Raw genomic sequence first — 57,671 nt, forward strand, 5'->3', positions numbered from 1 at the left:
TTGATAGGTTACAGGTGTAAAGGTGGTAACATCATAGCCGAGTAATACTAATCACCCGTAGACTTTTCGCGCGTAGAGATTCTTTTAAAGAGCGTTAGTCACAACAATTGTTAATTATTAATTGTCAATTGTCAATTGAAAAAATATGTTTTTTATCCCTATATGTTAAAAATATAAGGTTACAGGTATTAGGTTATAGGCATCAGGGATTACCCTGAAACCTATCCTCTAACCCCTAACCCCTAAAAAGATTTAAGGTGGTTATAGTCAAAGGTCTCACCTCTTACCATTCCGAACAGAGCAGTTAAACCTTTTAGCGCAGATGGTACTACACTTGTTGTGGGAGAGTATGTCGCCGCCTTCTTATAAAGAGCAATTCTGATATAGAGTTGCTCTTTTTTTATTTCATACCTACCTATCCCTCCCTCGCCCCCCTCCGATTCCCCCCGAGATGCTCTGAGATTCTCCCATCATTCCCACCAATCGCCCGTGAAAATCATAAAAAAATTTTACGCTTATATTTGTGTAGTATTTTTCTTTTTTGTACTTTTGCGCGGTGTATAGTGCTTTGTAAGCACATTTCTTATAGCAATGTTTTTTTAATTTTTAAATGAAATGAAAGTAAAAAGTTTTTTTAAATACCTTGTGTTGTTTTTCTTTCTCTTCTCTGGAGCACAGGAGGTATATGCTCAAATACAGGGTAAGTTTAAATATGCAAGAAGGCAATTTGGGAATGCTTGCATTGCCCCTGATTATAATAATTGGAGTGTGAATTTTTATTGGGATCCTCCCTTACCTAATGCCAATAATGTGTTTTATATAGAGTTGTCAGATGCTAATGGAAGTTTTGATAACCCTATTATTCTGAAAACAATAACAGGTCAAAATTCTAAACGTGATTTTAAAGCTCCAGAAACTAGTTTTTCTTTTCCCGCTAATATTTCTGGTTCAAATTTTAAGATAAGAGTAAGAAGTACCAGCCCTGCTGCAGAAATAATTACACTCAACAAAGATGCTACCGTTGGGACAGAAAGTTTTAAAGCCATTTGGTTGGGAGTTAATCGTGTAACTGTTGCTCCTCAAAATGTAACACTTTGCCCTGGTCATACTCAAGAATTAAAAGTGATAGCTCTTAATGATGGGCTACCAGTGTCCAATTATCGTTATGTATGGGGTAAAAGGGTAGGTTCCCAACGTATTCCTATCCAAAGAGATGCAGGCCCTACCTTTACAGTCTCTGAACCAGGTGAGTACTATGCAGCTATAGATTATAAAACAGATTGTCCTCATAGTGCTTACTCTCCTTCTATTGAAGTAAGAATGTCTGGAAGCCAATCCGTTACACTCACTTCCTCAGCTTCCGAAATATGCGAAAGCGAATCCTTTACCCTTACAGCTACTCCCGCCAATCCTTCCGCTAAGTTTATTTGGTATCGTGATAATACCAAACTAACTGAAACCCAAGGAGTGAATACCTATACTGTTCCCGTTGGGCAAAACCTCGCTGGTAACTACTACGTACAAGTAGGAAGTGGCGGTAGTTGTGATGTACAATCTAACCGAGTAACGATCAAGCGAAAAGATAATATCACTGCATCTATCAGTACCACGGGAGGCACTGTGCTAATGCCAGGTAAAAACCGTGTTTTTACTGTGAGTACCACCGCCCAAAGTCCTCAGTACAAATGGTTCAAAGATGGTGCAGAAATTACAGGTGAAACAGCAGCTACCTATACTGCTAATACTGCGGGCACCTATAAAGCCCAAGTAGTGCAAACCGCTGGCTGTGCCGCTACTGTTACTACTAACGAGATTACTCTTAAAGCCCCCGATAGCTTTAAAGTGGCAATCAAAACCAAAAACGCTTTTCAACCTTGTACTACCAACGCCGTTACTTTGGCAATCGATAAAATTACTGCCGTTGCTGGGGGTACCGAACTCACTGTCGACCCTTCCGATTATACCACTTTCTCCTTCCAGTGGCAAGCCAATCTCTCAGGTACTTATCAAGATTTAGCAGGAAAAACCCAAAGCGAACTGCCTTTGAATAGCGCCTTAGAAAACGGTAAATACAAACTGAAAGTTACTGCTACAGGCTTCTCTATCCCCGATTCTAACGAATTAGACATCCGGCTACAAGATGCCAATGCCCTAAAAATTAACGGTGGCAACAATTCATTGGAATTCTGCGATGGCGTCGCAACCCTCACCATTACTACGGGTGCTTCTGCTTCAGCTACCTACACTTGGTTTAAGGACAACGTGAAGGTCGCCGAAGGGGTAGGCAAAACCGAATATGCTGCCGAGGGCTCTGGCGTATACTATGCTACTGTAGGCGCAAGCTCTGGCGGATGCCCAGCTACCTCTAACTCCGTAGTGGTAAAGAAAACTACTATCACAGCCCGTTGGGCAGATGATATCAACACCCGTGAAATTTACTATCACGGCAAAACAAATGTCTTGCAAGTCTCTCATAATATGACTTCTCCTACTATCGAATGGAGCAAAAATGGTACAGTACTTCCTGGCGAAACAGGTACCCAACTCACCATCTCATCGGCTCCTACTTCAGTAGATATCTATACCGTAAAACTCACCGATAACGGCAATTGCGGCACTGTAAAAACCCTCGATCCTATCTATTTCGAAACCATTGCCGATATCACCGAAGTGAAAGTAGGTACACTCGCTATCTCGTCTACCGATTGCGAAACCCGCTCTCAAACTACCCTCGAAGTACAAAAAATAAAAGTAAAACTGAGTAGTAGCGGACAAGAAGTGGAAGTGAAACGCGCCGACTATCGTTATTTCAATTTCCAATGGTCGAAAGATGGTAACGATATCTTAGGCGAAACACGTCACCAATTGATAGTATTGCGCGCTGGTAATTCCGAATCAGCCAAATATGCTGTAAAGGTTACTTACAACACCAGCATCATCAAAACCTCTGCTGAGCGCGCTATCGCCTTTACACCCATCCCCGATTTCGAGATTTCATCAGCCGATGGCGCTAAAGGAACTGTTTATCTTTGTCAAGGTGGTTCGGTTACCCTAACCGTCGCCGCCGATAGTTTCGACCCCAATGCTACCCTCGCCGATAGCTTTTCTTACAAATGGTACAAAGTAACCAGTGCTAACTATACGAACGACACACCGCTGGGCAGTGAAGCCCCTACCGCAAGCGTAGATGCCATAGGAGAGTACTATTTAGAAATCAACAATGGCGGTTGCCCTAAACGCGCTCATATAAAAGTAGAAAACTACCGCTTAGGCCTCTTTGAACTCGGCTTTAAAGGAAGCGATAACAACAGTACAATTTCTAAAATAGGACAAAACAATTCCCCTAAAATAAAAATAAGTGCTCAAGTAGGCGAACATATTGTAGTACTTAAAAAAACAAATACTAACAACGAAATAGAAATCGCTGGAGGTAACTTCGTATGGGTGAAAGATGATGGTACCGAAAAATATGGTACATCACTTGATATCACTTCCGAAGATATGGCAGGTAACTACACTCTAAAAGAAATATCTTGCCCCGCTATAGGCGAAAATGCTATAAGTTTCCAATTGGATATTTATAAAGTAGATAAAGTACCGAACATTGTAACCCCTAATGGCGACCATTTCAACGATACTTGGGAAATCCCAGCTAAATATACTAGCCCCAATGTGAAAGTAACCATCTATACAGTCGAAGGTAAAGAAGAATATTCCGGCACTAATTACAAAAATCAGTGGCCTTCAGCTAATTCTAATGCTTTTAAAGACCTTGGCAAACGTGCTCTTATCTATATCTACACTATAAAAGGTGAATATACCGAAAATGGTCAAACAAAAAGCGTAGATTTAAAAGGTACAATTACCATACTAAAATAAAAACGAACAATGAAAAGTAGATTACATATACTCATTATAGCGTTTGTGCTTGGTGCCTACTACAGTTGGGCTCAAGGCGATGGTAATTATTTGCCCTATGAAATGCCTGGACATACAGCCGTAAAGTACAACACTTATCTAATGAACCCCGCATTTCCTATCTTTAGCAAAAACGAATCCCAAATCACCTTCTTCCATCGCAACCAATGGATGGGCTTTAAGGACGATAAATTCAATACCTTTGGTCTTTCTTATGGCAAAAAATGGGGCGGTGATGCAGGTCGAAAAAAAGATTATTACGACGGAAATAATATGGCTCACGGAATGGTCTTCCAGCGCAATGTGAGTTTCTTCTCCAATGTAGGTATCTTAGGAAACTACGTACACCAAGTTGAAATCTCAAGAGATAACTATTTGCGCTTGGGCTTGAATGTGGCCTTCGCTCGCAGCAGTATCGATAAAAGCAAAGTGCGTTCAAACGTACAAGACCCCTTAGTTGAAAATGCCAAACCTACTAGTATCATCAACCTCCAACCTGGGGTAGATGTAAACTTTGGCTATTGGCACGTCGGGCTTACCGCCGAAAACCTCTTAGACTATTCTTTCTCAGCAGGTGAAATGGCTGTGCCTTTCAACGAAAAATCCCTCACCGCTCACGTGATGTACCGCAAAGAGCTACAAAGCAGAAGCGACTTTTTAGAAGATGGATTTTTCAGCGTAATGGCTAAAGGCAAAAAAACAAAAGATAACTTCCAATTTGGCGGCCATCTAATGCTTGATGTAAATATGGGCTGGGCGTATGCTGGTTATGACCAAAAATACGGTGTTTTTGGAGGCATAGGCTTCAATGTAAGCAACCATTTTAGCATTGGCTTTGGCTATGAACAGAGTATAGCCAACTATGTAGCCGAACAAGGTGGTAGTTACGATGTGTTACTCTCTTATCAATTCGGTGGTAAACATCATATCAAAAAACCAAAACAACCACCAGTTGTAAAAACTCCACCAGTAGTAAAACCACCTGAACCTAAGGTGGTAACACCTACCGTTACAGTTACCCAAACACCTACTACGCCACCTCCTCCTAAGCCTAAAACTCTTATGGAGAAATTAGATGAACGTATTAAAGTAGTGGAAGATGATATCCCTATTCCACCAGGATACTATGTAATCCTTGGCGTGTACAATAGCCCAGGGGGTGCTTACAGAATGACTAATGAAATCAGACAAAAGTTAGAAGTAGAGGTAGCTACCTTTATGCACCCTAATAACAATTTAACCTACATCTATGCCGATAAACCTTACGAAACACGAGGTGAAGCAGGCGAACGCCTTATCAACATACTCCGCCGCCCAGAGTTTAAAAACTCCAAAGCGTGGATACTAAAAGTAGGTAACCAATAAAGTATTTTTATAAAGACTGTTCAAAATAGTAACTACAAAATAACTCTTTTTTGAACAGTCTTTTATTTTTTAAAAAGAAAACAAGATGAAAAAATTAATTCTTTGCTTGATAGCACTTTTAGCTTTACAGTCCTGTGCTACTATCGATCACCAACGCACAACACGTTCACACGCAAAAAAAACTACCCCTAAAGCAACAACCAATATAAAAACAGGCGTTTATAAAACCGACGTCACTGCAACCTATTACCACGACAAATTCAACGGCAAAAAAACAGCCAGCGGTGCCGTATTTAGTAATAGTAAGCTCACTACAGCACACCCCTCTTTGCCTTTTGGCACCCAACTAAAGGTTACCAATCGCGCAAATGGCAAATCTGTAGTCGTGACCGTTACCGATAGAGGCCCCTTTACCAAAGGTCGCGAACTCGACCTCACCAAACGCGCCTTTATGGAAATCACCGATAACAAAAACAAAGGATTGATTCAAGTAGATATAGAAATCCTAAAATAAAAACAATAAGCCAATTTGCTAATTCTCTAATTTGCTAATTTGCTAATTTGCTAATTATATACTACCTTTGCCCCCATTATGAAAATACTTTATTTACACGGGCTTGATAGCTTTTTACAAGATGATAGGCGTGCTGTGCTTTCCCCTTATGGTGAAATCTTCGCCCCTACCATCAACTATCGCAACACCCCTAACCTCTTTGATGAACTGCAAACCCAATACTCCTCTGCCGATGTACTCATCGGGTCAAGTTTGGGCGGACTCGTAGTTTATTACCTCGCTCAAAAATTAGGCAAACCTTGCTTGTTGTTCAACCCTGCGCTTACTCACCGTCACGAATTACCTTTCAACACCCAGCCTAACTCTAATTATACCGCTTATATGCAGGTAGTTATAGGCTTGCAGGACACCGTGATTGCCCCTTGGGAATCGCTTGCCGTACTCCGTGACGATATGCGTAGCCTGCTAAATGTTACCATCCATCTGCTCAACACTATGGAACACTCTTACCCCATAGAAATTTTCGAGAATGAAGTAAAACACTTTTTTGTTAATTGTAAATTGTTAATTGTAAATTGTTAATTGATTAAATATGTTCCCACTCAGAAGAAACCGCCGTTTGCGCGTAAGCGATACAATACGTAGTTTAGTAAAAGAAACTATCGTTACCCCCGATGATTTTCTCGTACCCCTCTTTGTAGTCGAAGGTACAGGTGTAAAAGAAGAAATTGCCTCTATGCCAGGTTATTATCGCTATAGTCTCGACCTCTTGGCAAAAGAAGTAAAAGAACTTTGGAGCTTAGGTCTCAAATCAGTTTTACTATTTGTAAAAGTCCCCGATAACCTCAAAGACAACAAAGGCACTGAAGCTGCCAACCCTAACGGTTTGATGCAACGCGCTATCAAAACCGTGAAAGAAGCAACTCCTAATATGCTTGTAATGACCGATGTAGCCCTTGACCCTTATTCTATCTATGGGCACGATGGCATTGTAGAAAATGGCAAGATTGTAAACGATGCTACGGTTGATACCCTTTGTCGTATGGCTCTCTCACACGCCGAGGCTGGTGCCGATTTCATAGCCCCCAGCGATATGATGGACGGCCGCATTGTCGCATTGCGCGAAACCCTTGAGGATAATAGTTTTGAACACGTAGGCATAATGTCATACAGCGCCAAATACGCCTCAGCTTTTTACGGCCCTTTCCGCGATGCCCTCGACAGTGCTCCTGTAGATCAGCAGGATATCCCTAAAGATAAGAAAACTTATCAAATGGACTATCACAACCGCCTCGAAGCCTTACGCGAAACCCGTATGGATATAGAGGAAGGTGCTGATATTGTAATGGTAAAACCAGGACTTTGCTATTTAGATATCGTGCGCGAGGTGAAGAATATGAGCGAAGTACCCGTAGCTGTATACCAAGTATCAGGTGAATACGCAATGCTCAAAGCCGCTGCTGCCAAGGGTTGGCTCGACCACGATGCCGTGATGATGGAACAAATCGTGAGTATCAAACGTGCTGGTGCCGACCTTATCGCGAGCTATTTCGCCAAAGAAGTCGTAAAACTCTTATAAAAATAAAATTGTCTTCGTGTCACTACACTTTGTCAAAGTCCTTGGACTTTGACAAAGTCTATTATATTGCAAACGCCCAAACAAAAGATTTTCTATGAAAAAACACTTTTTAATATTCACAACTTTAACACTCCTAACCGCTTGTGGTGGCGGCACTAACAACAATAATAATAGCAACGATACCACTACCCCCGAAACTACTGCGCCTCAGGCAACCACTACAGCCACTCCTGAACCCGATTTCCCCGATTGGCAAAACCCAAAAGGGGTAAAACCCATCACCCTCAACCCTCCTTTAGCCGATACCCCCGATGCGGCAATGGCTGCCAAAGGTGAAGAAACTTTTAACAATCTTTGTGTTGCCTGCCACCGCCCTAAAAAACGCTTAATAGGCCCCGCAATGATTGGCGTAATGGAACGCCGTACCCCTGAGTGGCTGATGAATATGATTCTCTATCCCGATGCAATGGAAAAACAAGACCCTATCGCTAAAAAATTAGTAGAAGAGTACCAAAGCCTAATGCTCAACCAAAATCTCACCCAGCAACAAGCCCGAGAAGTGCTTGAGTATTTGAGAACAATAAAGTAAATCCCAAATTTGCAGATTCGCTAATTAATCCGTACCTTTGTAGCTTGAAAATATTATTTATATATACAATATATGAAAACCATAGACAATTTTAACTTTGCAGGCAAGAAAGCCTTGATTCGTGTGGACTTCAATGTACCATTAGACGAAAATTTTAAAGTAACCGATAACACTCGTATTGAGGCAGCTAAACCTACTATCGAGAAAATCCTTAAGGACGGTGGTACCGCTGTTTTGATGAGTCACTTAGGTCGCCCAAAAGGTGAACGCAACGATAAGTATTCTCTCCGCCATATCGTTAGTGAAGTAGAAAAAGTATTAGGCAAAAAAGTAATCTTTGTAAACGATTGCGTAGGCGAAGTAGCCGAAAAAGCTGTAGCTGCAGCTCCTGCGGGTAGTGTAGTGCTCCTTGAAAACTTGCGATTCCACAACGAAGAAGAAAAAGGCGACGAAAACTTCTCTAAACAATTGGCTAAACTCGGCGATATCTACGTGAACGACGCTTTTGGTACCGCTCACCGCGCCCACGCTTCTACTACTATTGTAGCTAAATTCTTCCCTAGCAACAAATGCTTTGGTTACCTCCTCGCTAAAGAAATTGAAAGTATCGACAAAGTGATGAGATCAGGTGAAAAACCTGTAACAGCTATACTCGGCGGTTCTAAAGTTTCCTCTAAAATCACTATCATCGAAAATATTTTAGGAAAAGTAAACCACCTTATCATCGGTGGAGGTATGGCATATACTTTTATCAAAGCACAAGGCGGTAAAGTAGGAAACTCTATCTGTGAAGACGATAAACTCGACCTCGCTCTTGATATCCTTGCTAAAGCTAAAGCTAAAGGCGTAGAAGTTCACTTGCCTATCGATGTGGTAGCTGCCGACGCTTTCGACAACAACGCTAAAACCCAAATAGTATCCGTAAATGCTGTTCCCGATGGTTGGGAAGGTCTCGATGCAGGCCCTAAAACACTCGAAAATATCAAATCGGTATTGCTCGCTTCTAAAACTATCTTGTGGAATGGCCCTATAGGGGTGTTTGAAATGCCTAACTTCGCCAAAGGTACTATCGCTGTAGGTGATTATGTTGCCGAAGCTACTAAAAAAGGTGCTTTCTCACTCGTAGGAGGTGGCGACTCGGTAGCTGCTGTTAAACAATTTGGCTTTGAAAACAAAGTGAGCTATGTTTCTACCGGTGGTGGCGCTATGCTCGAAAGCCTCGAAGGATTGGTACTCCCTGGTATCGCTGCTATCAATGAATAGACGATAAACAATTAGGTGAAAAATGACCTTATTTGTTGAACATATCAATTTGCAACAATTCTCCACACCCACAAGTGTGGAGAATTATTGTATATTTATGTTTGAAGGTACAGGTTCTTTTACAGTAGATGCTACTCCGTATACTTATAAGGGTTACACCTTGCTTTTTCTCTCTCCTTTTCAGCACTTTCAGTGGCAAGAAGCAAGCATTACAACCGCCGAACTCTTGCAATTTCACGGCGATTTCTATTGTATAGAATACCACAAAAAAGAAGTCGCTTGCAATGGTTTCCTCTTTAATGCATTGTTTTTACAACCTCACATTGCTGTGGGAGAAGCTACTTTCGTAGAAGTAAAAAATCTATTTAGAAATATAACTGCTGAACTTACCGAAAATAATCCTTTTTCAGAAGCGGTATTGCGCTCTTATCTTCAGCTTATTTTAGCGCTTTCCAGCAAGGAAAAGAGCCTATTACTCACTGATACTCCTCCACAAACCGACCATACTTTAGCAACCGACTTCCAAGAACTTTTAGAAAAACACTTCCTTAGTGAGCGCAATCTCTCTTTCTATGCCGAGGCGCTTTCTCTCACCCCCGATGCTTTTAGCAAAAAACTCAAAAAACTCATCGGGAAAACACCTTCTAAACTCCTCCAAGACCGATTGGTATTAGAAGCTAAAAAACAACTGCACCTCACGCATAAGTCTATCAAAGAAATAGCCTTTGATTTGAATTTTGAAGACGAATTTTACTTCAGTAGATTCTTCAAAAAAAACGTGGGACTTTCGCCTAAACACTTCCGCGAAAGCGTAGGTATTTCAATAGTTGCCAACGAAACACACTAAAATGTCTATGCAATCACCTTTTTTATCCATTTGTATTTGCTAAAAAAGACGTAATTTTGCACCCTGAAATTTAATACAAATTACTATGCAAAAGTTATTATCATTTTTAGCAGGAAGCGAACGTTGTTTCGTGAATTTTATCAGGGTTGCTATCTTCATCGTAATGGCGTGGATAGGAGGCTTGAAAGTATGTCAGTATGAAGCCGATGGCATTGTACCTTTCGTGACTAACAGTCCGTTTATGAGTTTTTTCTATGCTAATTCAGGTAAAACCGCAATCGATGAGAACGGTGTTACAGGTGAGGCTAACAAAGGCAAAGAAGTAGCACAATACAAATTGCACAAAAACCCCGAAGGTAAGATGGTGAAAGCCAATATCGAATGGCATAAAGAGAACAATACTTATACTTTCTCTTATGGTTTAGGGGCTTTCATTTGCTTGATAGGCTTACTTACCCTTTTAGGTATTTGGTCACCTAAAATAGGGGTGATAGGAGGTTTACTCACTTTTGGTATGAGCATTGTTACACTTTCTTTCCTCATCACTACCCCCGAGGTGTATGTACCTAATTTAGGTGGTGATATGCCTACTCCAGCTTATGGTTTCCCTTACTTATCGGGAGCTGGACGCTTGGTGTTGAAAGATATTATAATGTCGGCAGGCGGTTTGATCGCCGCTTCCGAAGCTGCAAGACGAATTTTAGCAGCTAAGAAATAAGAAATAAAAAGTAAGAAAAAGAGGCAACTGTAAATCTTCTCAGTTGCCTCTTTTTTTTGGTATTGCTACACTTTGTTAAAACTTATACGACATTATTCTGTATATTTTTTGATAAGACGAATCATCAGGTTGCTGAGTTTTTCGACTTGGTATTCGCCTACGCTGGGCTCTAAATGGCTATTACCGATACCGCTATCGTCGGTGATAAATACATAGGTGCCATTGGTATACATTGCCATAAAGCGCATTAAGAACTCGGTGGGTTTATCGATACCGCTAGCCACGATGGGGATGAGCTTGATACCTTTCTCGGCAGCGGTTTTTACAGAAGCTTGTACGCTTTTGATTACTTTATCTTCGTGATGAGGAGGGGCATCGAGTACTAAAAAAGCGATGCGGGTGCGTGCTGAGGCATTCCATTGTAGTTTGTTGAGCTCATTGAGGGCGGTATGCACGGCTTCAGGGAAGTCGCCGCCACCATCAGCTTTTTGTCCGTTGATAAATTGAATGGTTTTATTGATATCCTTAGTAAAATCGGAGTGTTTAACTACATAGTCGTCACCTTCGTCGCGGTAAAATACGGTGCCAGTACTGATTTTTAGGTTTTTATTACCTTCTTCAACCTTACTAATTACGTTCTTCAAGTCCATTTTTAGGAACTCTAACTCATCACTCATTGAGCCCGTAGCATCTACCATAAAGGCAATTTGTACTTCGTTTGAAGTTTTTTCTGTGTTGTTTTTAAGGGCAATACGATTGAGGGTCGTTTCGCTAATTGGATTTTCAGTGCTTATCCATTCGTTATTGACTTTTAGGCGCAAATGCTCGGTGTTAAGATTTTTTTCTTTTTGGAAAGCGCTCGCCCATAGTTCAGCCTTTCCAGTGTTATCGGTTTTGGCTGTCCATAGCAGGGTATTGTTGCGATAGAGGGCAACGCTCGCGTTTACAACAGGTTTGCCATTAGCGGTTAGAAGCACAGCAATGCGGTGATTGGTGTACATTTGCCAGTATTCGGGGAAGCTATTGAAGTCTTTTTTATCGAGTGTTTTTTGGTAGAAATCCCAGCTGTTGAGATCGTTCCACTCGCCGGCGGTTACCAAACCAGACTGAGGTTGGGGGTCGCTTTCGGGGTGACGTTTAGGGTGCTTAGGTTCAGTGCGTTTTGCTGGTTTGCTGGTTGCTACATCTTTTGCTACCGACATTTTAGCTGACATCATACTTTCGTCACTTCTGCTAACATCACCTGTTGTTTTAGAGGCTTTTCTCTTAGCGCTCTTTTCGCCGTAGCCAACTACAGCAATCTCGGCTAATTCACCACTACTTTCTTCTCGGTAATCGCCGGTAGAGTTTTCATCTCGGTATTCGGTGATACCTCCATAATCGCCAGTGCTACTTCCGCGATCAGCGGATTTGTAAGCTTTTCGGTCGCCACAAGCGCATACGAGTAGGACAAGGCACAATAACAAAAAATAAGATAGGTTTTTCATTTTGGAATATAGTTTTTGTGTTTCTAAAAGAAAACATACGAAAATAATGCCAAATGTTTAATAATTAAGAAAGTGTCCGAAAAGTTTTGTTTTTTTATTCTTTTTTGATTACACACTTCGAACTAAATACAAAAGAATTTTACCATTTATCTTCTTAAAAATATACTTAATAGTATACCCTCCTATAACATCACTTTCTAAAAAACTAATATCTATTTGGAAAGAATTTTCTGATAAAAAGGAAAAATCAATATTTGTAGTTTTTTCCTTATTCCACCAACTAAAAATCCTATTTTCAATAATATTCTTTGTATCCAACTTTTGGAAAAGCAAAATATACTTCTTAGCGAATAATTTATCAAATATTTTTATAAAATCTTCTTTTCCAATAGGTTTGTCTTTTGTCGTAAAACCTTCTTCATAAACTTTATCGCCATATATCATCTCATAAAGAGGACCTTCATCTTCAAGGGGATAATTTATCATATTGTTGGCGATTTCATCTATTTGTTTCTCAAGTAGCGCTTTTTTCAAATTATCCAAAAAAAGAAGTAACTCTTCGTTTTCTATCTTCTGTTCATTATTTTCATTGGTTATTGTTTGATGGTTATTTTCTAATGTTATTGTTTTTAGATTACTTGTATGGTTGCTATTTGTATTACAACTGAGTGTTATAATACAAATAAGTAGAAAAAATATCTTATACATTTTAGTAAGCTGTAGCCCTCTCATTTTTCTTCTTTTTTATTAATAGTATCTATAACAGCTGTTTATTCTTTGCTGAGCCTATTTTATGATATTACTTATAAACGCATAAAAAACTATATTCATAAGCCAAACCTTTTCACTACTTTTTCTATTTTACTATTACGAATGATTTGTTCTTCTTTTACCCATTGCAGATTGTAAACTGTGGGTTCACCTTCAGCTCCTGCTTCTAGTAATGCTTATTTCTTAGTCTTTGTTCGTCTTTTTATTTCTTGTGGAGAAAGAGCAACGCTATCATTCTCATATAGCATATAATTATTAGTATAGATTTCCTTATACCCTCCTTTGCTATCATATATTTTATGGAGAATATAATCATCACCTCTCTTAGCATTATGGAAATAGAGTTCTTTTACAAGTCTATTATCTTTGTAAAAATACCAAGTGCCAACAGACATTCCCATATTTATATCTTCATTTTCAGCAGTTCCTTGGCAAACTTTTTCTACTACATTTCCTTTTTTATCATACAGAATATGTAATTCACTACACCCAACAGTATCTTTATCATAAATAATACTATCTTTTTTAGAAAAATAATAAATATATTCTGAAATTCTCCCTTTTTCATCGTAGTGAAATTCAGTAAGGGGACTAAGATATTTAGAATTTTCTATATATCCATAAAATACTTTATTTTTCAGTTTTCCTTTTGAAGAATATTTTAAGTGCATTTCTTTGCTATGAATTGTATCCTTTCCTCTATAAAAAACAGAATCTTTATAAAAAATATGTTCCTCACCATATATAGGTTGAAAATTGATAGAGTCCAATTTATCTATATAACGAATAATACTATCAGGTTTTGCTATTTTTGTGTTGTAGGAATATTCTTTTTGTATATTTCGGTTTACACAGCAAATAGTAAGACAAAAACATAGTATGTAACTAATCCATCGTATCATTGGAATAAGAATTTTCAATATTATAATATGATATAGCACATTCAACTAAAAATCCTTGCGATAATAAGTTTTTTTAAACGATTTTATATAAAATCTTGAAATATTCCATTTAGTTGCTTTTTCAACTCTATCAATATGTAAAACCGAACGCCTATTTCTCTTTATTTTTCCTGTCTTCCCACTAACCCAATAAGTGTCATAGGTTAAATAATACCTTCTTATTTTTGCATTATAACGTATCCTATTAGGAGAAACTACATATTTATTTCCAAATATAAGATTAATATTTGCAGTTACTTCCTGTTCTGAGGGATAATCTTTGAAATAGCTTTCTGCAAACAAATAAGCTGCTTGCTCTGTACTTATCGTCAATTCTTTTTCTTTTGTTGCATAAGTAGGCTCATCATAAAAATAAAAAGAATTGTAAGAAGCATTACAAGAAGTTAAAAATATAAATAGAAATAAAAGTACTATTCTTTTCATCTGTGCTGTTTATTTATTTTGTAATATATGAGTTTATAATATAAAATAGCCAAGCATAAAAAGAAACTGCGGCAATCCATACAACAAGTGTGTAAATAGTGAGTTTAAAATGTTCTTTATACTTAAATACTTATTAGATTTTTTCATTCTTTATTTATTCGGGTGAGAAAATCAAACTATCTTTTTGTTTATCATATAGATATAAAAATTTATGATATGCAACTGTACTACTTCTGCTATCTATTTGCTTGGTAAATGCTACATAAAAAACTATTCTTTTTAGATTTTCATTCTTGTTTAGAATACTATCTTTTATATATAGACTTTCTTGTTTGAAATCGCTAAGATATCTTTCTTTTTCATTTTCAAAGTCCATTTCAATGTTGTAGGAGAAAGGATGTTTTAAAAAATCTGTTTTTATAAAAGTATCTTCTTCTTTTGCTGTGATATTATAGTAAGATCTATTGATTTCTGTACAATGATATTTCTTTTTTAGCTTTTCCAAAAAGAGTTTTTCAGTGATAGAATACTTAGGTTGTTCGGGAAATTTAGGCATTCTATAAGCAAAAGGAAAAAATATGATAAATGCTATCAGTAGTATTATTGCCGCAAAAACTATCCCAATAAGTATTTTGAATATTTTATTCATCATTTTACAGAGTTAAGTTTAATAATAGACTATTGGGACTTATAAGTCAGTAAGCATTTTATCAGTAAGTGTATCTAATAAAAAACTTTTATGGGTAACGGCTTCAACTTTTTGTATATCATAAGCGTGTGCCCTCTGTTTTCTTAGCGGAAACTTGGTTCTACCTTATAAGTATAGGTTGAGATGGTTGTTCCTTGGGGGTGACAAATACGTTTTTTTAAAGGTAGTTGAACTGTTAATAGAACAGTATCTTTCTCAATCTCATAAATCTTGAACCGCACAAGCAAAAGACTTTGCCAAAGGAGCGAGCCGCACGGGCGATTGAGGACTTTGGCAAAGTGTACTGATTTTCTTCTTACCTCTTATCTCTTACCTCTTGTTGAAGATTAATAAGGTTTATTTTCTTCTTTTTGTTTTGTTGTTTTTGGTATTCGTCGAACTGCATTAATAGGTTGTTGTTAGCCCTGATAAGCGCATTGGTTTCGAGCAAAATACTGAAGTACAATTTGGTGGTTTTATGACTGGTTTCGGTGGTACGAATACGGTCGATTTGCTTTTGTACCATTTTAGATACTTCGTTTTTCAACACCTTGCAATCTTCAAAGATGATGTGTAACTTGTTATAGTCTGAACCTTTAAATATTTCGGCTTCTGCTCTAAACACTTCTTCCATCTTGTCGGAAATGTATTTTAAATCTCTCAGCTGGTTGAACTTGAGGTTCTTGTGGTTGTTATTCACGTGCTCATAGCTGTTGAGGGTAATAGCGGTGAGACACTGTGCCATATCCTGCAAGTAATCCAAAATGAGAATGTAGAACTTGCTGGAGGCTACTGAGCTCTCATTCAGTGATTTGATAAAGTAATATACATTGCCTTTTAGTTCGTCGAGTTCTTTTTCGAGTTTTTTAGCGTTCTTCTTGTTTTTGGTGAGTTTGCTCAAATCTTGTGTACCGAGGTTTTTCACCACCTTGCTATAGAGCTCATCAATGCGATAAATTGTTTCGGATACATAGTTAGAGCTTTCTTTTATCACCCCACCGATAGTCGCCAAATCGGCGCGTTCAAAGCGTTTGCCTTGGGCTTTAGCTTTCTGCTTGTTGCGGTAGATCACGGCATTGCGGATGAGCACGAAGCCTACCACCATAATCATCACGATAAGACCAATTACACTGCCATAATACAGCACGCCAGCCACAATAAAAGCACCGATAAAAGCCACAATAGCAGTTAAGAACCAACCTCCAATTACGTTTAGCACCCCAGCCACACGATATACAGCACTGTCGCGCCCCCAAGCCCTATCGGCGAGAGAGGAACCCATTGCCACCATAAAGGTTACATAAGTGGTAGAGAGCGGTAATTTGAACGACGTACCAAAGGCAATCAAACTACTCGATACCACAAGGTTGATTGCAGCACGCACAAGGTCGAAAGCGGGAAGGTCTTCTTCTTTTACATTAGGGTCGAGTTCAGGTTTTTCAAAACGGTGATCTATTTTACTGCTGAGCGATTTAGGCATTACAAACTCCACTGCATTAGCGCAAATCACGGTAATACGCACCAAAAAACGCGACAAGAAGTTAGACGAGAATTTTTCTTCACCTCCTTCACTTTGGCGAGAGAGGTTCACCCCTGTATCAATCACGTGGCGTGCTTTTTTGGAGAACCAAAGGGTGAGAATCATCACAAAGCCTGTGAACAATAGCAAGAAAGTGGGGGTAGTGATTTGCCCATCGGCTAAAGCTCCCATTAGCAAACTATTGTGTGCTACTCCCGAGTTATGCCATATATCATACGACTGATAAGCGGCTACCGGCACCCCGATAAAGTTCACCAAGTCGTTACCCGCAAAAGCCATTGCCAAAGCAAAAGTACCACTGAGGATAATCACGCTAAAGATATTGATTTTCATACGGATAAGCATCTGTGAAAGCACCGAAAAGAAAATAAAACAGCCAATGAGCAGAAGAATGATATTAGCATCTATCCACGCAATGGCTTCTTTAGGGATGAAAGCAACGTCTTTGAGTCCTTTAAAAATGATAAAGTAGGAAAGACCTGTAAGCGACAAGCCGCCAAATACCCCTCCTACGTATTTTACATTGTTTTGATATTTAAAACTGAACACCAATCGGGCTAAGTATTGCACAATGGTACCCACCGTAAAGGCGATAGCTACCGAGGTAAAGATACCCATAATAATCTTGCGTGCCTCGGATGTATTGATGTAGTCGAAAGCTGTGAGTAGAGGTTGTCCACTTACAAAAGTTTTGATGGTAGCCACACACATTGCAGCTCCCAAAAGTTCGAAAACTATAGATACAGTAGTAGAAGTAGGCAACCCAATAGAGTTGAAGAGGTCGAAGAGGAGAATATCAGCAAGAATAACCGACATAAAGATAATCATTACCTCATCGAAATAGAAGAGTTGGGGGTTGAAGATGCCTTTTCGAGCGATTTCCATCATTCCGCTGGAAAAGACAGCGCCGATAGCTACCCCCACGCTGGCGACTATCATAATAGTGCGGATAGTAGCCACTTTAGAGCCAACAGCTGAGTTGAGAAAGTTGGCTGCATCGTTGCTTACGCCCACTACTAAATCGATAATAGCGAGCACTAAAAACACGAACAGCATAAAAATGTAAACCTGTTCCATAACACTTATACTGGTTTGAGAGGGCAAAGGTAGTGTATAATTAGCAAATTAACAAATTAGTAAATTAGAAAATTGGGAAACACTTTCTGTTATATTTTAGTAGAACCGAAAAATATTACTACCTTTGTATTTTCAAATAACTAAAAACTCGTAAAAACATTTTGTAATTATGGATTATCTTATTGCTAAATGCATCCATATCATCTTTGTAGTGAGCTACTTCGCTGGACTTTTCTATATGGTGCGCCTTTTTATCTACCACACCGAAGCCTTGGAAAAAGAAGAGCCTGAGCGTTCTATTCTTCACAAACAATTTAGCTTTATGGAAGAGCGCTTGTGGAACATCATCACTGTTCCCGCCCTTATACTAATGACCATTACTGGGCTTTATATGCTTTACGATGGTGGAGAATGGACATTTATGGGACAAGGCTGGATGCACGTCAAACTGCTGTTTATTGTCTTTTTATTTATCTATCATTATTATTCTTGGCGCATAATGAAACGTTTGCAAGCAGGGCAGGCAACCCTCACTTCTGTGCAATTGCGAATGCTCAATGAGGTGGCGACTATTATTCTATTTGTTGTGGTTTTTGCTGTTGTCCTCAAAGGTGTTTTTGTTGCCTATTGGTATGCCTCTTTGTTAGCTTTCGTTGCGATGGGTGTACTGATTATGTTGGTAGTAAAATTAGTGAATAAAGGGAAAAATTAGCAAATGAGATGACTATACAACAGCTTAGAAATACTCCTATAGCAGCACTTCCTGCACTGGCACAACAAATCCGTGAGCGCATTATAGAGGTTATCGCTACACGGGGCGGACACTTAGGTGCGAGTCTTGGAGTGGTGGAACTCACTATCGCACTGCACTATGTGTTCAACACCCCCGATGATGTATTAGTATGGGATGTGGGACACCAATGTTACGCCCATAAAATCCTCACGGGTAGAGACGAAGCTTTTGCACACATACGTGAACGGGGCGGCATCAGTGGGTTTCCTAAACGCTCAGAAAGTGAATACGATGCTTTCGGCACGGGACACTCGTCTACCTCGCTTTCGGCGGTTTTGGGTATGGCAATGGCATCGGCTTTGGAGGGGAATACCCAGCGCCAGCACATAGCTGTGATAGGCGATGCTTCAATTGTGAGCGGTATGGCTTTTGAGGCGCTGAACTACGCCGGCACTACCGATGCTAATATGCTTATTATCCTCAACGACAACGCTATGGCTATCGACCCTACCGTGGGGGCTCTCAAAAATTATTTCGAGCAGTTACGCCAAAGAAAAGGTGTCGATGAAACTTTCTTCAACGATTTAAACATCACTTACAAAGGTACGGTAGATGGGCATAACCTCCCTGAATTGCTCAGATCTCTTGAAGCTGAAAAAAATGAGAGAGGCGTGCGACTCTTGCACGTGCTTACCACCAAAGGCAAGGGATTTGCTAAAGCTGAAGCTCAACAAGTGAGTTACCATTCGCCCGCCCTATTTGATAAAATTACGGGAGAACCGCTGCCCGAAAACCCATCTCTACCTGCTAAGTACCAAGAGGTGGTAGGGCAGACCCTCACCCAGCTTGCCGCACTCAACCCTAAAATTATAGCCATTACCCCTGCAATGAGCAGCGGTAGCGGACTTACAGCTATGCACCAATCTTTCCCCCATAGAGTGTTTGATGTAGGTATTGCCGAACAACACGCTGTAACCTTTGCAGCAGGTTGGGCTGCGCGTGGTTTTATCCCTTATTGTGTGATTTATTCCACTTTCTTGCAACGCGCCTACGACCAACTCATTCACGATGTAGCTCTACAAAATCTCCCCGTGGTATTCTGTATCGACCGCGCGGGACTTGTAGGCGAAGATGGTACTACCCATCACGGGGTGTTTGATATGGCATTTTTGCGTCCCATTCCTAACCTCATTATCGCCTCACCGCGCAACGCTACCGAGTTGCGCCATTTGCTTTATACCGCCCAGCAACCATTAGAACATCCTATTGCCATTCGCTATCCGCGCGGTAGATGTAATGAAAAACATTGGCAACAACCTTTTCAGGCATTGCCTATTGGCAAGGGCGAGCAGCTAAAAGAAGGTAGCGAAATAGCGGTACTTACCATTGGTGCTATCGCCGAAGAGGTTGCCGAGCAAATCCAAAAGAGTACTACAGCTGAAAAATACGCTCATTACGATATGCGTTTTCTCAAACCTTTAGATGAGGAAATGCTGCATCACATCTTCCAAAAATACAAGAAAATTATCACCGTAGAAGAAGGAGTTACAGGTGGTCTTGGCAGTGCTATAGCCGAATTTGCTACGCAACACAATTATACTATCCCTTTGAAAATCATCACACTTCCTAATGAGTTTATGGGGGTAATGAGCCGATTTACCGATTTGTCAATTGGCTAATTGCCAAATAATCCCTACCTTTGCACCCCGAATCATTTAGCATCACTTTTAGTATGAAAAAACTTATTATCGCACTCCTTCTTTGCAGTGTTACAACGTGGGGACAAGTGCGCAAGGCTAAGGCTTTTCAAGCCGATGTAAAAAGCGATACCATCAGGGTAATTGAAGACCCCGAAGCTCTTAAATTTACCTTCAACCGATACCAACAAGCACAACAAAAATGGTTTAAATTCAACCAAGTAGGGTTGAATATGAGCGAGGTAGCTTTCTCCAATTGGAATGCAGGGGGGGAATCCTCAATTTCGGGTATTATGAATGCCAAATTCCGCCGCCGTTATACAGAACGCACTTTCTTTTGGGATAATGAACTCGAAATCAACTATGGTATCAATGCCCAAAAAGGACGCGAAGTGCGCAAAACAGATGATAAGTTGTCGCTCATTTCTTCATTTGGCTATCGCGGCGACTCTCAGTCGTTTTGGTATTACACCGCACGTTATCAGTTTTTATCGCAAATCAGCAATGGGTATAACTATCCCGATTTAGAAAAACCTATCTCTAAATTCTTAGCGCCAGCGTACATTACCTTCGGTTTGGGAGCTGAATACGCACCTGCTAAAATCAATTTCAACCTCTTTCTTTCACCTATTACGCTCAAAACCACTGCTGTATTCAATCAGCGTTTAGCCGATGACGGTGCTTTTGGGGTAGAAAAAGCCCAACGTGCCCCCGATGGTACTATCCTCAAGAAAGGAAAACGCACGCATAATGAGCTCGGTTTTTCAGTATCAGGGCGTTGGGATAAAAAGATAATGGAAAATATGATGCTCAACACCACCTTCAACTTCTATGGCGACTATCTCAGAAACTTTGGAAATATAGATGTGGATTGGGAAACCAACCTCAACCTAAAGGTGAATAGCTATGTACAAGCGCGTATAGGGGTGCATATCAAATACGACGACGATGTGAAATTCTATTCGTACACTGCTCCTAATGGAGAAAAACACAACTATGGAGCACGCACTCAGCTCAAACAAATTTTGGGAGTAGGGGTATTATATACTTTTTAAGCGATGTTTTTAGAAAATACAGTAAACAACAACGAAAAAGCGGGTTGGATAGAAGTGATTTGTGGGTCGATGTTCTCGGGTAAAACCGAAGAACTGATTCGCCGATTGCGCCGTGCTCAATTTGCTAAACAGAAGGTAGAAATCTTCAAACCTGCCTTCGATACTCGCTATGACGATAACAATATCGTGTCACACAACGCCAATGAAATCCCCTCAACTCCTGTGGAAGCCGCTTCTAGTATTATGCTCTTAGCCGATGGTTGTGATGTGGTGGGCATAGACGAAGCACAATTCTTTGACGATGAAATCGTGAATGTGTGCAACGAACTCGCCAATCGCGGTATGCGTGTGATTGTAGCGGGACTCGATATGGACTACAAGGGCAGACCTTTTGGCCCTATGCCTTTTTTGATGGCAACTGCCGAATATGTTACCAAGGTGCACGCCGTTTGTACCCGCACAGGCAACCTCGCCAACTACAGTTTTCGCAAAGTCGCTAACGACCAACAGAGAATGCTGGGTGAAGCCGATAGTTATGAACCTTTGAGTCGCGCAGCTTTCTATAAAGCGATGAAGTCAGGGGGGAGTAAAAAATAGAGTTTAGATGATTTGTTGGAATAAAAAATTGTATCTTTGTAAAAAAAATAATAGAATTATGAGTATTGCAGTATTAACACAGAATCCAAACATTCAGTTTATAACCGATAGTAATGGAAGAACAGTATCAGCCATAGTTCCTATAAATGAATATAATACTATGTTGAAAATCATAAAACAATATGATTCCGATGATGAGTTTACAGAAGAAGAACTAAAAAGAATAGCTTTATCACATCAGCAAGCTAAAGAAGGAAAAATGGTAAAGAGTGAAGAAGTTTTTAAAATGCTAAGGGCTGAGTATGGAAATTAATTGGACTAATGAGGCTATTGAAAGCTTTAGAGATACACTTCGCTATTGGAGTAAACGAAATTGTAATAACGATTATTCCAATAAAATTATTGATGAGGTAGAAAAAACAGAAGTTTTTCTAAAAGAAAATCCTATGTTACTTTCAAAATTTGTAGAAGAAGTTAAATTATATAAAATACTAATTATGAAAGGGAAGTTTGCTTTGTATTATGATTTTATAGAAGAAGAAAATCTAATTGTAATAATTTTTTTTAGAAGCACCAAGCAAAAACCTTTAGAGTAGTTTTTTTAGTTGCAAAATGAAAATGATTACGGCAGAATTTAGCTAATCACTACAATGTAAGTGCCCATTCGTTAACTCACAGCATTAACACTCCTGATATAAAGAAGTTCTTTTAAAAATAGTAGATTAACAAAATAATTTTATGACCGAATCCTTATTTTTTACTTGTGAAGAAATAGACCTCAACCCTCGTGCATCTTGGGCAGAGCTTTTGCAAATAACTTTTGTAAATAAGGAGCAATATTTTTCTATAAGTAGATTAGCTTATGAAGAAGAACTCTATTTTGAATACAATGAGCAAACTCACTACATTTATGCCTTGTGCCAAGATGTAGAGTTTAATTTGAAAGCCAATGTCTTGCATATTCATATCACAAAACCCCTAAAAAGTAATTGCCCTTTCAGTATTACAATACAATTACCTTCTTTTTCTGTTGATTTAGAAGAAGTGTTACAAGAATTAAAAAAGAAAGTCCGATAAAAGAATTATCGGACTTCTTCATTAACCAACCAAAACTTTAAATTATGAAAACTATTATTTGAAGTTTACAATGAGCTACCACCCTCATTGCGATGCAAAGGTACGAATAAAACAGTACTTGTCAAGTGTATTTTTAAGTTTAACAAAAGTTTAATATAAAAGGGGCTCTATAAGCCCCTTTTAGCGTAATTTTAATACTTAAAACACTTATTTTTTTAAGATTTTGTTTACCATTTTTATTTGGCATTACGTGCTTCAATCCACTTGCGGGCATTGATAAATGCCTCTAACCAAGGGCTAACCGCTGTTTTTTCACTTGGATAGTATGCCCATTGCCAAGGAAAAACTGAACGCTCTATATGGGGCATCGTAACCAAATGTCGTCCTGTTTTGTCGCATAACATAGCCGTGTTGTAATCAGAGCCGTTAGGGTTTGCAGGGTACTCCTGATAAGCGTATTTACCTACGATATTGTACTGATTTTCTGCCAATGGCAAGTGGAATTTTCCTTCGCCGTGCGATATCCATACCCCTAAGGTACTGCCTGCAAGGGTGGAGAGCATCACCGAGTTGTTCTCTGGAATGGTTACTGATACAAAACCACTTTCGTGCTTGCCACTATCATTATGCCACATCTTGCCGTGCTCAGTGTGCTCAGGATTGATGACTTCTAATTCCATAAACAACTGACAGCCATTGCAGATACCTACTGAAAGGGTGTTGGGACGGGCAAAGAAGCTGTCTAATGCTTTTTTAGCTTGCTCGTTGTAAAGCAAAGCTCCTGCCCAACCTTTGGCACTGCCTAAGACATCGGAGTTAGAGAAACCACCTACAGCCCCTATAAATTGTACATCTTCTAAAGTCTCACGTCCGCTGATGAGGTCGGTGGTATGCACGTCTTTCACATCAAAGCCTGCTAAGTAAAGGGCATTTGCCATTTCGCGCTCGGAGTTGCTACCCTTTTCGCGTATCACTGCTGCTATAGGGCGTTTGCCTGCGGGGCGTGCGGGTTTTTCACCCGTGAAATGCGCTGGGAAAGTGTATTGTAAAGGCTGTTCGGAGTAGTTTTGATAACGCTCGGTTGCCTTGTCGTTTTTCGTTTGTTGTTTGTCCAACAGGTAAGAAGTGAGATACCACACATCGCGCAATTCAGGAATGTTAAAGTGGTGTTCTTTGCCTGAATGATGAATGACAAGTTCTTCAGAAGTAGTTACTTCGCCTATATTTGCCCACTCTAAAGAGTATTCAGTGAATATTGTTGCTTCAACACTGCTATCGGCTTGTATTACTACCCCTGCGTTTTCGGCAAAGAGGGTTTTGATAAGGTCTTCACCGAAAAAGAGCTCGCTGAGATCAATATTTGCTCCTAAGCCGTTTTCGGTAAAACACATTTCTAAGAGCGTTGTGATAAGTCCGCCACTACCAATGTCGTGTCCTGCTTGTATTTTACCTTCTTTTATCAGTTCTTGGAGTGCATTAAAGGCGTCTTTAAAGTAGGTAGCATCTTTGATGGTAGGGGCTTCCTCGCCTATACGGTTGAGGATTTGGGCAAAAGCTGAACCTCCTAATTTAAAACTATCGTCTGAAAAGTTGATATAGTAAATATTACCTCCGTTCTTTTTGAACACAGGCTCTACTACTTTTTGCACGTCAGTACAATGGGCAGCAGCCGAAATAATCACCGTACCTGGGGCAATCACATCACCACCGTCGGGGTATTTTTGTTTCATTGATAGGGAATCTTTACCAGTAGGGATATTGATACCCAATTCAATCGCAAAATTAGAAGCTGCTTCTACGGCTTCGTACAAACGCGCATCTTCTCCTTTATTGCGGCACGCCCACATCCAGTTGGCGGATAGCGATACACTTTGCAAGCCGTCTTTTAGTGGCGCCCAAACAATGTTAGTCAGTGCTTCGGCAATGGCATTGCGACTGCCTGCAGTAGGGCTGATAAGTGCCGTAAGAGGCGAATGACCAATACTGGTAGCGATTCCTTCTTTGCCATTATAGTCCAAAGCCATCACCCCAACGTTGTTCAAAGGGAGTTGTAGTGCGCCTGCACATTGTTGTTTGGCGACTTTGCCCCCTACACAACGGTCTACCTTATTGGTAAGCCAGTCTTTACAAGCCACACTTTCTAATTGCAGTACCTGTACCAAATAGTTCTGTAACTGACTTGTATAGTAGTGTAACTCTTCGTAGTTAGTAACTACTGTTTCATCGGTCATTACTGTTTTTGGCGAACTGCCAAAGAGCGCGCTGAGGTCTAAATCCATTGGGCGGGTACCTTTCTTTGCAGAGGCAATGCTGAAATGCTTGTCGCTGGTAACCACACCTACCTCGTACATAGGCGCACGCTCGCGGTCGGCAATGGTTTTTAGTTTGGCAATAGCCGAATTGGGCAATACCAATCCCATACGCTCTTGAGATTCATTACCTATAATTTCCTTATCCGATAGAGTAGGGTCGCCTACGGGCAGTTTGTCTAAGTCGATTTTACCACCGGTTTCTTCTATGAGTTCCGATAAGCAGTTGAGGTGTCCGCCAGCCCCGTGGTCGTGTATAGAAACGATAGGGTTCTCGTCCGATTCTACCATTGCGCGAATCGCATTGGCAGCGCGTTTTTGCATTTCGGGGTTAGAACGCTGTACCGCATTGAGCTCGATACCTGTGCCAAAAGCCCCTGTATTGGCAGATGATACAGCAGCACCTCCCATACCAATGCGGTAGTTTTCACCGCCTAAGATAACGATTTTGTCGCCTTCCTTGGGAGTGTGTTTTATGGCTTGTGAGGCTTTGGCATAACCCACACCTCCTGCTTGCATAATCACTTTGTCAAAGCCTAATTTGCGTCCGCCTTCTTCGTGTTCAAAGGTGAAGAGAGAGCCCGTAATGAGTGGTTGCCCAAATTTATTACCAAAATCGCTTGCCCCGTTAGAGGCTTTGATGAGGATATCCATTGGCGTTTGGTACAACCATTGGCGCTGAGCCATTCCTTTTTCCCAAGGGCGGTCTTCTTCCAATCGGGGGTAAGCCGTCATATACACAGCTGTCCCTGCCAAAGGCAAAGAACCTTGTCCGCCCGCGAGACGGTCGCGTATTTCACCTCCCGAACCTGTAGCCGCCCCGTTGAAAGGCTCTACCGTAGTGGGGAAGTTGTGGGTTTCGGCTTTGAGTGAGAGCACTGCCTCAAAAGGTTTCACCTCGTAGAAATCGGGTTTATCGGCACTTTTGGGTGCAAACTGGTCGACAGTAGCTCCTTGGATGAAAGCCACATTGTCCTTATAAGCCGAAACAATGCTATTAGGGTGTTCTTGTGATGTCTTTTTAATGAGTTTGAAAAGGGTAGAAGGCTTTTCCTCACCGTCGATAACAAAAGTACCGTTGAAGATTTTATGGCGACAGTGTTCAGAGTTAATTTGTGAGAAGCCAAACACTTCCGAGTCGGTGAGTTTGCGCCCCAATTGTTGAGAGAGATTTTGCAGATAGGCAACTTCTTCGGCGCTTAGCGCAAGTCCCTCTTGTTGGTTATACGCCTCGATATCATCAATTTCGAGTGTTGTTTGCGGTTGAATGTCGATAGTAAAACTCTCTTGAGTAAGACCGTTGTATCGCTCGAAGAGCATAGGGTCGAAAGGGGTATTGGGGTCGGTTACCTCGTGGAACTCCTCGATACGGGTAATCCCGTGGATGTCCATATTTTGGGTAATTTCCACCGCATTGGTACTCCAAGGGGTAATCATCGCCGCGCGGGGTCCGATGAAAGTACCGCTAAGGGTAGAGAAGGGGAGTTGCTGGGCATTGCCAAACAGCCATTTCAGTTTGTTGAGGTCGGTCTCAGTAAGGGCAACTTCGGTAGCTACCACATAAATAGTGTTTTTGGGGTTTTTAAAGAAAAGAAGCATCTTTTTCAATTAACAATTGACAATTAATAATTAACAATTAGGGGTAGTATTTAGTATATAGTTTCTTTAATCAACTATGCCAAAAGTTGTAGCACGACGAGCCATTAAAAACTTTGGCAAAGTGTAGTGATACACCAATATTGGCACAAAGGTATAAACTTTTTTTCAATTGGCAAACAAACCACTATTTTATTTGTCGGTTGCTAAAATATTCATACATTTGCAATTGTAATTTAATTGTTTTTACAAATGAAAAGAATAAAAATCTTGTTTTTAGTAGCCATACTTTCAGTAATGAATGTTTGTGCTCAAAGTTTCAAAGTGAAAAAAGGAGAACTCCAAATAGATGGAACTCCTGTTGCTAAGTTTGAGAAAAAAGATGGCAAATTCGTATTTAGCGATCTTTCTAACAATTTGCTGTTCAGAGCTTTCCTTACTGAAGAAACCGCTCAAGGAAACACAGCTCCACACCGCTGGATAGAGTTCTCTAATGCCAATGGAGTGATTAGAGAGGTGGAAATTCCTGATAAAGTGAAGTTTACTTTCTCTGGAGAGAAATACGTTATCGATTGTGTTTACAAATCGGGGACAAACTTACTTACCGAAAAAGGTATCGACCCTGCGGTAGTAACAGCTTTCTTCCAAACTTCAGATCGTCCTTTCTCTGAAAAATGGGATAATATTTTCCAACAAGAGAAAAACACCAATCAAACTGAAGATAATTTGGCAACTGCCGATAATCTTTCGGTAGAAGGTGAGGTAATCGTTAAAAATGGCAAGAAGATAGGCTTCATCAAAAGAAAAGAAGAATCTGGCGATGGAGGTATTGTTATCAACAACTTTACAGTAACCGATAGCAAAGGCAATGTGGTGGCAACTGCTAAACACCATAATTTCAACCAAAAGGACAAAGAATTTTTCATCATCAAAACCTATGACGAAAAAGAAATCCCTGTATTTAGTCAGCTAACAAAAATGAATGATGCTAATAAACGCATTGTTAAGAGATTGTATGCTAATGGATATCCTTTTGGCGATATGTCAGAACGTTTCAACCAATTCATAGAAGATAAGAAGAATACTATCAATGAGCAGAACAATGCAATGGTAGAAGAAGCTAAAAAACAAACAGTAAATATCTATGATGCTGCGGGTTACGTGATAGATGCTAAGGGTGATAAAAAAGAAGGTCTCATCACTATTGAATTCCAATCGGTAGATGCAATTATTGGTAAGGATAAAAATATGTCTGATCTTACCTCTTATGGAACTACAGTAAAACTCAAAAGAGAAGGAGAAAAAGATTTGTACTTTAAAGCTAAAGACGGCAATAAATTCTGTATAGGCGAACGTTGTTTCTTAGGAGCAAAAGGTAGTGAAGATGGTTTTTTTGGTCACGGAGGTTCAGATCTAAATGTGCTTTCAGGAGCTGCTCAGTTCTTCGAAATCCTCTATGAAAAGGACGGAAACTACGTATTGGCTCACAGCAAATATCCTGAAGATTACTACTTGAAGATTAAAAAAGCTGATAAAGCAGTTTATTTAGGAACTAAAACTACTTTCGGTTCCAAAAGTACTGAAAAAATACAAAAAATACTAAGCAAATACGTTAATTGTTCTTCATTAGATGTAACCAAATACAATACTCTAACTAAAGAAGGTATGATACAATTAGTAGATGATTATACTTCATCTTGCAAATAGTATGAGATTATAAAATAACCTAAAGAAAAAAGTTGTCCTCTTTTGAAGAAGGCAACTTTTTTATGTTTTATTCCTAATCTTTAATACCCATAGCGGTCGCCCCATAGTTTTTTAAGGTAGTCGCGTAAGGCATTCTCACGGGGGTTATCAGAGGGTTCATAGAAGGTTTCACCTTGTAATTCATCAGGGAGGTAATCCTGAAAGGCAAAATTGCTCTCATAATCGTGAGCGTATTGATAGTCTTTGCCATAGCCCAGTTCTTTCATCAGTTTGGTAGGGGCATTGCGCAGGTGGATAGGCACACTGAGGTCGCCCGTTTGCTTTACCACTTGTTGGGCTTTGTTGATTGCCTTATAAGAAGCATTGCTCTTAGGTGAAGAAGCGAGATATATAGCACACTGACTGAGAATAATACGCGCCTCAGGATAACCAATAGTGGTTACTGCCTGAAAGGTGTTGTTTGCCAAAATCATTGCTGTAGGGTTCGCATTGCCTATATCTTCCGAAGCGAGAATGAGCATACGGCGTGCGATAAACTTCACATCTTCACCGCCTTCAATCATTCGTGCCAACCAATAAACAGCCCCATTGGGGTCGCTGCCCCGTATTGATTTGATAAAAGCCGAAATGATATCGTAGTGTTGTTCACCCGTTTTGTCGTAGAGTACGGTGTTTTTCTGCACGAGGTGCAATACACTATCGTTGGTAATAACAACAGGTTCACCGTCGGGGGTAGCATTTATAACCAGCTCAAAAGTGTTGAGTAGCTTGCGACCGTCACCGCCTGAGAGTTTTAGTAAGGCTTCGGTTTCTTGCAGTTGGATATCTTTGGTTTTGAGAATCGCATCTCGGGTAATGGCATTGTGGAGCAGTTGTTCTAAATCCTTGCGCTCAAAAGCCTTGAGGATATACACTTGGCAACGAGAGAGCAAGGCAGGAATCACCTCAAAACTGGGGTTTTCGGTAGTTGCTCCAATGAGAGTAATCCAACCTTTTTCGACAGCCTGCAAGAGGGAATCTTGTTGGGTTTTGTTAAATCGGTGAATTTCATCGATGAAAACGATAGGATTTTGGGTAGTGAAGAGTCCGCCGCTTTGCTTGCTTTGGTCAATTACTTCGCGCACATCCTTAATCCCTGAACTAATGGCACTCAGGGTATAGAAAGCGCGATTGCTTTGGTGCGCAATGATATTTGCCAACGTGGTTTTCCCCGTACCTGGGGGACCCCAAAAGATAAGCGATGGCAAAAGACCGCGTTCTATCTGTTGGCGCAAAGCCCCTTGAGCTCCTACTAAGTGCTCTTGTCCCACATATTGCGCAAGTGAAGTGGGGCGCATACGTTCTGCTAAGTTTTCCAATTAATAATTAATAATTAACAATTAATAATTAACAATTGCCCCCGAACCCCCGAAGGGGACAATCTGTAAAAGCTACTTTTTTGATGAGAAAAACATCTAAAAAGGGGGCTAAAAGGTTTTGTTTTGTGTGGGCGTTTGCAAAACGCCCGTACATAACATATTCTTAACAATTGCCCCCGAACCCCCTAAGGGGGACAATCCGTAAAAACTACTTTTTTGATGAGAAAAACATCTAAAAAAGGGGGGGAAAAGTTTTGTTTTATGTGGGCGTTTGCAAAACGCCCCTACACAACATACTCTAAAAGTATTTGATTTTCATTTATATACTTTGCCAAAGGTCGTAGCACGACGAGCAATTAAAACTTTGGCAAAGTGTAACGATGTACAATAATTCGTCATTTGTCACTCGTCACTATTGAGTGATATTCGCGCCAGAGGCAGAGCCGATACCTACTACTTCGTCATAGAGAGCGCCAGGAGCACGGTAGTATACAAGCACGAGGTAAGTGTTTTCTGTCTGCTGAAAATTACCACTTATCTCATTAAAATCAACAGTGTTGCCTGCTTTGGTAGCAAACTTATAGTTGTAAAATCCCTGTTTAAGAAGTACTTTTCCTTTGAAAAGACCATCTTTTTCGTCATAAGTGAGTTTGTACTCATCGCGGAGTTCGTAGTTACTGAACTTGCCATATACATACACTTCTTTATTCCAAAAAGTAGATTTGCCTTCTAAGGCGAAATGCACTTGGGTGTAATCGGCTTCGTTAGCAGGGTTCATCCCGTTGAGCGTAGTAACCAAGAAATCGCCATTGATATCGGGATAATAGGTATAGACATTGCTCGCACGACTTACATTAGGAAAGAGGTAGCTGTTCACCCATTTGCTACGGTCGATATGCGAAATACCCGATGCAGGCACTCGTATATCCTTGCTATCGAAATAGAAATACTCATTGCCGCCCCAGAAAGCTGTTTCGCGGTCGTAGCGATACACGAGGTCGTTACCCATTATATACTGAGGTTTTACGCCCGTAATAGCCGTATCCCAACGGTAGTTTTGCAGGATAGCTACTTTCACTGCTACATTGGGATTATCAAGTCTGAAATCTTTCTGCCGAATGGTGAACTGCACCACTTGTTGGGTATCGAAATACTGCAAATCGCGAGCGCGTTTTACTTCGGTGAGTACATTCACTTGGGGTGTATAGAGCACAAAACGGCGTGAAAAAAGCTCTGTGCCATAACTATCGGTGATAGAGAGCATATAGTTGCCACTGAGAGTGATTTTGGTGAGTTCGTTAGGGAAAGTAAGGCGGTAATGTGAATAACCTTGCAGGGTGCCATAGGAGTTGCTCTCGGGCTGTAGCGGTTGGTTATCAATACCTTTGAGGTATTCGCTTTTCAGTAGAGAAGAGGCAGACCAATCGGCATTGCAATGGGTGATTTTGTAGTAGTAAGTCTCCTCATTCCCCCCGAGGTCATCGAACTGCAAACTAAACGACTCGTTACGGCGCACGATAGGGAATTGGTTTTTATCGTTGGCATCGGCTTTGAAAATAATGGTTTTGATATAATCGGGTGGGGTTTTCTCCACCAATGCTTGTGCTTGCAGGGCTAATGGAAATAGGAGCAAAAGTATAAGTTTTTTCATAATGTATAATGTTTGTTTTTTTGTTTTAGAATTTCTATAGAGGGCGAATTGCCATTCTATAGAGGGCGAATTGCCATTCGCCCCTACAATATACCAAAAAGCGACTGATAATCAGAGAAATTAACTGCTTTCATTGCTCTTTCAATTTTTCGACTACTATTTGGTGGTAGATTTCACCTTTTATAAAAATGGGAAAAACTAAAGCTGTTGCAATTATATTTTTCTTCATATCTAACTTTGTTTTTTTGCACATTCGCTTTATAAAAGAAGCGTTTTTCTCCAAAACAACTGCAGGAAAAGAATCCTTTTCTTGTATAAATAGATAAGCAGTGGTGTCAAGTCCTTTTTTGCGATAATAGTTATGTACTTTTTTCTTTATTTTTTTAGGCAAAAAACGTGCTACGGTATCTAAAAGGAAAAAATTATCTCCCTTTTGTCCATCTCCACAAGGGTAAAAACTCGCTTTAAATTCTTTTTGAGTATAATGAATAGCATCTATTTTGTAAACATCTATATCTGTATAAGCATAATAATCAGTATAACAAGACTTACAAGCACAAGTGTTATCCGTAAAAGTAATGCAATGTTTTTCCTGTGAGTACAAGAAAAAAGAACAAAAGTACACAAAAACAATAATATATTTCACTTTACGAGTCGTCATTTATCAATAGGTTTTGCTTCTTTAATGTAAATCATATCTTTTTGTCCTCCAGTATAAAAGGAAAAATAGTTTTTTATAAGAAATCTCATTTATCTATTACCATTAAGTTATAGTATTCTCCTGTGCTGAGTTCTAATATCTTTAAGATTTTAACTTTTAACACTACATTTTGTTGTTCACCACAGTTAAACTCTTTTGTACTATGTATATAATAGGTCTTTCCATTCTGTTCTAAAACATAAGCAGTACCACAACTCGCAATAGCTCTTTTAAGTTTAGGGTTCATTGAAATGTATTTCACATTGTCATCTACATCAGATTTGCCACAGAATTTTATATCAACTTTAATTTTCGCTGATGAGACTTTCACTACCTTTGCCCTATTTTCATAAAATTGATTTAGATTTTCAATAATAGGGATTGTGTCCCCATTAGTGAGTACTATATCCATACGAAAATCCTCAGTTTGATATTGTTTATTCTTCTCTGTAAAGGAAAATAAGCAAGGGAGTAGGAGCAAGAAGAGAAGTTTTCTCATAATGGATAGTGTTTATTTTCTGTCTTTTAAGATTAATTCAAGGAAGGGTAAACCGCCTCTTTCCTGATACCGTAAAAACCAATCTTTCTGGTCACGGTATTCTTCGGGGACTTTTTTGAGAAGTTCCCCCTCTTTTCGTTCGGGATATTCACTTGGAGTCTTAGTCCGTATAAAGGTTTTGCCTTTGGTAGTGTAATCGGGATAGATGTATTCTATATCTTCTGTTTTATCGCTTTTATCGCCTACCCATTTCATCTTGTACAAGCCTGATATTCCTCCAAAACCAGCCTCTACTCCTCGTATGATTTTTTCTTTGGGGTAAAAAGTAGCGTTATCAAACTCGTAAGCAGTAGAAAATTTTTCGGTTTTAGGATCGAACAGATAAATATAGATAATGCTGGAACCAAAAGCACCTGTTGTCCACCAATCTATATTAAAATCATTAATACTATCGCCGTTGGCATCGAAAACAGAATCGTGCACGGCATAAGTGAAGTCGTCTATATACGAGAGTTTCTTTCTAAAAGTGCGGTTTTTTTCTATTTTGTACACTTCTACTAATGATTCTATTATCCTATCATCAATATGAACCACTACATAAGGTTGGTTGTTAAAGAACTTACCTGCTTTGATAGTAGTTTTGGCGATGCTGTCTTTAGAAAAGTAAGTGTACTGCCAATTTTCTTCTCCTTTGTAAAGAGAATCGACTTTTTGTAGGGCATCTTTTACAATAGCAACAAGCTCAGGGTTAGGATCATCAGTTACCACGTTTTCAAAATTGGAAGAAGTGAGCGTTTTAATGCTATCTTGCAGAATGGTAATGCCTTCTTTTTCTTGTTTATCGCTTGTGGAGGTATTTTTACAAGCGGATAAAGCTAAGAGAGTGAATGTTATGTAAAGAAATTTTTTCATATTTTGTGAATTTACGAATTTACGAATTTGCTAATTAAGTGCGTAGGCAGTCCCATTACGTTGTTATAAGAACCTTCGATAGCGATAACGCCTATATGCCCAATCCATTCTTGGATGCCGTAAGCTCCTGCTTTGTCGAATGGTTGATATTTAGTTATGTAATAGCTGATTTCGTCGTTAGAAAGTTCTTTGAAAGTTACTTTGGTGATGCAGTGCTGGGTAACTTGCTTTTCATCGGTGGTAAAGCATACGGAAGTAATTACCTCGTGGGTCTTGCCAGAGAGTGAATGCAACATTGCAAAGGCATCGGCAGTGTCTTTGGGTTTGCCCAAGGCTTTGCCCTCGTGCCACACGATGGTATCGGAAGTGAGGAGCACGCAGTTAGGAGGTATTTCTCCTGCAAAAGGTGTGGCTTTTAGTTGTGCCAAATAATCAGTGATTTGCTCGCGCTGCAAGTGTGCAGGGTAAGTCTCGTCTACGGGTTTGAGAATGACCTCATAGGGGAGGTCTAACTCTTTTAGGAACTGCTGGCGGCGCGGTGAGCCTGAGGCAAGGATTATTTTTTTCATATTTATCGATTTATCGAGGCAAGCAGAATCAAATCAGTAGATAGATTTCTATTAATAATCTATTTTCTTTTTTCCATTGAATCCAGCCTTTCTCATTTGTATTGTTATCACTTTGTATTTCAATCCAATCTTTTTTCACTCCTATTATATTGAATGTCGCATCGGTATCTTTTAATTTAATGATTTTCGACTTTTCAAAAGGTTCTTTTCGCAAGGGATTTTTGCTCCAATCTAAATTGGAAATTCCTGTAGTATTTTTTAAGAAATCTTCCCAAGATATAAATTTTGTTTGTGCTTTGGATACCAAATATTCTTCACCATTCGCCGATAAAACTTTATAGTATTCTTTTTGGTCACCGAGACAAACGATATAAAAAATATTATATTCAGGTTTGAAGAATATTGGTACTATATACTTAGGAGTGTATATATATTCGTTTAAACTCTTGTTAAGGGTCTGACTGTTAATAGTTATGATATCACTTTCTACTTTCACTAAACCAATTCCGAGGCTCTTTGTTTTATTATAAAACTCATAGCTCGAACTTTTTTGTGCATTTCCTATAAGAGATAAAAAGAAAAATGTACAAAAAGAGAACAAATATATGTGATAGTGATATTTTTTCATTTTTAATATAACAACTAATGAGGCATCAAATCTTTATCAGTCCACACCACGGCTAACTCTCTTATTTCGTTGGAGTAGAGTTCACTCAAAGGCGAGATGGCGTTATTCTCTAAAATAATATCTGATAACTTTTTTTGATAGTCGTTGAATATTGGTTTCATATTTTTAAAAGATAGTCAAAAAGGCGTATCTGAACGTTATTTAAAATTATCAGCAGTTTTACGAATGCGTTCGGCTAAGTCGTATAGAGCTCCTCTGAAAGTATCTTTCTCTGTTTCAGTAAAACCATTGTCAGCATCGTCTATTTTGTCGTATATCCAAGAAGCGGATTGACCGAAATACTTACGTGCGATTTTAGCCCAAGAAATATCAAGAGCAATGTTTTGTATTTGCTGTTTGGTTGCTATTTTTTTTATTGATTACTATTTCCATTTTTCTATAAAAAATATATAAATTAACGTGAGTTCGGCGTAAGTAATTATTTAACAATCAGTAAAATATTTTTAATCTTCCACGAATTACACGAATTTTCACGAAATTGAGAGTGCATAAAAGTCTTTATTTTTTTATTATCTCACGAATTTTCACCTAGCGGTGAATTATTTTGTGAATATATTATGTTACAAAACTGTAAATCAATGTTCTGTTATATCGAACAGACGTTAAATTAATGATTATGAAATATTTTCAGTAGTATCAATCATTAGCTTAGGAAATGTAACTGTCAAGGTAAGTATACATTAAAGGAGCAATATACACCTTACTGATTGATATAAAATTTTTGTCCTAAATAAGGTTTTAGGTATTCGTGTTCGAGGCTTTTTTCGAGCATTTGGCGTTCGAGGTCACAACGAAATACTTCACCTTTGAGGTATTTTTCAATCATTAGGGATGCGATAGGTCCGGCAACACGAGCTCCGTAATAACCATTTTCTACAAATACGGCGATAGCTATTTTAGGGTCTTCTACAGGAGCAAAGGCAACAAATATAGAGTGGTCAGTAAGTTGCATACGCTTGCCATTGACCCTAATAAAGTTCTCGGCTGTTCCTGTTTTTGCCGCAATATTGATGCCATCAATTTGAGTACGGCGCGCAGTACCAGCTAAATAAGCCATATTCATTCCTTTGATTACGGGCTCGAAGTGTTTAGGGTCTATAGTGGTGTGCTTGGGCACAGTGTATTCTTGAAAAGGGGTTTGTTTGTTGTCGATTTGTTTTACAATATGAGGAGTGTAGAAATACCCTTTATTGGCGATGGCAGCCATTACATTGGCGAGCTGTATGGGGGTGGTGAGTATTTCACCTTGCCCGATAGCGTTGGAAATGTTGCTTGTGCCGTTCCATCGTTTAACGCCATATTGTTTGTCGTACAGAGCGGTATTAGGCACTTTGCCCGCACGCCCTGTAGGGAGGTCACAGCCGAGGAAGCCGCCAAGTCCAAAACTGCGCACGTGAGCGTTCCATTTGTCCATACCTACTGCTGAGGTGGTTTTCATATCGATGGCGCGCTTGTAAGTATTGGCAAAATAGGCATTACAAGAGAGTGCGATACCGTGCAAAAGGTCGTTAGAACTACGCCCACAGTGGCAGCGCATAATATGTCCGCCATATCGATAGCCCCCGCCACAGCTGAACACACTTTGAGGAGTGATGACCCCTTCCTGCAAGCCGATGAGCGCATTTATTACTTTGAAAGGAGACCCTGGGGGATATTCGGCGAGTAGTGTACGGTCGTAGAGAGGTTTGGCGATAGAATCGTTGTAGAGAGCGGTGTAGTTTTTGGAGCGTTCGCGTCCTACTAACAAGGCGGGGTCGAAAGTAGGGGCGGAGATGAGAGCGAGAATTTCGCCTGTTTTAGGTTCAATGGCAACAATACCGCCGTGTTTGTGTTGCATCAGTTGTTCGCCATAAGCCTGCAAACCTATATCGATAGTGAGTTGTAAGGGTTGCCCCATAATAGGCAGGGTATCCATCGCGCCATTTTTATAACGTTCGATAGCAGCGTTGTGCTTGTCCTTTTGGAAGTATTGTACTCCTTTCTTGCCGCGCAAAAACTCTTCGTATTGTTTTTCAACTCCGCTACGCCCGATGAGTTCACCAGCGAGGTAGTAAGGATTTTTTTTGAGTTCCCATTCGTTTACTTCACTTATGTAGCCCAATACATTCCCTGCATTGTGAGTGAGGTAACTGCGGAGCATACGTTTTTGTATATAGAAACCTTGGAATTTGCGCATTTTTTCTTGGAGTATGGCGTAATCGTCTTTGGAGAGTTGGTGTACGATTACTGATGGTTTTTTGCGCGAATAGTCGCGAGCTTTTTGGAGACGTTCTCTAAAGTCGTTTTTTTCGAGTTCTAACAAGCTACAGAGTTCGAGAGTATCTAAATTTTTCACTTCGCTGGGAATAACCATCACGTCGTAAGCGGGTTGATTAGAGACCAAAAGTTCGCCGTTGCGGTCGTAGATATAGCCGCGTTCGGGGTAGTCGTAAACAGTTTCGATAGCAATATTATCGATGTTGTTGCTATCGTCGTGGAAGACGATTTGCAGGAAGAACAATCGCAACAAGATTACGACGGCAGTGAATATGATAATGATGGGCAGCAGGAGTTTTCTCATTTCTTATTTTTACTAAACAGATAAATAGTGAGCAAGCAAACGATGATAGTGAAGATAGATGCCCCTATAATTTTAGTAAAAGTAAGTAGCAAATGGTTGAAATTGAATATTTCTAAGAAATAGAATAGGGTGTGATGCACTACCACCATTAGGGTTGTATAACTAAAGATTTTGGTGAATGGATAGCTGGCTAAGTCCATTTCTTGATACTCAAAATTCCTGCCAAAGACGATGAGTAAGATACTTTTTCGGCAGTAGGCTATCAATACACAACTAGCGGCGTGCAAGCCTCCAGTGTTAGAAAAAATATCTATACAGAGACCTATAGCAAAGGCAGCTAACAGATAGGGTACTTGGTTTTCACGATAAGGAGCTACCAAAAGGAACACGATGTAAATCATCGGGTTTACATAGCCCCAGTACTCTATATGATTGAAAATAAGCACTTGCAAAAGTACTAATGCTATGAATAGAAAGGTATTTTTTACAAGTGGGTGCGTCATTTTGGGTTTTGTTTTTCTAAAGCTGAAATAGTATCTTTATCTTTGTTTTCAATGAGGTATACATAATCGAGGTTAGACATATCGGTAAAGAGCCATACATCGATGATGAAGGTATTATCGAACTTGCTTTTCTCGAAATGTACAATTTTACCAATAGGGATTCCTTTAGGGAAAATGTTAGACATACCACCTGTTACGATGGTGTCGCCGTTTTGGATAGGGGCGATATTTGGAACTTCGAGTAATTGTACTTTGTTTACTTCTTTGGTATTCCAGTGTAAAGAACCGAAATGCTGGGTGCGTTTTACCATTGCATTGAGGGCTGAACGGCTGTTGAGCACGCTCTGTACAGTTGCAAAATGACCTGAAGTGTTTTCTATAATTCCTACGACACCTCGTGGTGAGAGTACGCCCATATCCTGTTTTACGCCATCTTTACTTCCTTTATCAATAGTGAGGTAGTTTTTTTGGAGGCGGAAACTGTTATTGATTACATTAGCTTTTAGGACTTTGTACTTCAGTGAATCGGTGGTGGTGAAGCCGAGGCTATCAATACCTTTTGTTTGTCGCAATTGTTCTTGCATTTGGAGTACTTGGTCACGCAAGCTACGGTTTTCTTCGGTTAAGGCTTCATTTTGGCTTTTCAAACTGAAGTACTGTGCCCAATAGTTAGAAAAAGCATAAAGTTTCCCCGATAGGGCATTTGCCGAATTGATATAGGCACTTTGAGGGTAATAATTACTTCTAAAAACCAAACCAATAGCGCATAGAAACAGCAGGAGGAACACGAAAAAGTTCCTCGTTCTAATGAAAAATTGGATGATTTGGTTCATATTAGGTGTCAGGTGTCAGGTAACAGGGGTTAGGTGTTGGGTGTCAGGGGGTAAAGCCTGAGACCTAAAACCTAACAGCTGAAACCTATTTAAGTAGGATGCTTCTAAATTTATTGATATTTTTTAGGGTGATACCGGTACCACGTACAACGGCGCGCAAAGGATCTTCGGCTACATATACGGGGAGGTCGGTTTTCATAGAGATACGCTTGTCTAAACCGCGGAGCATAGAGCCCCCACCAGCCATATAAATACCGGTATTGTAGATATCGGCGGCGAGTTCAGGAGGTGTTTGTGAAAGGGTTTCCATAATAGCGTCCTCAATACGCAAAATAGATTTATCGAGGGCTTTTACCATTTCGCGGTAAGATACTTGCACTTGTTTAGGTTTACCAGTGAGCAAGTCGCGCCCTTGTACCATAATGTCATCGGGTGGAGCATCGAGGTCTTCGGTAGCAGCACCTACGGTGATTTTGATATTCTCGGCAGTACTTTCACCCACGTAGAGGTTGTGCTGGGTACGCATATAGTGAACGATATCGGAGTTGAAGATGTCCCCCGCGATTTTCACTGATTTGTCGCATACTATACCTCCGAGGGCAATGACAGCGATTTCGGTAGTACCCCCACCTATATCGATAATCATATTACCTTTCGGTTGCATAATGTCGAGCCCAATACCAATAGCGGCTGCCATAGGTTCGTGCACGAGGTAGATATCCTTACCATTTACGCGTTCACACGATTCGCGAACGGCACGAGTTTCCACTTCGGTAATCCCTGAAGGGATACACACCACCATACGCAATGATGGAGAAAAGAAGCGTTTGCGCAAAGCAGGGATGCTTTTGATGAGCATACCAATCATTTGCTCGGAAGCGTCGAAGTCGGCAATCACCCCGTCTTTTAGGGGGCGTACAGTAGTGATGTTAGGGTGAGTTTTCCCTTGCATCAAGCGAGCTTCTTGCCCGACGGCTATAATTTTTTTGTTTGTTCTATCTAATGCTACAATAGAAGGGCTATCGACTACCACCTTGTCATTATGAATGATAAGTGTATTGGCAGTACCCAAATCTATTGCTATTTCTTCTGTTAAGAAATCGAAAAAACCCATATTTTATTTCTTTCTGTTGTATGTTTATCTTAAAAATCAATTAGATAAGTATCTGAAAGGATACTTTTTTAGCGGGTGCAATTTTACGAAAAAAAAATAAGGTGAGCAAATAATTGAGTAAAAAAATAAAAAATTCAAATAATACGGAGTGTTCTATTATTTGAATTTTGAGTTATAAAGGTAAGATTTTTAATGTTTTAAGTGAATTATAAAACAGGAGTTTCTTATATTTGTTGAGAGGTTAAAAAACCATATATCAAATTTTTAAATAGAGTGCTTGGCTAATTGTTTCTACAATGTAGGTAAAATGACTGATTATTAAAGTAATCGTTACTATGTAGGCGTTTGCAAAACGCCCCTACAAAGTATGACACAAAAAAGGCTATTATTGATTATGCAAAGTTAGCAGGAAAGCGTATTCTTTTGCAGTTTCTTTTAGGGCTTCAAAGCGTCCTGAGGCACCGCCGTGACCAGCTTCCATATTGGTATCTAAATACAGCGGATGGTCGTCGGTTTTGAGTTCTCGCAGTTTAGCTACCCATTTGGCGGGCTCCCAATACTGAACTTGTGAGTCGTGCAAACCGGTACTCACGTACATTGCTGGATAGGCTTGGGCTCGCACTTGGTCGTAAGGGGAATAGGAGAGCATATAATTGTAATATTCCTCGTTATTAGGATTTCCCCACTCGTCGTATTCGCCCGTAGTGAGCGGAATACTGTCGTCGAGCATTGTGGTTACCACATCCACAAAAGGCACTGATGCGATAATGCCTTTATACAATTGCGGTGCCATATTCACCACGGCACCCATTAGCAAACCTCCAGCCGAGCCACCTTCGGCAAATAGATGTTCGGGAGAGGTGTAGCCTTCGGCGATGAGAAACTGAGAACAAGCGATAAAATCGGTAAATGTGTTTTTCTTTTTGAGGAGTTTGCCATCTTCATACCATTGGCGACCTAAATATTCTCCCCCGCGGATATGTGCAATAGCATAGATAAAACCGCGGTCTAACAAGCTCAAACGAGTGGTAGAAAAATAAGGATTGATGGTTACTCCGTACGAGCCATAACCGTACAGTAACAAAGGATTTTGCCCGTTTTTCACTATGTCTTTGCGGTAGATGAGCGAAATGGGAACTTTTACTCCGTCGGGGGCAGTTGCCCAAAGGCGTTCTTCTATATAATTATCTTTGTTGAAGTTCCCGCCTAATACTTCTTGTTCTTTTAGCAGGCGCTCTTCGCCAGTGCGCATATTATATTCTATAATAGAGGCAGGAGTTGCCAATGATTGGTAGTTGTAGCGGAGCCATTCGGTGTTGAAATCTATATTTTGAGTAGTATAGGCGGTATAAGTTTCGCTGTTGAAGGGGAGGTAATGCGTTTTTGAGCCATCCCACGAGCGTATTTGTATGCGTTCTAAGCCGTTATACACTTCTTCGACTACTAAGTAATCTTTGAAAATTTCTATATCGTTCAGGCGTACTTCGGGACGATAGGCAATTACCTCTTCCCAATGCTCGGAAGTTGTAGCACTTTCGGGGGTACGCATCAGTTTGAAGTTAGTCGCACCGTCTTTATTGGTGAGAATATAAAAATACTCCTCATAATGAGCTATATCGTATTCCAAGCCTCGTGTGCGGGGTTGGAATACTTTGAAAGCCTCGAGAGGGGTATTGGCGTTTAAGATTTGATATTCGGATGTAAGGGTACTTTCGCTGCCTATCACAAGGTATTTGCGAGACTTCTCGCGGTAGACGAACACATCGAAAGTATCGTCTTTTTCGTGGAAAATCAGTACATCGTCTTTGGGGTCAGTACCTAGAATATGGCGGTATACTTTGAAAGAACGCAGGGTTTGGATATTGTTCTTTACATAGAAAATGGCACGATTATCGGCTGCCCAAATTGCTTGTCCGTTAGTATTTTTGATTTTATAGGGCAGTATTTCACCTGTGCTGAGGTTCTTGATTTGCAACGTATATTGCCGGCGAGATACCATATCCACCCCAAAAACCGCCCACTGGTTGTCGTCGCTTATGGCAAAGCTATCGAGGTGAAAGTAGGCTTTGCCTTTAGCCATCGCATTACAATCGAAAAGCACTTCTTCGGGAGCTTCGAGCGTTTGTTTGTAGCGCACATAAATAGGGTAATCCTTACCTTCTTCATAACGAGTTTGATACCAATAACCGTTGTAAAAGTAAGGCACAGAACTGTCGTTCTCTTTGATGCGGCTTTTCATTTCGGCAAAGAGCGTTTCTTGCAAAGGTTTGGTGTGTGCTGTTTGCGCCTGATAGTAGGCGTTTTCGGCTTCTAAATAAGTAATGACTTCAGGGTTTTCGCGCTCGCGTAACCAATAGTAATTATCGGTGCGCTTGTTGCCAAATTCGGTGAATATATGAGGTATTTGTTTAGCTTTAGGAGGGTGTGATTGAGGTTTATTCATTTGATATGATATATGTTTTTTTGTCAATTCCGATACCTTTTAAAGTGATTTTTTTCCAATGTGTGGGCATTACAGTTTTCAGTTGTTGTATGCCTTTTTCTTCGGATATATCTAAGCCTCCAAAGCCCATCATCACCGTTTGTAGTACGCCTCCTGCTCCGGTGAGGAAATAAGGAGTCTTACCATTTTTGGTTTCGGCCATTACTCTAAAAGGAGGCAAAAGGTTAGGGTGATAGGCTTCAGTGAAGTACTTATAAGCCTTTTCTCGGTCGCCTAATCGGCTGTATAAGAGAGAGAATATAGCCTGAGTCATCGCAGGAGTATCGTTGTAAGGCACTTTGTCTTTGTAATACTCTAAATCTTTGTGTATTTGCTTTTTGTCGGTAATTACTTTTAATGGATAAGCTAATAGGTTTACATCGGCTTGCTTGATTGCTTGCCCCGTATAGCTATCGTGTTCACGGGTTACGCCATTATCCATTGTGCTGAAAACGAGCTGTTCGGCTATGGTTTTCCATTGAGGGTTAGCTTTTATCCCTAATACTTTGGCAGCAGCAATAGCGTAGAGCAAATTCAGTTTAGCAGCTGCATTGGTATAGGCGTTGTTATCTACATTTTCAGCCCATTCATCGGCACATACTACGTTTTTAATTTGATAGGGAGCTTGTTCACTCACTCGGCTTTGCCAAAAGGTAGCGGTACTTTCTAAAATGGGATAGCCTATGCGACGCAACCACTCTTTATCTTTAGTTACACAATAGTAATTCCATACAGCTATAGCTATATCGGCAGTGATGTGATGCTCGTAAGTACCTGTTAGTGCCCATACGGGGGTATCTTCTTCTCCTGATGTGGCACTTTCCCAAGGGAACATCGCCCCTTGATAACCGTGTAGAGCAGCGTTGTGTTGGGCGCGTTCTAACCTTTGATAGCGATAGTTGACGAGGTTTTTAGCTATTTCGGGGTGCAATAATAACAAAGGAGGATACATCCACATTTCGGTATCCCAAAATATGTGTCCCATATACCCTGTGTGGCTTAACCCATAAGGAGAAAGAGAAAAGGAATGGAGCTCACTTACCGAAGCGTATAAGTGGTATAACATATTGTGGATGTCCTGATTAGCCTGTGCATCTCCCTCAATCTCAATGTTGCTTTCCCAGAGTTTTGCCCACTGTTTGTTATGTCCTGCAAGTAGCGCCTCGTGTCCCTGCAAGAAAGCGTAAGTACAGAGTCTTTCGGCTTGATTATAAGGGTCGGCAGAGTGCTGAGAGCTTATTAGGTTGCCAATTAGTGAGAAAGAATAGGTTTCGCCTGCTTTTAGTCTATGAGTGAATTGCATTAGGTGACTATTGTAGTCTCTCATTTCGTGCAATATTTGGGGAGCGTCACCATATTTTTTTCTAAAAAGAAAAGCGTTACTCACTGCTACTTTGGCATTCCCTGCTGGTGTTTGAGCCACCGTAGTAAGCAATGGGATATGAGCGTGAGGCGGATTGATTTCATTGAAGTAGTTTTGAGGGTTGCGGAAGCCATCGGGGGTGGTTAGAATGTTCTCTGCCAGAAGTGTAATATCGCGCAAAGGGGTAATGCTGATGTCTAACAGCAAGGTGTGAGGCAAGTGCCTCAAGGCATAATAAGTGTAGGTAACTTTAGCTTTGTCTTTAAAATTGAAGTGACCTGAGAACGCCCCATTGCGCATATCTAATTCTTGAGTGAAATCACTAACAGAATGAGTGTTGATATCCTCGTAATCAATAGCCATTCGCAGTTGTAATGGATTGATATTAGGCATAGCCGAAACTACCCTACTTTTGCCGTAATCGTACAACCCTGCTATGATTACTTGGTCTATTTGTAGGGGTACAGCAGAAGAACGCATCCCTATCATTCCATTGCCTATTGTAACCCCGTAATAGTTCGCGGGGTTGATGGTCTCTGCTTTGAGCAACCACGGGTCTTGGGCATTCAGTGAAGCACAGCAAATGAAGCCTATAATGAAAAAAAAATGTTTCATAATCACTTGATACTTATAGCCAAGCCACCACTGGGGGCAAGGCGTTGTTTGAGTTTGGTTTTTTGAGTTACTTTCATTGTTTTGATGGAGTAACTATTGGGATTGGTACGCCAATCGGCATTTTTACCGTCGGTGTAGAGGGTAGCGGTATAGGTTTTTCCTTTGGGTAGAAAACTGAAATCAACGAGAGCTTCACGGGCGTTTTCATCGGTGATAGCGCCTACAAACCACTCGTTTTTACCTTTAGCTTTGCGGGCAATGGTGATGTAATCGCCGGGTTCGGCTTCTAAAATATAAGTATTATCCCAGTCGGCTGCCACATCTTTGATAAATTGGAAAGCATCAAGGTGTTTTTCGTAGTTCTCGGGCAAGTCGGCTGCCATTTGCAACGGACTGTACATTGTTACGTAGAGCGCTAACTGCTTCACAAGGGTAGTGCTACGTTTGGCTTTGTTGTTGCCATATCGGCTCAAATCGCCTTCAAAAATACCAGGGGTATAGTCCATAGCGCCACCCATTAAGCGGGTGAAGGGGAGGATAGTAGTATGTTCGGGGCTATTGCCGTTGAACGACTCAAATTCGGTACCGCGTGCACTCTCTTGGGCTACCCAGTTAGGGTAAGTACGGCTCATACCGGTAGGTCTCACCGCCTCGTGAGAATTGACCATTATGCGGTACTTAGCAGCGGTTTCGGCTACATAGTTGTAGTGATTTACCATCCATTGTCCGTCGTGGTATTCGCTGCGCGGAATAATAGGTCCAACATAACCTGTTTTCACGGCGTCGTAACCATTGTCGTTCATAAAGCGGAAAGCCTCGTGCAGGTGTCGTTCGTAATCAACTACTGAGGAGGTAGTTTCGTGGTGCATAATCAGTTTTACTCCTTTGGAAGCGGCGTATTGGTGTAGTGCTTGTACATCAAAATCGGGGTAAGCTTTGGTAAAGCTGTAGATGCGCTCTTTGTCGTAAGCATAATTATCTTCCCAGCCCTCGTTCCAACCTTCCACAAGAACGGCATCAAAACCGTGTTGAGCGGCAAAATCGATGTATTGTTTTACGTGCTCGGTATTAGCACCGTGATGTCCGTTAGGTTTTAGTTTTGTATAATCGGTAACGCCAATGGTAATATCGCGGTCATCGGAGTAAGCCCACGTACTGCCGCCTCCTATGAAATACTCCCACCAAACGCCTATGTATTTAGTAGGGTGAATCCAAGAAGTATCGGCGATTTTACAGGGTTCGTTGAGGTTGAGGATAAGGTTAGAAGCTAAAATATCACGGGCATCATCGCTTACTACTATCGTGCGCCACGGCGTTACGCTACCTGTTTGAATATAGCCTTTTACCCCATTCTTATCGGGGACTAAATGAGCTGATAACTGATGTTCGACAGCACTGACGTTGAGCATCATTGAAGGGTAATTTACCAAAGCAGCCTCGTGCAGATTGATGTACAATCCATCATTTGATTTGAGCATCAAAGGCGTTTGTACAGCTACATTGGGAGTAGGTGCTTTGGCAGCCAAAGGCTCTTCGCGCACTTTGTCGATAAGTTTAGGAATTTCCGAAATAGCAGAAGTGGTAATAGGAAACTCGTTGGTGTCGTAGTCAGCGGGAATCCAAAAAGCCTTGTGGTTACCCGAAAGTTGGAAAGCAGTAAGCTCTTCTTGAATTCTAAAGTGACGAAAGTTAGCTTGCACTGGAAATTCATAACGGAAACCTAAACCGTCGTTGAACAAGCGAAAGCGCAAGTGCAATTGTCGTCCGTTGTTTTTTTGAGTGAGACGGACGAACATTTCTTTGTGATGGTCTCGTATTTCTTTGTTTTCGCCCAATACGGGTTGCCATACACTATTAGCTTCAGCAAATTGAACATCTGTGATTTCAAAATTGCTGTTGAAATCCTCCTTTTGGTTGATTACAAACCCCAGAGCACTCTCGCTGATGACTGTTTTGCCTTTGAAAGTTAAGGCATACATAGGCGTACCTTTTTCAGTAAGCCGAAATGAGAGTTTGAGGTTCCCGTTAGGAGATGAAAGAGTTTGCGCAAAAAGAAGAGGCGCAACACACAACATACATACAATAGTGATAATAAACTTTTTCATTGGTTAAATATTTTTGTTATTATTTCTTACCTGATAAAAATTCTTGTAAGATAATGGTAGCACTTATTTCATCGATGAGCGCCTTATTTTGGCGTTGTTTTTTTTTTAGTCCGCTATCAATCATCGTTTGGAAAGCGAGTTTAGAGGTAAAGCGTTCGTCTTGGCGATGTATAGAGATTGTAGGGAATTCTTTTTGCAATTGTGTTATAAACTGCTGAATGTGAGTTTCTACGCTGGAATCCTCGTTGTTGAGTCGTTTAGGTTGCCCAATCACAAAGGCTTCTACGGCTTCCTCGGCAGTGTATTGTTTTAGGAAAGCGAGTAGGGTAGGGGTTTCTACTGTGCAAAGCCCCGAAGCGATAATTTGCAGGGGGTCGGTTACAGCAATACCTGTGCGTTTGGTTCCGTAGTCTATAGCTAAAATGCGCATAATTAATTTGTTGATTTGTCAATTTGTCGACTTGCTGATTTCACCAATCGAATGGCAATAACTGTTTCTAAGGCTATAAAATAGAAAGTAGGTAAGGCTATAAAAAGTAGTTCGTATAGGGGTTGAGAGTTTGTGAGTTTTTCTAAAGGTAAACAGAAGAGAATCACAGCTATAAGTCGCAGTACAAAGCCCGCTACAAAGGCAAAGGCGGTGTATAAGGGGCGTTTTAAGTGTACCACAAGAATGATGATAAACACTAAAACTGAAATGCCACAATGAAAAAGCAATAACTTATCTAATGAATAGAACAAGCTAACACCTTGTGATTCTATACTATAGTTGTAGCAGCTGTACAAAGTACCAGTACCTATTGCCCAACCTGCCAAATACCAAAAACTACAAATGGCTATACGCATAGCCATTTGTAGTTTTGCTTGTGAGGAGTTACTCTGCTTATTTATTGACTTTTTCAAGGGGTTGAGGTTTGTTGTCATTTACAAAAGATTTAGCCCCTTTCATTGTACAAGTTACGTTGAATACAGCACCTGGTTCGATAGCAAGTTTATCGACGTGTACTTCACCTTCTACCACAGCGGTTGATTTTAAGCTGAGTACACTACTTACTTTTAGGGTACCAGTTACTTTGCCTTCGATATCGGCGTTTTCGCAAATCACAGTGCCTTTAATTACACCGGTTCTGCCTATCACCAATTTACCAGAAGTTTCAAAAGTACCTTCTACTTCTCCATCAATTCTAAAATCGGATTTAGAGTGGATTTCTCCTTTGAATTTTGTTTCCGCTACGATGCGGTTGCTGCTTCCTAATGTATTGTCTGCTGCCATAATGTTTCTATTATCTCTTTCTTTGTTGTTAAATATAGCCATTGTATTTCGTTTTACAAATACAGAGACAAAGGTATAATAATTTTTTTGAAACTACAAATTTTTAATATTGTTTTATTTTGTTATATTCTGTAAAGTATTATTTTATAGAATGTTATGTGATAAAAAACTTTGGTAAAATTTATATTGAAACCTGACGCCTAATTCCTATTTCACTCCGTGCATCAGTTTTTTTACAAATGGATTGATGAGGATGATGAGCACTCCTGCTACGGCAGGCACGATGGTGAATATCAAGAAAAAGGTAGAGAGGCTATATTCTTTGGTGATATTTTCTATTTGTCCGCCCACCACAGCTGCTAATTTATGGCCAATAGCGACGGCAAGGTACCATACGCCAAACATAAAGGCAATCATTCGAGCAGGAACGAGCTTAGAGACGTACGAAAGTCCCACAGGGGAAAGGCAGAGTTCTCCCATTGTGTTGAACATATAGGCAAATACGAGCCATAGCATACTCACTTTTATTCCTTGGGTAACGCCATACGCCCCAATAGCTAACAAGCCGAACCCAATGGAGAGCATCAGTAATCCGAGTCCGTATTTTACGGCTGCAGGAGGATTGAAACGGCTATCCCACCAACGAGAGAATATGCTTGCTAAAGCAATGATAAAAAAGGAGTTCAGTATAGAAAACCACGAAGTAGTAGCCTCTACCCAGTTGTCGCGTTCTTCTTTTACTTGAGCGACGATGAGTCCGTTATCGGTATTGAGAGTTGTGCCGCGTTGTTTAGCCCATTGTATTTTTTCGGTATCGGCATAGGCGAAGGAAGTATTCTTGTTGTTCTTGCTGAGTAGTTTGATTTCTTGCCCTACGTTTAGACGAGCATCGGTTACACCTATAATGGTAGTGCGCTCAACGATTTTCAGTTCGGGGTGGGCGTTGCGGTTTTCCTCTGTAATAGGTATATAGGTGGTGTGGTTATCAGTATCTACTTGTTCGTAGGCCTTATACGCCACACTATAAGCTGTGGTTTTAAAATCGCGGTTGAGCATCCACACGGCGATACCCCACACGAGAGTGAAGCACACCAAGAGCACAATTACTGCGGGGAATATCTTTTTGTACGTTTTCTTTATCAGCAGGAAAAGCACATAGGTGATGAGCAATAGCGGAATTACGGTGAGTAGTGCATTAAAAATGTTGTAAATTGTTGCCCAATTGCCGTGCAATTCACGCTCTACATTGTCGCGGGCGAAAATTACTAATGAGGAAGCTCCTTGCTCGAAAGCGAGCCAGAAGAAGACTACAAAGAAACCAAAGATAACCACGGTGAGCATACGGTCGCGCACTATGGGAGTGTAACGTACGATACGACTGCCTATCAGGTAAAAGAAGGCGATGACCCCTATAATTACCATCACATATTGCCCTTTAAGTGCGGGCATTGAAGCCCACGCAAAGAGGTCGATGTTCCATATTTTGGAAAGAGGGTCGTTGAGGGCATAGCCAATTCCTATGATTGCCGCGAGGGCTATAAGGATTTTATCAACGGTAGTGAATGGGTTGCGTTTATCTTCCTCGTTGTGTGTTATTTCTTGTGGGGTATCAGTTGTAGTTTGCGGTTTGCTGCCTATATCACCAAAAAGCGGTTTGGCAAACCAAAACTGTATGGTACCTAAAAGCATAAAGACTCCCGCTAAACCGAAGCCCCAATTCCAGCCAATGCGTTCAGCTAAGTAGCCACAGAGCATCATCCCGAAAAAAGCACCCGAGTTTACCCCCATATAAAAAATCGTATAAGCAGCGTCTTTCTTTTCAGGGAGATCTTTGTACATCTGAGAGACAAAAGATACCATATTAGGTTTGAAAAAACCTGTGCCGATAATCAAGAGGGTGAGACCTAAGTAGAGTGAAAATTCAGTCTCAAAAGCCATCGATACGTGTCCTAAGGTGATAATTACTGCTCCTATAATTACAGCCCAGCGGTAGCCGGTAATTTTATCGGCAATCATACCGCCTAAGATAGGAGTAAGGTAGAGGAGCATCACATAAGTACCGAAGAGTGCCCCAGCATTTTCGGTGCTCCACGCCCAACCAGGATTGTAGCCTATGAGGGTCATTGTGAGGAAATTGATGAGAAGTACGCGCATCCCGTAGAAGGAGAAGCGTTCCCACATTTCAGTAAAGAAGAGCACGAATAGCCCCGCAGGGTGTCCTAATACTTGTGTGTCGAAAATTGTCTTTTTTGTCATAAAACTTGTTACCTATTAACTGAAGATATCCCACTTGATGCCTAACCTGATAATAAAATCTCTATATGGCTGGCGTGGAGCTGAATAGTAGTTGTAAGGATTTCCCATTTTTAGCCAATTGCTCACGGGCACCTGCCATTGTTCTAAGGAGAAGAAAATACGCATTGTGCGCACTTTGGCGTTGAAGAAGAAATCAAACATCGGGAAACTACCTGTTTTTTCGGTTGTTTGTACCGCAAATTCTCCTAATAGTGGGTTGTACTGATTGGCGTAGTATTTCGTAAAATAATTGAAACCTATACCCGTTTGTAAGTACATTGCCTTGTTGAACAAGTGTGAAGCGAAGTAAAAACTATTGCGGGTTACGAAAGTAGGCACATTGAGGATGTCACTATCTTGCACTACTTGTTGGTAGAGCATTGTATTATCCAATCCCCATTTGCCAAATTTGAACTCTTTTTGTACTTTTAGTTGCAAATATTGAATGTTACCACTGTACTGCTCAGGGCGTACTTGTCCTAAAGTTTCTACTTGAAAATAAGTGTAATCGTTGAGGTTGGTGAGACTTAGTGAAGCATTTCCCCATTGAGTTTTCAAATCGCCATAGAGCGTTTGGGTATTCTGTTTTTTAAACGATGAATAATTGTCCCAATTAAACTGTTTGTAGTCGCTTTGGTAGAGCAAATAGTTGAAATTAGGCATAGCCGAATGTAATTCAGCACCAGCAGTAATACTGTTCTTATCGTTGAAAGCATAAGCGAGTTTGCCGCTGAGTTTAGTACCCGTCATTTTGCCTATAAAGGTTTGTTCTCCTTCAGCTTCTATGCTAAAACCGCCTACTTTTTTGTGCCATTGTATCCCTAAACTCAGGTCGGTATCCTTGATTTGGTGGCGTTGTAACACCCCCGATACGAAGTAAGCATTTTGGAAGTAATAGTTATAGAAATAAGCATTCCCAAAGAGGAAAGTTCTGCCCAAATACGGCAATTCAAGTTCAGCCCCTGCGCGGTTGGTCATTCGTTGCAAGCGTGCTTTGTCGTGTAAGTTTTTGGGTACGTATGCTTCTCCAAAATAATTGCTACTTTGAGTTTCGTCATAAGTATAGAACTCAGTTTCGTAATTAAACAAATGGCGGAAGCGTATTTGCTTGTATGAAGCTAACGAATCGCGGTTGCGCAAAAAAGCGTAGTCGTGTTGCAAAAAATAGCGTTTGCTCTCGCGAGAATTCTCGGCATAGAGCAATTGCACATCTATGGTTGCTCGATTTTTAAACTGCTGTTCACCGCCTTCAAACTGCTCGGGCGTTACAATGCCTCCATTCTCCTGACTGGTGATATCGTGAGAGGCAAAGTGTGCAAAAGCAGTGTATTTTTTGTTAGGTGATACGTACGAAAATCCTGCCCTAAAATTGCCATTGCTCACCAAGATACGTTGGTATTTACCGAGCGAACGCAAACCTTTGTAGGCGATGAAGAAATTGAAATTTGGCTGTAAGTTTATGGAAAATAGGGTGTTTAGAAACTGACCTTGCTCCATACCGCTTTTGTAAGTGAACTCGGTAAGGGGGGTAGGCAAATGGTAGTAAGTAATCTCCTCGGGGGTAAGGTAGAGTTGTTTTTTAGCTTCAGCTCCCATTGAAGGTACATAGTCCTGACGGCGGAAATCGTAAGCCATTGTGTTATAGGGCTGCCCCATATTTGAGAAAGGCATCTTGCCAAACATATCCTTGCCCCATTCGTTGTTCAGGTAATACTTCTGCATCGTAAGCGAGGTGTCTATAGAGGTAGTATCGCGGGTATAGGTGATGATTTTATAGTCGCGTGCTGTGAAAGTAATACTGTCTTTCTTTTTTTTAGGGCGTAGTGATTTGAAGGTTACGCCTCCCTCTTTGCCATTAGGAGTTCCCTCCTCTTCTTGAGCAAAAGAGAGTAAAGGAAATAGTGCCCCAATGAAGAAATATATAAAGTGTTTCAAGGTCATTCTTTTCTATTTGGGGGCAAAGATACAAAAAACAATTAATAATTGATAATTAACGATTAACAATTAATGATTTTTCACTTTTCATTCTTCACTTTCCACTAACCCCATTGCCTCTTCAAACAAGGGTTTGTAAAAATCGGGTAGAGGAGCGTGGTATTTGTTTTCATACACGCGCTGTAATACCTCATAAGGCTGTAAGTCGTTGAGGGTGAGTTCACTTTGTAAAACAGTTTGTTGAGTTTTGTTTTGTTGCTGGTAGCGCACATCAATACGCGCTAAGCGCACGTGCTTGTTAGCAATAGTTTTTAGAATGCTATTTTTCAGTTCGGGAGCAGGCTCTTTGAGCAGTACTTTCACTTCTAAATAGGGAGCTACACTCTCACTTGTTGCTTCGGGTAAAGCTGTGAGAAGATGTAAAACCTCCTCAGGAGGAAGTGCACGCTCAGGAATACTGAGCAAAGGGATGTGGATAGGTAGAGGAATAGGTTTGATGCCTTGTACATATCCGTTTTCTATAGAAAAAGTTACAACTTGGTGGGTATAGTGTTTTTCAGAAAACGAAAGAGGGATAGGACTCCCTGCATAACGTATATGTGTATCGCCCAAGGCTTGTGCTTTGTGAATATGCCCTAAAGCAATATATTGGAGCGCTTTTGGAAAACTTGAGGGAGATATACTCTCCATTCCCCCAATGATAGGACGTTCGGCAGTATCTTCTTCGCTGAGTTCAGCCCCCGAGGCGTGTAAGTGTCCCATAGCAATCAGCGGTTTACCGTTGGCAATAGCCAAAGCTCTTTCGGTAATTTCTTGGTAAAAAGTGGCAATTCCCTTGCTGTAATCCGAAAAATCATCAGTTTTAGGTGTATCGCCTAAACGCAGAAAAGGCACAGCAAGACAGTAAGCTGCAATCTCGCCTTTGCTGTAAAGTGGAAGGATAAGAGCATCGTAGTCAATTTCGTGAATTTCGTTTCTCTTGATGTGTCCTATTAAGTGCACTTGAGTATTTTCTAAAAGAGGCTGAGGCATTTCAAGCCGTACGGGAGAATCGTGATTACCTGCAATAGCAATGATTTGTAAGTGGGGGAAACGTTCGGTAGCTTGGTGTAAGAAGTGATAGAATTGTTTGGTAGCAGCTACCGAAGGGTTAGCAGTATCGAACACATCACCACTGATAAGGAGTACCTCAATAGCTTCAGTTTCCAGTAGTTGTAGGAGAGTGTTTAGGAAAAATTGCTGCTCTTCGTAACGGTCGTATTGGTAGAATGTTTGTCCTAAATGCCAATCGGCAGTATGTAGAAAGTTCATTGTTTCTTTTTGTAGAGGTGTTTACTTAATTCTTCAATAGAAATAAAGAAATGTCCATACCCTTTTTCAGTAAGTCTATTTCTTAGAAAATTGTCCATCGTCCAGATTTTGTGTTTAATCTCTAAATGTAGAGCTATAAAAGGATAATCATTGTAGTCGATATCTTTAGTTATCTCTTCAGCTTTCAAAATAAGATCTTTACTAACTTCTTTTTTTATATTCACAATAGTGATACCTTCTAATAATTGTTTAAATTCAGCCAATAATTGTTTCTTAGTCTTATTATTTTTGAGACGAGGTACAATATCTGTTATATGTTCAGTAACTTCTTTGATAAGGTAGTCAGGTGCTATGTATTGTATTTTTTTTCTCTCTGCTAAAATATTAGCTACAAAACCATTAGGAGAGATTAAAGCACTCATAAAAATATTACTGTCGGCAATGATAATCATAGTTTTCTAACCTTTGTAAGGTATATTAAAGTCTTTACACATTCTTTTAGCAATGCCGCGATTAACCTTTTTAGAAATAATCATAGTAAAAGCATAGTCTTCAGGAGTCATTTGGTATTCTTCAGCGGCTGCTATAATTTCCTCTGGAGTCATTTTTGTTGCTTTAGAGGCTTCTAATACTTCCTCAGAAAAAATAGGGGTAACCTCTGCAAAATCAAAGGTTTTGATGTAGTTTACAAGGTTTTGAGCTTGTACACTGTTGCTATTGATAGTGATAGTGTAACACATAATATTCCATATTTTTGGCAAAGATACTACATAATTAGCTAATTAGCAAATTTGCCAATTCAAAAAAAAGTATTACATTTGTCGCCTGAAAATAATTGTTGATGAGCAATCGGCAATTGTTAGTTGAACATTACCAGCAATATGGAAAAAAATTATAAAATGGTAGCCAAAACTTTCTTCGGTTTTGAAGATATATTGGCTGACGAACTTCGCAATTTAGGTGCTATGCACGTAACTAAAGGTGTGCGCAGCGTGCAATTTGAAGGCGATAAAGGCTTTATGTACAAAGCAAACCTCTGTTTGCGCACCGCCCTAAAAATCCTCAAACCTATCCACTCTTTCTACATCCACAACGAAAAAGAGTATTACCAAAAACTTTACGACTTCAATTGGCAAGAAGTTTTGGATCTTAGCCAAACTTTTGCTGTAACAGCTACCCTGCAAACCGAGATATTCAACCATACACAATATGTCGCTCTCAAAGCTAAAGATGCTATCGCCGATGCTTTTCGCAACGCTACAGGGCGTCGCCCCAGTGTAGATGTGCTCCACCCCGATGTGGCAATTCACATTCATATCCAGCGCAATGAGGTGATTGTATCGCTTGATAGTTCAGGCACTTCTCTCCACCAACGCGGTTACCGTACAGCTACTAATATAGCACCTATCAACGAGGTATTAGCGGCAGGCATACTGATAATGAGCGGTTGGCAAGGGCAATGTGACTTCCTCGACCCTATGTGTGGTAGTGGTACTTTCCTTATTGAGGCAGCGATGATTGCTTGTAATATTCCAGCCAATGTACACCGCAAAGAATTTGCTTTTGAACGTTGGAAAGATTTTGATGAGAACCTCTTCAATCTTATTTTTGGTAGTTGTATCAAAAAAATACGTGAGTTTCACTATCAAATTGTAGGCTATGACAAGGCGCCTTCGGCAGTAGCCAAAGCAAAAGATAACCTCGCAAATGCCGACCTTGGTGACTATATTCAAGTATTCCAAAAGGACTTTTTTACAACCGAAAAAGAAGATAAACAAAAACCCTTGCATATAGTGTTCAATCCGCCTTACAACGAGCGTTTGCAAGCTGATACTGAAGAGTTGTACTCGTCTATAGGCAACACTCTCAAACGCAATTACCCCAATACCGAGGCGTGGTTTATCACCGCCAATTTAGAGGGAATGAAATATGTAGGTTTGCGACCCACCCGCAAAATTAAACTTTTCAACGGTAAATTAGAAAGCCGATTGTTACAGTACAAAATGTATGAAGGAAGCAAGAAAACAATGAACAAAGAATAATTAACAATTGATAATTAACAAAAAAAGCTGTCTTTTGAGACAGCTTTTTTGTTATATCACTAATTCCTAACTCCTAACTCCTAAAGAATATAATCTGTATTGATGAAGTTAGACGCACCAGTACGCAATAAATTCTCTACTATCTTGTCGTTGTAATCGTTGTTTTGGAACGATACAAAGGTACGGATAGAGAATGAGCGCAAGGCATCGTGTACGCTTAATGTACCCACAGCCGAGTCTTTTCTACCAGTGAACGGGAATACATCTGGACCTCGCTGACATAAACTGTTCAAATTCACGCGGCAAAGCATATTCACTAACATATCAATTAGTGGGGAAAGCTCGTGAGGGTCTTCTCCAAACAAACTGATTTGTTGTCCGTATTTAGAATCCGAAATCTCATCAATAATCTCATTGATGTTAGAGAAAGGTTTTACAGGTACAAGTGGGCCAAATTGCTCCTCATTGTACACTCTCATATCCTTAGAAACAGGGTAGAGTACTGCTGGGAAGATAAAGTTATCCGTGCGTTCACCGCCTTTTTTGTTCTGAATGGTAGCCCCTTTAGCAAGCGCATCATCTATGAGTTCTTGTAAGAAAGCAGGTTTTTCTACCTCGGGTAGGGGAGTGAGGGCTACTTTCTCTTCCCACGGATTACCGAATTTAAGGGCATCTACTTTTTCAGCAAAACGCTTTAAAAACTCATCTTTTATTTTAGCGTGTACATAAAGAATTTTCAATGCTGTACAACGCTGTCCGTTAAACGATAAGGCTCCTTTTACACATTCGTCTACTGCTAAATCTAAGTTAGCATCGGGGAGGATAACTCCTGGGTTTTTAGCTTCTAAGCCAAAAACAAGGCGCAAACGGTTTTTCTTAGGGTGCTGGTCTTGTAGTGCAATAGCTGTTTTGCTGTTGCCTATGAGCGCCAATACATCCACTTTGCCACTTTGCATAATAGGCGGAGCTACTGTGCGACCACGCCCATAGAGAATGTTGATTACCCCACGAGGAAAAGAATTTTGGAAAGCTTCTAACAGAGGCGTAAAGAGTAATACCCCGTGTTTAGCAGGCTTGAAAATAACGGTATTACCCATAATAAGTGCGGGAATGATAAGCGCAAAAGTCTCATTTAGTGGGTAGTTGTAAGGACCTAAACAGAGCACAACGCCTAAAGGGCCACGACGAATAAGAGCATACACCCCATCACGGCGTACAAATTTAGACGATTCGTTGTCAAGTTCCTTATAAGCGTTGATAGTGTCATAGATGTATTCTACTGTACGGTCAAACTCTTTGCGAGAGTCATCTAAATTTTTACCAATTTCCCACATCATCAGTTTTACCACCTCATCGCGTTGTTTTTCCATCTGTTTTACAAACTTGAGCATAGCGCTGATGCGGTCTTTCACTTTCATTGTAGGCCATAAACCTTTACCCTTGTTATAAGCCTCAGTAGCCGAATGTAAAGCTTCTAAAGCATCGCTTTCACCCAGCGAAGGTACACTGCCTAAGAGTGTGTGTGCATACTTTTCAGTAGATGAAATAGTGGAATAAATATCAGTGAACTCACCTTTCCACTCACGGAGTTCGCCATCAATGAGATAAGTCTCTTGGCGAAACGGTTTTACTTGAAATTGTTCTGGAATCATATTCATTTGTCGATTTGTAAATTTGCCAATTTGCTCATTGACAAATTAGCTAATTATTACACTCTTCCTTTAAGGGCATTGAACACCCAAGCAATAGCGAAGAAACCAATGCCTACAGCTCCAAAGCCAAAGCCTGCAACTTCGTTGTATTTAAAAGCTCCCAAGGCGATAAGCCCTAAGCCTACTACAATCATTATAAGGGTTGCCCACCCCAAAACTGTATTCTTATTCATAGTATGATATTCTATTATGTTGGTTACAAAACGCAAAGATACAGATAATTAGTAAACCAACAAAAAAATATTCAAACAACACACGGCGTTTGTATTTAAAACAATAACTTATATGTCTTGGAAATAAAGGCTATAATAGTAAGAAATATTAGATATTTTTTCAGAAAAAGTCCCAAAATCGTATTTATGTCCTATACTTTGGCAAAGTATCACACTTTACTAAAGTTGATTATTCTGATAATCAATCATTTTTCAGACTATGTTGTGTAGGAAAGCCAGCGATAGCTGGGTATGTGCTGCAAACGCCCTTAAAGAAAAAAAACTTTTTCAGACAAACTCCGAATAGAAGTAAATTTCCAAATTTGCTAATTTTCAAATTTGCTAATTGACAAATTATTCTTACCTTTGCCCCAAAATAATAGTACTCCTTAGTATTAAAGGATTTAAGAATGAAACGCTTAGTAAT

General features: G+C 40.3%; 52 protein-coding genes and 1 rRNA gene (1 of these 53 running past the window's edge). 20 read left to right on the top strand and 33 right to left on the bottom strand.

The genetic code is table 11. The annotated features are described in order from the left end of the window. Positions 1 to 253: 253 nt before the first annotated feature. The 10 genes from rrf (at position 254) to JMN12_RS12880 (ending at position 10,793) form a co-directional block, all read left to right on the top strand. Positions 254 to 364: ribosomal RNA gene (rrf, locus tag JMN12_RS12835) — 5S ribosomal RNA — on the top strand. A 251-nt stretch (positions 365 to 615) separates the two neighbouring features. Next, positions 616 to 3,879 carry a gliding motility-associated C-terminal domain-containing protein gene (locus JMN12_RS12840; RefSeq protein ID WP_203139616.1) on the top strand — a complete coding sequence of 1,088 codons (3,264 nt, stop codon included), beginning with the start codon at positions 616 to 618 and terminating at the stop codon, positions 3,877 to 3,879. Between the two features lie 9 nt (positions 3,880 to 3,888). Continuing rightward, positions 3,889 to 5,283: a PorP/SprF family type IX secretion system membrane protein gene (locus tag JMN12_RS12845; protein ID WP_203093822.1), complete on the top strand. Its 1,395-nt coding sequence runs from the start codon at positions 3,889 to 3,891 to the stop codon at positions 5,281 to 5,283. Between the two features lie 85 nt (positions 5,284 to 5,368). Next, the gene (locus tag JMN12_RS12850) at positions 5,369 to 5,797 is read left to right on the top strand and encodes a septal ring lytic transglycosylase RlpA family protein (RefSeq protein ID WP_198466785.1); all 429 of its coding nucleotides are present in this window, start codon (positions 5,369 to 5,371) and stop codon (positions 5,795 to 5,797) included. Positions 5,798 to 5,875: 78 nt separating this feature from the next. After that, positions 5,876 to 6,379 (top strand): YqiA/YcfP family alpha/beta fold hydrolase, encoded by a 504-nt coding sequence (locus JMN12_RS12855; RefSeq protein ID WP_203139618.1) that lies wholly within the window; start codon positions 5,876 to 5,878, stop codon positions 6,377 to 6,379. A 10-nt stretch (positions 6,380 to 6,389) separates the two neighbouring features. Continuing rightward, positions 6,390 to 7,376, top strand: coding sequence for a porphobilinogen synthase (gene hemB / locus JMN12_RS12860; RefSeq protein WP_203139620.1), 987 nt, complete (start codon positions 6,390 to 6,392; stop codon positions 7,374 to 7,376). A 94-nt stretch (positions 7,377 to 7,470) separates the two neighbouring features. Next, positions 7,471 to 7,965 carry a c-type cytochrome gene (locus JMN12_RS12865; RefSeq protein ID WP_203139622.1) on the top strand — a complete coding sequence of 165 codons (495 nt, stop codon included), beginning with the start codon at positions 7,471 to 7,473 and terminating at the stop codon, positions 7,963 to 7,965. A gap of 72 nt (positions 7,966 to 8,037) precedes the next feature. Then, positions 8,038 to 9,228 (top strand): phosphoglycerate kinase, encoded by a 1,191-nt coding sequence (locus JMN12_RS12870; RefSeq protein WP_203139624.1) that lies wholly within the window; start codon positions 8,038 to 8,040, stop codon positions 9,226 to 9,228. 22 nt (positions 9,229 to 9,250) lie between these two features. After that, positions 9,251 to 10,075, top strand: coding sequence for a helix-turn-helix domain-containing protein (locus JMN12_RS12875; protein ID WP_009413425.1), 825 nt, complete (start codon positions 9,251 to 9,253; stop codon positions 10,073 to 10,075). An 85-nt stretch (positions 10,076 to 10,160) separates the two neighbouring features. After that, entirely contained in the window at positions 10,161 to 10,793 is a 633-nt protein-coding gene (locus JMN12_RS12880) for a DUF417 family protein (RefSeq protein ID WP_009413424.1), read from the top strand. Between the two features lie 92 nt (positions 10,794 to 10,885). Here the strand turns inward: JMN12_RS12880 and JMN12_RS12885 are convergent, their stop codons facing one another. The 6 genes from JMN12_RS12885 to JMN12_RS12910 form a co-directional block, all read right to left on the bottom strand. Then, entirely contained in the window at positions 10,886 to 12,280 is a 1,395-nt protein-coding gene (locus JMN12_RS12885) for a vWA domain-containing protein (RefSeq protein ID WP_203139625.1), read from the bottom strand. A 108-nt stretch (positions 12,281 to 12,388) separates the two neighbouring features. Then, a complete protein-coding gene (locus tag JMN12_RS12890; protein ID WP_203139627.1) occupies positions 12,389 to 13,012 on the bottom strand; it encodes a hypothetical protein in 624 nt (207 codons plus the stop codon). 215 nt (positions 13,013 to 13,227) lie between these two features. Next, positions 13,228 to 13,953 carry a hypothetical protein gene (locus JMN12_RS12895; protein ID WP_203139629.1) on the bottom strand — a complete coding sequence of 242 codons (726 nt, stop codon included), beginning with the start codon at positions 13,951 to 13,953 and terminating at the stop codon, positions 13,228 to 13,230. Between the two features lie 45 nt (positions 13,954 to 13,998). Further along, positions 13,999 to 14,436 (bottom strand): hypothetical protein, encoded by a 438-nt coding sequence (locus tag JMN12_RS12900; protein ID WP_203139631.1) that lies wholly within the window; start codon positions 14,434 to 14,436, stop codon positions 13,999 to 14,001. Positions 14,437 to 14,590: 154 nt separating this feature from the next. After that, entirely contained in the window at positions 14,591 to 15,085 is a 495-nt protein-coding gene (locus tag JMN12_RS12905; protein WP_203139633.1) for a hypothetical protein, read from the bottom strand. Between the two features lie 355 nt (positions 15,086 to 15,440). Then, positions 15,441 to 17,741 carry an inorganic phosphate transporter gene (locus JMN12_RS12910; RefSeq protein WP_203139635.1) on the bottom strand — a complete coding sequence of 767 codons (2,301 nt, stop codon included), beginning with the start codon at positions 17,739 to 17,741 and terminating at the stop codon, positions 15,441 to 15,443. A 166-nt stretch (positions 17,742 to 17,907) separates the two neighbouring features. On the opposite strand from JMN12_RS12910, the gene JMN12_RS12915 reads away from it, so the two are divergent. The 7 genes from JMN12_RS12915 (at position 17,908) to JMN12_RS12945 (ending at position 22,900) form a co-directional block, all read left to right on the top strand. Then, a complete protein-coding gene (locus tag JMN12_RS12915; protein WP_203139745.1) occupies positions 17,908 to 18,453 on the top strand; it encodes a CopD family protein in 546 nt (181 codons plus the stop codon). A 14-nt stretch (positions 18,454 to 18,467) separates the two neighbouring features. After that, a complete protein-coding gene (locus tag JMN12_RS12920) occupies positions 18,468 to 20,153 on the top strand; it encodes a 1-deoxy-D-xylulose-5-phosphate synthase (RefSeq protein ID WP_203139747.1) in 1,686 nt (561 codons plus the stop codon). 53 nt (positions 20,154 to 20,206) lie between these two features. Next, a complete protein-coding gene (locus JMN12_RS12925; RefSeq protein ID WP_088593610.1) occupies positions 20,207 to 21,226 on the top strand; it encodes a DUF3078 domain-containing protein in 1,020 nt (339 codons plus the stop codon). A gap of 3 nt (positions 21,227 to 21,229) precedes the next feature. Further along, on the top strand, positions 21,230 to 21,823 hold the full coding sequence (locus JMN12_RS12930) for a thymidine kinase (protein WP_088593611.1): 594 nt from the start codon (positions 21,230 to 21,232) through the stop codon (positions 21,821 to 21,823). A gap of 58 nt (positions 21,824 to 21,881) precedes the next feature. Next, a complete protein-coding gene (locus JMN12_RS12935) occupies positions 21,882 to 22,136 on the top strand; it encodes a hypothetical protein (RefSeq protein WP_015782430.1) in 255 nt (84 codons plus the stop codon). Next, positions 22,126 to 22,419 (top strand): type II toxin-antitoxin system RelE/ParE family toxin, encoded by a 294-nt coding sequence (locus JMN12_RS12940; RefSeq protein WP_088593612.1) that lies wholly within the window; start codon positions 22,126 to 22,128, stop codon positions 22,417 to 22,419. The genes JMN12_RS12935 and JMN12_RS12940 overlap by 11 nt, the downstream gene beginning before the upstream one ends. Positions 22,420 to 22,561: 142 nt before the next feature. Then, positions 22,562 to 22,900, top strand: coding sequence for a transcriptional regulator (locus tag JMN12_RS12945; protein ID WP_088593613.1), 339 nt, complete (start codon positions 22,562 to 22,564; stop codon positions 22,898 to 22,900). Positions 22,901 to 23,136: 236 nt separating this feature from the next. Here JMN12_RS12945 and purL read toward each other — a convergent pair whose 3' ends face one another. Continuing rightward, the gene (purL, locus tag JMN12_RS12950; protein WP_203139749.1) at positions 23,137 to 26,808 is read right to left on the bottom strand and encodes a phosphoribosylformylglycinamidine synthase; all 3,672 of its coding nucleotides are present in this window, start codon (positions 26,806 to 26,808) and stop codon (positions 23,137 to 23,139) included. A gap of 249 nt (positions 26,809 to 27,057) precedes the next feature. On the opposite strand from purL, the gene JMN12_RS12955 reads away from it, so the two are divergent. After that, positions 27,058 to 28,512, top strand: coding sequence for a hypothetical protein (locus JMN12_RS12955; protein ID WP_203139637.1), 1,455 nt, complete (start codon positions 27,058 to 27,060; stop codon positions 28,510 to 28,512). Between the two features lie 80 nt (positions 28,513 to 28,592). Here JMN12_RS12955 and JMN12_RS12960 read toward each other — a convergent pair whose 3' ends face one another. The 24 genes from JMN12_RS12960 to JMN12_RS13075 all read right to left on the bottom strand — a co-directional run bounded on the left by JMN12_RS12960 (position 28,593) and on the right by JMN12_RS13075 (position 54,018). Further along, positions 28,593 to 29,849 carry a replication-associated recombination protein A gene (locus JMN12_RS12960; RefSeq protein ID WP_203139751.1) on the bottom strand — a complete coding sequence of 419 codons (1,257 nt, stop codon included), beginning with the start codon at positions 29,847 to 29,849 and terminating at the stop codon, positions 28,593 to 28,595. Between the two features lie 433 nt (positions 29,850 to 30,282). Continuing rightward, the gene (locus JMN12_RS12965; RefSeq protein WP_203139639.1) at positions 30,283 to 31,521 is read right to left on the bottom strand and encodes a DUF5103 domain-containing protein; all 1,239 of its coding nucleotides are present in this window, start codon (positions 31,519 to 31,521) and stop codon (positions 30,283 to 30,285) included. A gap of 130 nt (positions 31,522 to 31,651) precedes the next feature. After that, positions 31,652 to 32,167: a hypothetical protein gene (locus JMN12_RS12970; protein WP_317193631.1), complete on the bottom strand. Its 516-nt coding sequence runs from the start codon at positions 32,165 to 32,167 to the stop codon at positions 31,652 to 31,654. A 100-nt stretch (positions 32,168 to 32,267) separates the two neighbouring features. After that, the gene (locus tag JMN12_RS12975) at positions 32,268 to 32,720 is read right to left on the bottom strand and encodes a hypothetical protein (RefSeq protein WP_203139643.1); all 453 of its coding nucleotides are present in this window, start codon (positions 32,718 to 32,720) and stop codon (positions 32,268 to 32,270) included. Between the two features lie 12 nt (positions 32,721 to 32,732). Further along, positions 32,733 to 33,632 (bottom strand): hypothetical protein, encoded by a 900-nt coding sequence (locus JMN12_RS12980; protein ID WP_203139645.1) that lies wholly within the window; start codon positions 33,630 to 33,632, stop codon positions 32,733 to 32,735. An 11-nt stretch (positions 33,633 to 33,643) separates the two neighbouring features. After that, the gene (locus JMN12_RS12985; RefSeq protein ID WP_203139647.1) at positions 33,644 to 34,201 is read right to left on the bottom strand and encodes a Maf-like protein; all 558 of its coding nucleotides are present in this window, start codon (positions 34,199 to 34,201) and stop codon (positions 33,644 to 33,646) included. Between the two features lie 28 nt (positions 34,202 to 34,229). Further along, complete coding sequence (locus JMN12_RS12990) at positions 34,230 to 34,829, bottom strand: hypothetical protein (protein WP_203083086.1); 600 nt, start codon at positions 34,827 to 34,829, stop codon at positions 34,230 to 34,232. Positions 34,830 to 34,843: 14 nt separating this feature from the next. Then, positions 34,844 to 34,990 carry a hypothetical protein gene (locus tag JMN12_RS12995; RefSeq protein WP_203083085.1) on the bottom strand — a complete coding sequence of 49 codons (147 nt, stop codon included), beginning with the start codon at positions 34,988 to 34,990 and terminating at the stop codon, positions 34,844 to 34,846. Between the two features lie 36 nt (positions 34,991 to 35,026). Beyond that, entirely contained in the window at positions 35,027 to 35,245 is a 219-nt protein-coding gene (locus JMN12_RS15535) for a DUF5053 domain-containing protein (protein WP_317193632.1), read from the bottom strand. Between the two features lie 344 nt (positions 35,246 to 35,589). Continuing rightward, on the bottom strand, positions 35,590 to 37,449 hold the full coding sequence (gene mrdA, locus JMN12_RS13005) for a penicillin-binding protein 2 (RefSeq protein ID WP_203093798.1): 1,860 nt from the start codon (positions 37,447 to 37,449) through the stop codon (positions 35,590 to 35,592). Then, positions 37,446 to 37,952, bottom strand: a complete 507-nt coding sequence (mreD, locus tag JMN12_RS13010) for a rod shape-determining protein MreD (RefSeq protein ID WP_088593626.1) — start codon at positions 37,950 to 37,952, stop codon at positions 37,446 to 37,448. Before mreD ends, mrdA begins: the two co-directional genes overlap by 4 nt. Further along, a complete protein-coding gene (mreC, locus tag JMN12_RS13015; RefSeq protein ID WP_088593627.1) occupies positions 37,949 to 38,785 on the bottom strand; it encodes a rod shape-determining protein MreC in 837 nt (278 codons plus the stop codon). Before mreC ends, mreD begins: the two co-directional genes overlap by 4 nt. Before the next feature lie 85 nt (positions 38,786 to 38,870). Then, entirely contained in the window at positions 38,871 to 39,899 is a 1,029-nt protein-coding gene (locus JMN12_RS13020; RefSeq protein WP_002680118.1) for a rod shape-determining protein, read from the bottom strand. Positions 39,900 to 40,284: 385 nt separating this feature from the next. Then, positions 40,285 to 42,342, bottom strand: a complete 2,058-nt coding sequence (locus JMN12_RS13025) for a S9 family peptidase (RefSeq protein ID WP_203139648.1) — start codon at positions 42,340 to 42,342, stop codon at positions 40,285 to 40,287. Further along, positions 42,335 to 44,359: a glycoside hydrolase family 65 protein gene (locus JMN12_RS13030; RefSeq protein ID WP_203139650.1), complete on the bottom strand. Its 2,025-nt coding sequence runs from the start codon at positions 44,357 to 44,359 to the stop codon at positions 42,335 to 42,337. Before JMN12_RS13030 ends, JMN12_RS13025 begins: the two co-directional genes overlap by 8 nt. Before the next feature lie 2 nt (positions 44,360 to 44,361). Further along, entirely contained in the window at positions 44,362 to 46,464 is a 2,103-nt protein-coding gene (locus tag JMN12_RS13035; protein WP_203139652.1) for a glycoside hydrolase family 97 protein, read from the bottom strand. A gap of 19 nt (positions 46,465 to 46,483) precedes the next feature. Then, positions 46,484 to 46,894: a Holliday junction resolvase RuvX gene (gene ruvX, locus JMN12_RS13040; protein ID WP_198466747.1), complete on the bottom strand. Its 411-nt coding sequence runs from the start codon at positions 46,892 to 46,894 to the stop codon at positions 46,484 to 46,486. Positions 46,895 to 46,896: 2 nt separating this feature from the next. Beyond that, a complete protein-coding gene (locus tag JMN12_RS13045) occupies positions 46,897 to 47,310 on the bottom strand; it encodes a hypothetical protein (protein ID WP_238423916.1) in 414 nt (137 codons plus the stop codon). A gap of 37 nt (positions 47,311 to 47,347) precedes the next feature. Beyond that, the gene (locus JMN12_RS13050; protein WP_002680142.1) at positions 47,348 to 47,779 is read right to left on the bottom strand and encodes a polymer-forming cytoskeletal protein; all 432 of its coding nucleotides are present in this window, start codon (positions 47,777 to 47,779) and stop codon (positions 47,348 to 47,350) included. A 165-nt stretch (positions 47,780 to 47,944) separates the two neighbouring features. Beyond that, positions 47,945 to 49,993 carry a peptide MFS transporter gene (locus JMN12_RS13055; protein WP_203139654.1) on the bottom strand — a complete coding sequence of 683 codons (2,049 nt, stop codon included), beginning with the start codon at positions 49,991 to 49,993 and terminating at the stop codon, positions 47,945 to 47,947. A gap of 15 nt (positions 49,994 to 50,008) precedes the next feature. Beyond that, positions 50,009 to 51,973, bottom strand: a complete 1,965-nt coding sequence (locus JMN12_RS13060; RefSeq protein ID WP_203139656.1) for a putative porin — start codon at positions 51,971 to 51,973, stop codon at positions 50,009 to 50,011. An 81-nt stretch (positions 51,974 to 52,054) separates the two neighbouring features. Next, positions 52,055 to 53,278 (bottom strand): exonuclease SbcCD subunit D, encoded by a 1,224-nt coding sequence (locus tag JMN12_RS13065; protein WP_203080698.1) that lies wholly within the window; start codon positions 53,276 to 53,278, stop codon positions 52,055 to 52,057. Further along, positions 53,275 to 53,730 (bottom strand): PIN domain-containing protein, encoded by a 456-nt coding sequence (locus JMN12_RS13070; RefSeq protein WP_088593635.1) that lies wholly within the window; start codon positions 53,728 to 53,730, stop codon positions 53,275 to 53,277. Before JMN12_RS13070 ends, JMN12_RS13065 begins: the two co-directional genes overlap by 4 nt. A 6-nt stretch (positions 53,731 to 53,736) precedes the next feature. Next, positions 53,737 to 54,018: a hypothetical protein gene (locus JMN12_RS13075; protein WP_088593636.1), complete on the bottom strand. Its 282-nt coding sequence runs from the start codon at positions 54,016 to 54,018 to the stop codon at positions 53,737 to 53,739. 141 nt (positions 54,019 to 54,159) lie between these two features. Here JMN12_RS13075 and JMN12_RS13080 point away from each other — a divergent pair, with 141 nt between their 5' ends. Continuing rightward, positions 54,160 to 55,320: a class I SAM-dependent RNA methyltransferase gene (locus tag JMN12_RS13080; RefSeq protein WP_203139658.1), complete on the top strand. Its 1,161-nt coding sequence runs from the start codon at positions 54,160 to 54,162 to the stop codon at positions 55,318 to 55,320. 80 nt (positions 55,321 to 55,400) lie between these two features. Here JMN12_RS13080 and JMN12_RS13085 read toward each other — a convergent pair whose 3' ends face one another. Next, a complete protein-coding gene (locus tag JMN12_RS13085) occupies positions 55,401 to 56,978 on the bottom strand; it encodes an NADP-dependent glyceraldehyde-3-phosphate dehydrogenase (protein WP_009414130.1) in 1,578 nt (525 codons plus the stop codon). 50 nt (positions 56,979 to 57,028) lie between these two features. Next, positions 57,029 to 57,205 (bottom strand): CAL67264 family membrane protein, encoded by a 177-nt coding sequence (locus JMN12_RS13090; RefSeq protein ID WP_009414129.1) that lies wholly within the window; start codon positions 57,203 to 57,205, stop codon positions 57,029 to 57,031. A gap of 449 nt (positions 57,206 to 57,654) precedes the next feature. Between JMN12_RS13090 and murD the strand changes: the two genes are divergently transcribed. After that, positions 57,655 to 57,671 carry the 5' portion of a UDP-N-acetylmuramoyl-L-alanine--D-glutamate ligase gene (murD, locus tag JMN12_RS13095; RefSeq protein ID WP_009414128.1) on the top strand. It continues 1,327 nt past the right edge of the window, so only the first 17 of its 1,344 coding nucleotides appear in the window; the start codon lies at positions 57,655 to 57,657; the stop codon falls past the right edge of the window.

This window comes from Capnocytophaga genosp. AHN8471 (assembly GCF_016806945.1).
Taxonomy (GTDB): domain Bacteria; phylum Bacteroidota; class Bacteroidia; order Flavobacteriales; family Flavobacteriaceae; genus Capnocytophaga; species Capnocytophaga periodontitidis.

Coding starts and splice junctions, on each gene's coding strand:
- JMN12_RS12845 (WP_203093822.1), top strand. CDS start 3,889: ATGAAAAGTAGATTACATATACTCATTATAGCGTTTGTGCTTGGTGCC.
- JMN12_RS12900 (WP_203139631.1), bottom strand. CDS start 14,436: ATGAAAAGAATAGTACTTTTATTTCTATTTATATTTTTAACTTCTTGT.
- mreC (WP_088593627.1), bottom strand. CDS start 38,785: ATGAACCAAATCATCCAATTTTTCATTAGAACGAGGAACTTTTTCGTG.
- JMN12_RS12940 (WP_088593612.1), top strand. CDS start 22,126: ATGGAAATTAATTGGACTAATGAGGCTATTGAAAGCTTTAGAGATACA.
- JMN12_RS12945 (WP_088593613.1), top strand. CDS start 22,562: ATGACCGAATCCTTATTTTTTACTTGTGAAGAAATAGACCTCAACCCT.
- JMN12_RS12960 (WP_203139751.1), bottom strand. CDS start 29,849: ATGCGCCCCACTTCACTTGCGCAATATGTGGGACAAGAGCACTTAGTA.
- JMN12_RS12965 (WP_203139639.1), bottom strand. CDS start 31,521: ATGAAAAAACTTATACTTTTGCTCCTATTTCCATTAGCCCTGCAAGCA.
- JMN12_RS13065 (WP_203080698.1), bottom strand. CDS start 53,278: ATGAACTTTCTACATACTGCCGATTGGCATTTAGGACAAACATTCTAC.
- JMN12_RS12865 (WP_203139622.1), top strand. CDS start 7,471: ATGAAAAAACACTTTTTAATATTCACAACTTTAACACTCCTAACCGCT.
- JMN12_RS13075 (WP_088593636.1), bottom strand. CDS start 54,018: ATGTGTTACACTATCACTATCAATAGCAACAGTGTACAAGCTCAAAAC.
- JMN12_RS12880 (WP_009413424.1), top strand. CDS start 10,161: ATGCAAAAGTTATTATCATTTTTAGCAGGAAGCGAACGTTGTTTCGTG.
- JMN12_RS12930 (WP_088593611.1), top strand. CDS start 21,230: ATGTTTTTAGAAAATACAGTAAACAACAACGAAAAAGCGGGTTGGATA.
- JMN12_RS13060 (WP_203139656.1), bottom strand. CDS start 51,973: ATGACCTTGAAACACTTTATATATTTCTTCATTGGGGCACTATTTCCT.
- JMN12_RS13025 (WP_203139648.1), bottom strand. CDS start 42,342: ATGAATAAACCTCAATCACACCCTCCTAAAGCTAAACAAATACCTCAT.
- JMN12_RS13080 (WP_203139658.1), top strand. CDS start 54,160: ATGGAAAAAAATTATAAAATGGTAGCCAAAACTTTCTTCGGTTTTGAA.
- JMN12_RS12840 (WP_203139616.1), top strand. CDS start 616: ATGAAAGTAAAAAGTTTTTTTAAATACCTTGTGTTGTTTTTCTTTCTC.
- JMN12_RS12985 (WP_203139647.1), bottom strand. CDS start 34,201: ATGAAAAAAATAATCCTTGCCTCAGGCTCACCGCGCCGCCAGCAGTTC.
- JMN12_RS12990 (WP_203083086.1), bottom strand. CDS start 34,829: ATGAAAAAATATCACTATCACATATATTTGTTCTCTTTTTGTACATTT.
- JMN12_RS13055 (WP_203139654.1), bottom strand. CDS start 49,993: ATGACAAAAAAGACAATTTTCGACACACAAGTATTAGGACACCCTGCG.
- JMN12_RS12980 (WP_203139645.1), bottom strand. CDS start 33,632: ATGAAAAAATTTCTTTACATAACATTCACTCTCTTAGCTTTATCCGCT.
- JMN12_RS13020 (WP_002680118.1), bottom strand. CDS start 39,899: ATGGGTTTTTTCGATTTCTTAACAGAAGAAATAGCAATAGATTTGGGT.
- JMN12_RS12885 (WP_203139625.1), bottom strand. CDS start 12,280: ATGAAAAACCTATCTTATTTTTTGTTATTGTGCCTTGTCCTACTCGTA.
- hemB (WP_203139620.1), top strand. CDS start 6,390: ATGTTCCCACTCAGAAGAAACCGCCGTTTGCGCGTAAGCGATACAATA.
- JMN12_RS13070 (WP_088593635.1), bottom strand. CDS start 53,730: ATGATTATCATTGCCGACAGTAATATTTTTATGAGTGCTTTAATCTCT.
- JMN12_RS13085 (WP_009414130.1), bottom strand. CDS start 56,978: ATGAATATGATTCCAGAACAATTTCAAGTAAAACCGTTTCGCCAAGAG.
- JMN12_RS12910 (WP_203139635.1), bottom strand. CDS start 17,741: ATGGAACAGGTTTACATTTTTATGCTGTTCGTGTTTTTAGTGCTCGCT.
- JMN12_RS13035 (WP_203139652.1), bottom strand. CDS start 46,464: ATGAAAAAGTTTATTATCACTATTGTATGTATGTTGTGTGTTGCGCCT.
- JMN12_RS12875 (WP_009413425.1), top strand. CDS start 9,251: ATGACCTTATTTGTTGAACATATCAATTTGCAACAATTCTCCACACCC.
- JMN12_RS13090 (WP_009414129.1), bottom strand. CDS start 57,205: ATGAATAAGAATACAGTTTTGGGGTGGGCAACCCTTATAATGATTGTA.
- JMN12_RS12870 (WP_203139624.1), top strand. CDS start 8,038: ATGAAAACCATAGACAATTTTAACTTTGCAGGCAAGAAAGCCTTGATT.
- JMN12_RS12905 (WP_203139633.1), bottom strand. CDS start 15,085: ATGAATAAAATATTCAAAATACTTATTGGGATAGTTTTTGCGGCAATA.
- JMN12_RS12850 (WP_198466785.1), top strand. CDS start 5,369: ATGAAAAAATTAATTCTTTGCTTGATAGCACTTTTAGCTTTACAGTCC.
- ruvX (WP_198466747.1), bottom strand. CDS start 46,894: ATGCGCATTTTAGCTATAGACTACGGAACCAAACGCACAGGTATTGCT.
- JMN12_RS12855 (WP_203139618.1), top strand. CDS start 5,876: ATGAAAATACTTTATTTACACGGGCTTGATAGCTTTTTACAAGATGAT.
- JMN12_RS12975 (WP_203139643.1), bottom strand. CDS start 32,720: ATGAGAAAACTTCTCTTCTTGCTCCTACTCCCTTGCTTATTTTCCTTT.
- JMN12_RS12935 (WP_015782430.1), top strand. CDS start 21,882: ATGAGTATTGCAGTATTAACACAGAATCCAAACATTCAGTTTATAACC.
- JMN12_RS12955 (WP_203139637.1), top strand. CDS start 27,058: ATGAAAAGAATAAAAATCTTGTTTTTAGTAGCCATACTTTCAGTAATG.
- JMN12_RS13045 (WP_238423916.1), bottom strand. CDS start 47,310: ATGCGTATAGCCATTTGTAGTTTTTGGTATTTGGCAGGTTGGGCAATA.
- mrdA (WP_203093798.1), bottom strand. CDS start 37,449: ATGAGAAAACTCCTGCTGCCCATCATTATCATATTCACTGCCGTCGTA.
- JMN12_RS12895 (WP_203139629.1), bottom strand. CDS start 13,953: ATGATACGATGGATTAGTTACATACTATGTTTTTGTCTTACTATTTGC.
- JMN12_RS12890 (WP_203139627.1), bottom strand. CDS start 13,012: ATGAGAGGGCTACAGCTTACTAAAATGTATAAGATATTTTTTCTACTT.
- JMN12_RS13030 (WP_203139650.1), bottom strand. CDS start 44,359: ATGAAACATTTTTTTTTCATTATAGGCTTCATTTGCTGTGCTTCACTG.
- JMN12_RS12925 (WP_088593610.1), top strand. CDS start 20,207: ATGAAAAAACTTATTATCGCACTCCTTCTTTGCAGTGTTACAACGTGG.
- JMN12_RS13050 (WP_002680142.1), bottom strand. CDS start 47,779: ATGGCTATATTTAACAACAAAGAAAGAGATAATAGAAACATTATGGCA.
- JMN12_RS12995 (WP_203083085.1), bottom strand. CDS start 34,990: ATGAAACCAATATTCAACGACTATCAAAAAAAGTTATCAGATATTATT.
- mreD (WP_088593626.1), bottom strand. CDS start 37,952: ATGACGCACCCACTTGTAAAAAATACCTTTCTATTCATAGCATTAGTA.
- purL (WP_203139749.1), bottom strand. CDS start 26,808: ATGCTTCTTTTCTTTAAAAACCCCAAAAACACTATTTATGTGGTAGCT.